The following is a 57,671-nucleotide window of genomic DNA, read 5'->3' as shown; positions in this document are numbered from 1 at the left end:
GAAAAGCGCTAGCAGGCCGCCAAACCAACAGGAGGGTTTCCGTCAAATGTTCAACCACCAAGGACAACTCTAAGACAAGACCCCAGCCGCTCCTTTAGCCGCAAGAAACAAAAGACAACAAAAGAACTTCTGAGCCCAAGCCCTCACCCACCCGGTACCCGTCCGCTTCTTTCGTCTCCTTTCGTTTTTTGCGGCTAATGCCGGAGTTCCTCCTAAGAGGGCCCCTGCGTATTGAGTAACAGATCTCACCGGACAACCACGGCTCTTGCGTGGGCGGTGTTTGCTGCTAGCGTCCTGCGACATGTCCAGCGAACTGGCGAATCAAGTCTTGGTGATCATCGGAGGAACGACCGGCCTGGGCCTTTCCGCCGCCCGAGCGTGCGTGGCCGCAGGCGCACGGATCGTGGTGGTCGGACGCACGAGCGATTCGGCCGACCTCGCCCTCGCCGAACTCGGCTCCCCCGCCCGGTCCCTGGTTGCTGATGCGACGCACCCCGATACCGCAGCCCAAGCCATCCGCCTCGCTCTGGACTCCTTCGGCGGCTTCCACGGGCTCTATCATGTCGCCGGTGGAAGCGGTCGAAAAATGGGCGATGGTCCGCTCCACGAAATCACGAATGCGGGATGGACTGGCACTCTCGATCTCAATCTCAATTCCTTGTTCTATTCGAATCGAGCTGCCATCCAGCAATTCCTCAAACAGGGCGGCGGCGGGACGATTCTCAACATGGGCTCCGTACTCGGCCAGTCCCCCTCTCCGCGCTACTTCTCCACGCATGGCTACGCAACCGCCAAAGCGGCGATTGTTGGATTGAGCCAGTCCGCCGCTGCCTACTATGCACCCCACAACATCCGCGTGAATGTTGTCGCCCCGGCCCTGGTCGCGACCCCGATGTCGCGTCGCGCGCAGGAGAATACCGAGATCCTCGACTTCATCCGGACCAAGCAGCCGCTCGAGGGCGGACGCATTGGCCGTCCGGAGGACCTGGATGCCGCGGCGATCTTTTTTCTATCCCCCGCCTCGCGCTTCGTGACCGGTCAGGTGTTGGCGGTCGATGGCGGATGGACGGTTTCCGAAGGACAATATGAGCCAGCCTAAGTCCCCCGCCTACTCCATAGGCATCGATCTGGGTGGATCGAGCGTCAAGTCCGTCGCGGCGACCCGCGATGGTACCATCCTGGTCCGCCGCCAGGTTGATTTCGATCCTTCCGCCAGCATGGACTGGGCGAAGCGAATAGGGGAAGTGGTTGCGGACATCGAACGACAACAGGGAACCCAGGCCCAAGCGGTGGGACTTGCTGCTCCAGGCCTGGCATCTCGGGCCGGTGACGCCATCGCGTTCATGCCGGGAAGGTTGTCGGGGCTCGAAGGCTTGAACTGGACCACTCGCCTGCAGCGCCAAAATCCGGTCCCGGTTCTCAACGATGCGCATGCCGCGCTGCTCGGCGAGGCCTGGGTGGGCGCGGCTCGCGGCCTGCGCAACGCCATCTTGTTGACGTTGGGAACGGGAGTCGGCGGAGCGGCGATGATTGAAGGAAAGTTACTGCTCGGCGAGATCGGGAGAGCTGGGCATTTCGGGCATGCCTCGCTCGACCCGTTCGGCAAGCCAGACATCTGCGGAGCTCCCGGCAGCCTCGAGTTGGCGATGGGCAATTGCACCATCGGCGAACGCTCGGAGGGGCGATTTGCCACTACCCACGATTTGGTGAAAGCATACCAGGCAGGGGACCCTGCCGCGGCCCAAATCTGGCTGGACTCCCTCCGCCGACTCGCCGCCGGCATCGCCTCCTTTATCAACATCCTGGATCCAGCGGCCGTGATCATCGGAGGTGGCATCGCCCGGTCCGGTGATGCGCTCTTCGTGCCTTTGCGAAAGCTGCTCGACGGCATGGAATGGCAGCCGGGCGGCTACTCTGTTCCTTTGCGACCGGCTCAACTCGGCGAGTTCGCGGGAGCCTTGGGTTCCGCCTACCGCGGCTGGCAGTCGACCTAGCAGGCCATCGGACTTAGAATGTCGTTCTGCGGGCTGCCCACCCGAGCTATCGCTTGGTGCCAGGGCTGTCTGGGCCTCGGCCTGCTAGAATTCACCCCGACTCCGAGTGGGGGTGAGGTAACTCCATCCACAGATCGACTCTTGTCCGCAGGAAAAATACCTAGGGCTAAACCGTCCGCAGCTCGGGAACCGGGATAAGAAATTTGCCCCCCGCGGACCGGTAAGCGGATTGCTGGGCAAGGATCTCATCAGCGAAGTTCCACGTGAGCAACAGAGTGTAGTCAGGCTTGCGCACGAGAAGCTGTTCGGTGGGGAGGATCGGAAGGTGTGTTCCGGGGGTTAGCCGACCCTGCTTGTAGGTGCTTCGATCCACCACGTAATCCAGCTCCTCGGCCCCAATTCCAAAATAGTTCAGCAAGGTGCTGCCCTTGGCCGATGCCCCATAAGCAGCCAGGCGCTTGCCTTCTCGCTTGAGACGGCGCAGCTCCGCCACCACCTCCTCCTTCAGCTCCTGAACGCGATGGGCGAACTGCTCGTAAGGCCGAGCTGATGCCAGGCCTCGCGAGGTCTCGTCCTGAAGCCGATCCGCGACGCTCGGCTTAACCGGACGGACGCCTCGGTGTCCCGCAAACAGACGGAGGGAGCCACCGTGAATCGGCAGACGTTCGACGTGGAAGATCTCCAACCCATGACGATCCAGCAGCGGCAGCAGCGGGATCAATGAAAAGTAAAACACATGTTCATGGTAGATCGTGTCGAATTCCCGATTCTCCAGGAAATCCAGAGCGTACGGAAATTCAAGAATGACCTGCCCATCCGGCTTGAGCAGCCGCTTTAAACCGGAGACGAAGTCGTTGATGAACGGGGCATGGGCGAAGACGTTGTTGCCCAGGATCAAATCCGCCGCCAACCCCTCCTCCACCAGTGTGGTGGCCGATTTTTCGCCAAAGAACTCCACGCGCGTCGGCACCCCCTGCGCCACGGCCGCCTGGGCGACATTCGCCGCGGGCTCAATGCCGAGGCAGGGAATGCCGGCTTGGACAAAGTTCCTGAGCAGATAACCATCATTGCTGGCGATCTCCACCACCCGGCTGTGCGCACCGAGACCCTGCTCCACCCGATAGCGCTCGCAGGCGATGCGCGCATGACGGAGCATGGCATCCGAAAAAGAACTGAAATAGAGATACTCGGAGAACAACTTAACAGGAGGCACCAGTTCCCCGATCTGAACCAACCAGCACCGGGGGCATACCAGGAGTCGGAGTGGGAATCGTGGCTCCGCTTGGCCGAGATGTTCCGGGAGCAGGAGGTTGTTGGCCAAGGGCTGCAAACCCAAATCCAACACGGGTTGCAGAGTCGCATGCCCGCAGGATCGGCAGGAAAGCGCTCCGGTCATCCGCCCCCCTTCCCTGCCCAGGTCGCACCGGAGGCCGCTGCCGCACGAGTGAAGCGCTCAATCTGATCGACCGAGAACCTCACCATCTCCTCCGCAGCATTCAGATGCCTCCGCTGATACCACGTCATGGTTTCCCGAACCGTGGTTTCAAAATCCCAAGTTGGTCGCCATCCCAGCACCCGAGCCGCCTTCTCGATGTTCAGGTTCAACTTGGACGCTTCGTGCGGCGCATTGGGCGGCGCCAGGCTTTTCCATGCCCCGGGCCAGACCTGAAGAATCCCTTCCACCAAATCCACCACTGGCCGGTTGGCGGTCGGATCCGGACCAAAATTAAAGGCGCTTGCCACCTTGGCGTTCTTTCCGTCCAAACCCAGCCGAGCACCCAACCAAAGATAGCCGCTCAGGCAATCGAGCACATGCTGCCACGGACGCGTCGAGTGGGGGTTTCGCACCGCGATCGTCTCTCCGGCGAGCAGCGCGCGCACACAGTCCGGAACGAGCCGATCCTCGGCGTAATCCCCACCTCCGATGACATTGCCCCCGCGGGCCGAAGCCACATTGCCGAGGGCGGGGTTGTCCTGAAAGAACGAGCGCCGCCACGCCTGCACCGCCAGCTCAGCCGCCGCCTTGCTCGCCGAATAAATGTCATGCCCGCCCAACGCGTCGCTCTCCTGATACCCCTCCGGCTTCCCGACGTTCTCATAGCATTTGTCAGTGGTGATCACCACCACGTGAGCTGGAACGCGCGCCACTCGCACGGCCTCCAAAACCTGGGCGGTGCCCAGCGCGTTGATGGTGAACGTCGGCAGCGGGTCAAGATAGGAACGCCGAACCAAAGGCTGCGCGGCGAGATGAAAGATCACATCGGGGCGAACGGTGCCAAACACCTCCTGCATGCGCACCCCGTCCCGCACGTCCCCGGGATACTCGTTCTCAATGGCATGCCCCTGAATCAGCTCGAATAAGCTGGGCGAGGTGGGAGCGCCATGACCGTAGCCAAAAACCCGCGCCCCCAGATGGTGGAGCCACAATGCCAGCCAGCTCCCCTTGAACCCGGTGTGCCCGGTGATCAGGACGGTTTTTGAAGCGTAAAAGCGTTGAAAGCAGGGAGTCACCAGATTTTCCATGGGGCTTGGCCGGATTGCCACATCTTGTTCAGCAGCTCGTGCTCGCGAAAGGTGTCCATGCACTGCCAAAAGCCGTGATGCCGATACGCGTGCAAGAGCCCCTGGCGGCTGAGTGTCTGCATGGGCGCTCGCTCGAAGATGCAGGCGTCGCCATCGAGATACTCCCCAATCCGTTGATCCAGGACAAAAAAACCGCCGCTGATGAACGCCGCCTCCCGCTCCGGCTTCTCATGAAAGGCGGTCACACGGTCGCCCTCCATCATCATCTCCCCAAAACGACCCGTGGCGTTTACCGCCGTCACGGTCGCAACCCCGCCGTGCTGACGATGAAACGCGATGGAGTCATTGATATTGCTGTCCGTCACTCCGTCGCCATAGGTCAGCAAAAAAGTCTGGTCTTGGACATGCTTCAAGGCACGCCGAAGCCGTCCGCCTGTCTGCGTCTCAGCACCCGTGTCGAGCAGCGTGACGGTCCAGTCCTCCTCGTCATGGGTGTTGTGATATGTAATCTGTGGCTTGGCCCCAAGCCGGAGCGTGACATCGCTCGTATTCCAATGATAGTTGCGGAAGTAATCCTTGATGATCTCGCCCTTGTAGCCCAGGCACAGCACGAAGTCCTTATGCCCAAAATGAGCATACGTCTTCATGATGTGCCAAAGGATAGGACGCCCACCGATGGGGACCATCGGCTTCGGACGAAATTCCGTCTCTTCCCGTAAACGGGTTCCGAGACCACCACAAAGGATCACAACCTGCATAGTCGGCTCATTTCTCGTGTTGAGGATAAGAAGGCTAGGAGACCCGGCCACTGTGTAACAATAGAATTCTTGATGCCAAAATCCGTAGAGAGAATCTCCATTCCACCCCCTTGCTTTAGTTCCATCTAGCTCTTAGTTTGACCTCGCTCAGGACACTTGGCTTACAGCCCTGCTTGGCTGCAAATTGCACGTAAGGTAGGGGCTCAATTGTTCCGAATGGTTCTTTGGAACGGTTAGCCGAGACCGAGGGTCGTTGGTTTGATTGCTCTGAAATTCATGAAGTTTGATTGTATCAAGGGAGAATGGGGATTTTGGCCCAAACCGACAGCGGCCTGGACATCCTCATCAAGACTTCGTCTCTGCCCTGCCTGGCTCCTGTCCGGATTGATCAGCCTAGTAATCACTGTAGGCTCTTATGCCGCAATACCTTCCAACGACAGCTTCCTAAACGGCAAGCTGATAACTGGCGGCGTGGGCACCCTCTCCGGCAGCAATGTGGATGCCTCCAAGGAAGAGGGCGAACCCGCCCACGCCGGCAACGCCGGAGGAAAGTCGGTCTGGTACCTCTGGCACTGCAGCTCCGGGGGCACGGTCGATTTCAGCGTCCAAGACGCCACGTTTGGCTTTGCCCTGGCGGTCTACGTCGAGAAAACGCTCGAAAGCCTTACCCCCATTGCCAGCGGACTCAACAGTTCGGTGAGCTTTCAACTCGCTCCCGGGCAGGTCTATCGAATCGCGGTGGATGGCATCGACGGTGCCAGCGGGGACTTCACGCTGCGTTGGTCGCAAACCCTCAAGCCCGGGGGAGGGCCGGATCTTCTGGTGCCCGAACGATTGGTGAACCTCAAGATCGTCGAGCAGATTTTCACGGAGGACGACCGCTCCGTCTGCGAGGTAGAAGAACGCTGCACCGTGCTAGGTCGACGACGCTTGCTGCGCTTCGACATGCACACCTTCAACCTGGGCACCGAGGATCTGGTCTATGGATCTCCAGCCGACAGTCCCCTCTTCCAATACGCCGCCTGTCACAACCACTACCATTTCGAAGCGCTGGCCACCTATCGCGTGTTGACCGTCAGCAACGACCTGATGCGCATCGGCAACAAATTCGGTTTCTGCCTGGAGGATGTGCAAAACGTCGCCGCCCCCTCCGGGGCCACCCGACAGTTCACCTGCGATCTCCAGGGAATCCAGGCCGGCTGGAGTGACATCTATGCGGCCGATCTCCCTTGCCAATACGTGGACATTACCGGCTTGCCTCCAGGAGATTACGTTTTGGAAATTGAGGTCGACCCCCTGCATCAGATCCCCGAGAGCAATGACGACAATAACCTCACCCGGGTGCCATTCACACTCACCGCTCCGTGCTCCAGCCGTCCCGCCAACGACGATTTCGTCAACGCCGAACAGCTCTCCGGCTCGGTGGTCACCGTTGTGAATGACAACACCTGCGCCACCCGCCAAACCGGGGAACCCAAGCACTTGGCCGACGCCGGAAGCGCAGCCTCAAAATCGATCTGGTATTATTGGGTCGCGCCTTACAGTGGCCCCGTGATCGTGAGCACTGAAGGCAGTGCGTTCGAGTCCGTCGTAGCCGTCTACACCGGGAACACCTTGGCCGAACTCAATGATAACCGAGTGGCGGAAGGCGGTGCCATCAGCGAGCTCAACAAGCAATCGCGGTTGAGCTTCGAGGCGGTCGCCCAAACAAAATACTATGTTGCCGTCGATGGCTTCAACCTCGGGTCGGGGTCCCCGGGTGGAGTTGTGGTGCTCAGCATCAATCCGGAATCACCTGATGAGTTCGCCAACTGTCTGCCACTGGCCGGCAGTGATGGGCGGGTCTCGGGCAATATCTTGAATGCCAGCATGGAGGACGAGGAACCAGCGCACGGACCTGCCAACGGAGGGAGCTCGCTTTGGTATTGCTGGACCGCACCCACCTCGGAGACTTTCGTTTGGGATACCGTAGGCAGCAGCTTCGATTCCTTCCTGTCCATTTACACGGGCGATAGTCTGGGAGGCCTGGTCCGGGTAAGCCAAGACGACGACTCAGGCGGGGCAGGAACCAGCCGGCTCAGCCTCCAGGCCATCGCGGGCACCACTTACCATGTCGCAGTCGATCGCCGCGATGGCACCAATGGATACCCCACCACGGGAGTGCTGGCGCTCAACTGGCACAGCTCCGCCTATCAGCAGGCTCCGGTGATCATCGAGCAGCCCCACAGCCTGGCCACATTCATGGGGACCAATGAAACCCTGAGCGTTTCAGTGGCAGGCACTCTTCCGCTGACTTACCAGTGGTACCGATCCGGGATCCCGATCCTGGATGACGACCATGTCTCCGGCGCCACCGCCGCTAGCCTCACGTTCACGGACATTCGCGAGAGTGATCGCGGAATGTACGAAGTCCGGATCCAAAACCAGCTAGGCTCGGTCACCAGCCAAATCATCAGTGTGGTCGTGGCCAGCCGCATCCGGGTGCTCTATGTCGAACCTCGAACCGGCACACCAGGATCCATCGTGCCCGTAACACTGTCGGTCGCGGCGAATGGCGGAGAACACTCGTTCCGCTTCTCACTCTCTTACGACCCGCTTAAACTCTCCAATCCCGTGGTGCTCCCCGGCCCCGATCTGCCTGCCGCTGCGGTGCTGGAATCGGACACAACCAAGAGCACGCTAGGCCAGATTGGCATTCGAGCCACCCTGCCTCCCGGCGCAGTTCTCAACTCCCGCGATGCCGCGCTCATTGTGGTCCAGTTCAAATTGGATGGTAGCATTCCTGCCGAGCAGCGAGTCACCCTCTGCCCCACAGACCAGCCCTGGGCTCGGGAGATCCTGGACGTGGACGGGCTGCCACTCCCGACCAAGTATGCCTGCGGTGTGATCGTCCCGGACTTCCAGGACATCTTAACCGGGGCCTTCCTACCCGACGGCAGCTTCCAGCTCCAACTCCAAGGCATGCCGGGAGTGACCTACGAGTTCCAGTCCTCGACCGATCTGAAGACCTGGGTGCCGCTGGCCACCGAACAGAACCAAAGCGGCCAGCTAATCGTGACCGATACCAGTCCTCAAGCCGGGGATCGAAGGTTCTATCGCACCCTACGCAAATAACTCTGGCTCAAGATTAAGCAAATCTAAGAACCTCCTTCAGAACCTAGTGTTGTCCGTCCGATATTATAGAGGTCGGTAGTATGGGAAGAGCTTAACTAGCAAACCCAGCCGACCGAATAGATACAACCTGGCATATGAGTGTGAATCCAAAGAAGACGACCCGATCGAACCCCATCGAGGAAGGTTTGACCTCAAATCCTCGATCTGGGGTGACGTCGTCCTCCCCGTTCACCCCGGCGCAGGTCGAATCTTCCCATCTGGATCAGGCCCGAATCGCCCGCGCCCGCCAATTGCTGGACCAAGATGGATACCCCTCCGAAAAGATCCTTAGGTCCATCGCCAAGCACCTCGCCCACAATTGGGCAGACTCCGGTACGGGACCGGTGATCCTCTCCCCACCCCGTTCCTAATCGGCTTCAGAATCTTCACTCAATTGTAGGTTGGCAACTTCAGGGAAACGTGATAGGCATTTGTTGCCCGGTTGTTTTGCGTCGGAGGAGGCAAGGGCCGATGCAGAGGGTTGTTGGGTGCGAACATCAAGTGAACTTTAATGTGGGCTTTCATCTGCATGAGAGGGTCACGGTTTCGAGCTCGACCCTTCTGAGGCAAAGTCTCCTCGGACGCGCAGCTCGATGAATGAACGCACGATAATCTTGATTGAAGACAATCCCGACGATCGGGAATTGACTCTGAGAGCCCTGAAGCGATGTCGCCCCAACCAGGCAGTAATCGCCATGGAGGATGGGGCTGAGGCTTTCGCCTTTCTCACCAGCACTAAGCGCGGTTCCTCAACCGACCAACGTACACGCCCAGCGTTAATCCTTTTGGATCTGAAGATGCCCAAGGTTGATGGTCTGGAATTATTGAAGCGGCTCCGATCGGAGTCCAGCACCCGGCTCCTGCCCATCGTCGTTCTTACCTCCTCCAATGAACGTCGGGACGTCCAAAGCGCCTATCAGTCCGGAGCCAATAGCTACCTGACCAAGCCGGTGGAGTTTGAACGGTTTGTGGAACTCGTAGACTGTCTGTGTCGCTATTGGCTCGATTGCAACGAGCCTCACTACTGATGCCCACCCCCCATCCGGCCATCCAAGCCTTCGTCTCGCAGATCGGCGAAGGACTCACCTTCGGCCAAGTCAGGGTGCAGCAGCGCGGGCGCGGCTACGAGCTGCGTCATCGTGACGACCATAGCAGAGCACCCGACGAATTGAGGCTCATCAGCGCCAGCGAAGCCCGGCAGATGAGCCAATCCACGTCGACAGGGGTGTTTCGTCCCCTGAAAGGTTCGCCTGATCTCCCGGCCGGCTGGAGACTCGAGGCCGGCGACCTGGCCGAACTCGATTTCGCGCTCGGGCAATTTTATCCTGGGTCGATCGCTGATTGGTTCACCGTCCAACAACGGTCCGATGCCGCGATCTCCTACCGCGACTACACCGAGCGGCAGACCGGAATGTATCGGCTGACGGCAATGGTGACGGATGCGCAGGCAAGGCATATTGCGCGGGCTTGCTGCGATGTCCGTTTCTGCCTCAAACGTCGGCTCTGGGCGGTCCCGGATCTCCCGGCGGACACGGTGGCGGAGAAGAGCATGGTCCCCTGTCTGGAGCCCTGCCCTGTATTGATGGAGTTTGCCCGCAAAGCAGCCAGGATCGAGCAGGAGGAACCAACCGGTTCAGCGCTTCATCCCGAGGAAGTGCGTTCCGTCCTCGCTTTGATTGAGCAAGCCGAGGCCGCCCCGTCCCAAGCGCGCCAGGCCGACTTCGCCGATCCGCTGAATCCTCGCCGGCTCCTATTGCTGCTTCACAAGCTTTCTGCCCCCTCTGCCGCCCCCGCCAAGGTGGGCGAATAAACCAGTCCTTCCATCATGAATTTTCTTAGCCTCAAGGACCCTGCAGTCCTTCCTCGAATCCAACTCCTCCACAGCTCGGCCTGCTTACTCATGCTGCTGCTTTGGGGTGCCGGATGCAAACCATCGGCCCCCTCAGCTGCGGAGCCTCAGGCACAGCCTTCCGCCCCTCCACCCCCCGCCGAGATGGTCACCATCGAGGGCTTGAACGTCGGCCAGATTTCCGAAGCGGATCAAGCATGGGAAGAATTGGTGAAGTCCTTGCAGGCTCCGCCCGCTCCCGCCGAATGGGAAACTCGAGAGCCCAGCCCTGAAGAGTTGGCGGCGTTCGAGCTCAAGCTCGGTGCCGCCGCCGCGGAGGGTGCGAAGCGCGCGCTCGTCTTTCATGAGAAGTTTCCCACTCACGACAAGGCCAGGGAAGCTCGCGAGCAGGAACTCGAATTGCTGAGCGTCGCCGCCGAACTCGGCCAGACGAATGTCCTCGAGCGGTTGTCACGCCTGGAAACGGCAAGGCTGAGCGACGCCAGCAGCACCACCGAAGATCGGCTCGCAATCCGCATCAAGCAACTACAGCGCCAGGTGAAGGCCAGTGACGACTCCGCCTCCAGCAACTCCGTAGCCGCCATGGAAATCGGCGTGCGATCCATTCAGAAGGACTTTCCCGAACGGGCCGAACCCCATGCTTTAATGCTCTCAGTGGCGGATGGCTGGATGACCGCCGGCGAGACTGGACGCGCCCAGCAACTCGCCACCGAACTGGCCGGCATCAGCCTGCCGGAGCAGCTTCAGGAAGGTGTCAAGCGACTCCAGGATCGATTGAACCGCCTCGGAAAACCGGTCACATTCAAAGCCCCGGGGCTGGATGGAAAATCACTCGACCTCGGCGTGCATCAAGGCAAAGTCGTTTTGCTTCATTTCTGGGCCAGCTGGAGCGCCAACTCGATCTCCGAGCTACCGAAGCTCCAAAAGGTCTTTAACGAGTTGCACCTTCGAGGCTTTGAGATGATCGGCATTTCCCTCGATCGGGAGCGACCCGAACTGGATCAGGCCCTGGCCGATCACAAGATCACTTGGCCACAGACCTTCGGGCCCGATTCCGAACGGCTGGCAGAGGAGTTCCAGATCCAGACCATCCCGTCACTCTGGTTGATCGACAAAAAGGGGAATCTTCGCGACGTGAATGCGCGAGGCAATCTGGCCGGTCGAGTTCTGCGTTTGCTCGACGAAAAATGACCGGGCGTATGAAGTCGGCACGCCGAAAGCCGCCGCTTCCTACGGCTTCACCATGAGAGCCGCCGGAGCCCTGGTATCCGGTCGGCTACCGCCAATTCACAACTCTTCAGGTCTCACCAATGCCGCTCCCCACCTTGGCCTCCGCACGACCAACTCGCTGAACGTACGTTCACGCGATTGGTCGTGGGTGTGCGGGTCCATCCATCAGCGTGGCGCCGACTCTCTCGACCCAAGATCCTCACAACTAACTGTTCCATAAAAACTTCCGTAGCGTAACGCAATCACGAAACCTCCCCAACACCGTGCTCCATACGACCACGTTGCTGAACGTACGTTCACGCGGTTGGTCGTGGGTCCCGGGCCGGGAACTGCTCAGGATTTGAAAGCTGACACAGAGAACAGGACCGTCGCCCTGCCTAGAACTGGACCCGGAATAGGGCGGCTTCGCGAAAGTGGCAGGTCCAGGATACTATGCGGAGTTGGGGTGGGCACCTGGAGAGGATCTAATCGGTGCATATCTGGCCTTGGACCCGGGTTTGCACCGCAGAGACGGGAAGAGCGCAGAGAAGACCGAACCCTACGTCAGAGGACCGGGGGGAATGCCGGTCGGTCGCACCCAGACGCAGGATCAGAGAGTTGTCTCCTCCCCGTCCTCTCTGCGCCGCTGCGTGTCTATGGCAGCGGCAGCACCCCAATAAAGCCGTATATGGGGCATGGACTCACGACGAGGCCAAGTGGGGAGTTCGTAGCTCCACCCGCTTCCTCTTGGGGATGAACGCGGCGCCGCGGAGACGTAAAGACGCGGGCCGATGGGAACCCCACTCAAGAGCTTCCGAGTATGGACTGCGGTGGCACGCCCTCATCGTCTCTGCGCTCATCCCGTCTCTGCGGTGCAAATCCGGCCGGGCCTCGTTTTAGCTCAGCTCACTTCTCAAACTCGAGCCAGCCAAAACGGTCAAAGGTGTGAAAGGATCCGTTCAAGGTGGGGTTGCTCGCCAGGAAGGCTTTGTGCGCTCGATCGATCCGATAGAGGTTCATGCGCCACTTCGTCCCCGGCTGAGGAGCGGTTTCCGAAAGTGCGCTCAAGGGGATGCGAACCGAGCACTTCCAAACCTTGCGCTCTTCATCCACCGTGACGACCGACTCCATCCCGCTGCTCCAGGCGAAGTCTGAGTGGGGCCGGCGAATCTTGAGATCCAGCGACTCTCCGTTCGGCGCCCATTCATACTCCGTGTAATGGTCAGGATGCGCCGGATCGGAACCGATGAACGCCTCCACTACATCCTTATCCCAAAGCGCCTGCCCATTCTTAATGCGCTCCTCCTTTTGAACAGTCGGATACACTGTCAGGGTCTTGAAGGGACAATCGTATTGTAGGTACAGGAAGCGATCCGACCACAGCACGCGGCAAGTGGTGCTCAGCTCGGGACGCGCCTTGCCGTCCTGCGTCTGCTGCTCTAGAGGAAAAGGGGTTGCCCGTGACCACGTCCCCGGGCGATCCCGGCCCTCGATGGGAAAGTCCTCGGCAATTCGCGCGGCGCGAATGCGGGTGAACGGCAAAGACCGCACCAGCAGCCGACGCGCATTGTCAAAATAGATCTTCCGCAACACCTCGGTTGGCAACCCAATGGAACTGATGTTCCAATCGCCCTGGATCGGAGTCATGTGCGGCCAATCCCGATCCTCGGTTTCCAACCATCGCCACTCTTTATGGAAGAACTGGGCGGCCTCGTCGTCGCTGGGACGCTCCGCGTCGCCAGCGCTCCCCAGGATCAAACGACTATACACCTGAAAATCGGTGGCAAAAAAGATCCGATCTTGATGCTTGATGAACAACCGGCGCACGCGCTCGGGATTGTGCCGCCCGATCTCCGGGATGCGCGCTGCCAGATCGGCATTCATGTTCGGACGGGTGTCCAACATCCGCTCAACCCAGTCCAGATCCTCTGAGTTGTTCGCAAAGTGCACGCAAACGAAAGTGGTGTTCGTATGGCGAACAATCACCCGATCCAACGCGGCGAGAAGCTGCTCTCGACTGGGAAATTGCTTAGGATCGCCGAACCACCACTTCGGATGATCCTTCAGCTCCTTCCAACGTTCGTTCTGCTGATTATACGGGAGCCAGAAGGCCTTCGGATCCGCGACGTGAATGCTGACCGGCAGCTTCAGCTCGCCGCAACGCTTCCAGACTGGATCCAGCCTGGGATCGTCGATCGGCAGGATCTCCCCAGCCTTATTGCGAATGGTAAGTCCCAGGCGCTTGTACTCCTTGAGCCCGGCTGCTCCCAGTCGGTGGGCTTCCTCCACTTGCTTGACGGCCCGTGCGGAGAAATCCGGATCATCCAGACCGGTGTAGTCCAGGTTGAAGTAACTCAGGAAGCGATCAGGGGCGACTTTCTGGGCCAACTCGGAAACCCGCTGGAACTCGGAGATCTCACCAGGCTTATGGGTCACCGTGCCACCACTGAGATTCACGGCAACGCCAACCCCCACGCGATCATTGATTCTAAGCGCCCGCTGAAACCGTTCCTCCAGACCTTCAATATGCTGGTGCAGGTCGATCACCCGATGATGCGCCCGCCAAACATCGCCTTTCCATGGACGAGGAGACTCCCCCGCAAGGCCCATTCCAGCGGACAGAGCGACCGACACTCCAAAATAAGCCAACCGTAACGCCGCGGGCCTCAGCGAAAGGGAATTCATGGCTACGAGCCTAGGCAGGCTGACGGATCCTTTCAACCAGGATTCCAGGGCGAGGCGCCCTCAGACCCATTGATAGTCACCGTGTCGCTCGACCTCCGTAGCGGAGGGCCCCCCTGCCACCAGCGGTTCGTCGGGGTTGCGAAAGTCGATCTTCGCCAACCCCAAATAGTGGCGGAAGACATCGGTGTTCTTAATGAAGCCGTGGAAGTGTTCCGCCCCCGGACCAACGGCCAGGACGGGAACATGGTCCGAGGTATGGCTGGTTCCGGTAAACCCAATGCCCAAATGATTGGACAACACATCGCCGAGAGCGCTGACATCCGATTTGCGTACATCGTAGAGAGCTTCCCCGGCGTTGGAAAGATGCAGACGCAACAGTTCAGCCTTGCGGTAGGGCATCTTATAGCCGGTGGCGGCTTGAACCAGCTCCACAATCTCCGTAGGTGTGGCCACGTTCTCCTCTTCCTTTTTCTTTCGGGTGGCCTCACGTTCTTTTTCAGTGGCGGATTTGGCAGCTTCCTTCTTCTTTTCAGCCTCCTCGTCCAATTCCTTCTCCGGCGGTTCTTCCGCTGTGCGGCGCTTGAGCGGCCGAAGCAAGGTTACAAAGGAGCTTTTCACCTCCTTGAGATTTTGAAACACCTTGCTGCTATCCGCGTACGAATCTCCAGTTCCGTTCAAACCCAGGTTGGCATTGCCGTGATCGGTCGTGAGCACCAGCAGGGTGTCAGGAACCCGTTTTTGGAACTCCACACACGCGTCAATCGCCTCGTCCAACGCAATCTGGTCGTGCAGTGCGGCGGCCGCGTCGTTGTTGTGGCAGGCATGATCGATGCGCGCGCCCTCGACCTGCAGGATAAAATGGTTCTCCTTCTCCAATCGACGCAAGGCGGCGGCAGTCATGGTGGCCAGGGTCGGGACATCCGCTCGCAGCTTCGCATCCGGGATGTGGTCCAAGGCGTAGGGAAGATGGGAGGCTGCGAAGGTTCCCAGCCAACGCGCATCGGTGGGGGCCACCGCCAGCTCCGCCGGAGTTCGCAAGATCCGGTAGCCCGCTTTCGCGAAGGCGCCAAACAGGTCCTTGCCGTCGAGCCGATAGCTCGCCTCGAAGAACTTGGCTCCCCCGCCGAGGAGCACGTCGATCTCCCGTTGGAGATACTGTGAAGCGATGGTGGTAGCCATTCCCCGCTTCTTGACGGAGGTGGCGAACCCAGCGGGAGTGGCATGAGTGATCTCGGCGGTCGTCACCAACCCTCGTTTCCAGCCCGCCTGGGCGAAAAGCTCGTAGAGGGTCTTCAGAGGCTTATCCTTAGAGGATTGGTTGACGGTCCCATTGTTCACCCGCACCCCACTCCCCCAGCTCGACGAGGCCGCGGCCGAGTCCGTGACGAGCGAGTTGAGGGATCGGGTCTCCATCAAGCCCAGATGAGACCCCGGCTGATTGCAGAGCTTCAACCAGGTCAGACCGCGGCCGCGAAGACGCAAGGACAGCTGGTCGGCGCAACTCAGCGTTCCAGCACTCATCCCGTCGCTCACGATGTGAATGATATGGCGAGGCCGTTGCCCGGGTCGGGCCGGCTCGGTCGCTGAACGCGCAATCCAGGGGGCTCCGACGGCCGAAGCCGCCAGCACGGATCCCCTGCCAAAAAAGTGACGTCGATTAAGCATAATAAATCCACCCCCCGGGTAAGAACGGGGAAGCGAGCCTTGATCAGACGATACACCGGACGGGAGATTCAAGGGAGATTCGGGCCTCGCCGTCGCCCCCCGGGCCGGGTGGTCAGGGGGCTGAGAAGGCGAACACTGTAGAACTGCGCAGCCGCTTGCCTGGTCGCAGGATGGTGCTGGGAAAGCCAGGTTGATTCACGGAATCTGCATAGTGCTGAGTTTCCAGACAAATTGCCCCATTCTGCAGGTGATTCCCGGTGTAGATCTGAAGACCGGGCTCGGTAGTCCGAACTTCCAGAACGCGTCCGCTGCTAGCCTCACGCACCCGCCCCGCCAGCCTTAGGGATCCCCGGGCTGGCTTAATGATGAAATTGTGATCGTAACCTTTGAGATGGGAAGGCAGCTCCCGGATTCGGGAACCAACCTTGGCAGGGGTGGTGAAATCCAAGGGGGTTCCGCGCACGGAGCGAATTTCGCCGGTGGGAATCAAGGCTTCATCCGTCACGGTATAGGTGTCGGCCGACAACCAAAGTTCATGGTCGAATACATCGCCCCTACCCGCCAAGTTGAAGTAAGCGTGATTGGTGAGGTTTACCGGGGTCGCCTTGTCCGTGGTAGCGCGATAATCGATTCGAAATTCATTGGCGTCAGTTAACGTATAAGTGACAAAGACCTGAAGATTGCCCGGATATCCCTCCTCCCCATCGCGACTCAAGTACCCGAATTCGACCGAAGCCTCATGCCGGCGCACCGGAAGAGCCTTACCCTTCCAAACCACACTGGCAAAGCCCCGGTTGCCACCATGGATGTGGTTTGGTCCGTTGTTCGCCGCCAGGCGATACTCCCTTCCATCGAGAGTGAAACGGGCTCCGCGGATCCGATTGGCCACCCGACCGATCACCGAGGCTGGCGCGTTGAATCCCTTTAGATACGACTCCAGAGAAGGCGCTCCGAGCACGATGTTTCCCATTCGCCCATGTCGATCGGGCACGCTCAACTCAACAATGGTCGCGCCATAGCCCATCACCCGCGCCACACATCCCTGACGGTTGCGCAGCGTAAACAAGTCGACGGCCGTTCCATCGGGAAGATGCCCAAAGATCGAACGCTCGAGACGTTGAACCGAACCTCGGTCAGCAGCAGAACCGAGGTTCAGCAACCCCAACAAACTCAAGAGCGCCAATCGTAAGGGGAAATTCATGGAGCAGATCCTGCGCAGTCATCCGACATTGGCAACTCGAAACCGCGAGCCGCTGTCCCGCATAACACCGCCGCGCTAAGGCCGAAGAGGAACGGTGCGCACGGGAAGGGGCACATTGCTGATGTCGATACGGCCCGCGGCATGCTGAAACCATTCCTCGCGGCGGTTTCGGCGGGACTCGATCAACGCCTGGAACAAGGGAGTATCACTGCGGAGAACCTCCAGAGCCGTTCGTTCGCCTAACGGCACATCGGCCGCCACTCGGATGGATCGTATCGGAACATGCTGTTCGACCTTCTCATAGAATCCCATTGCTCCCGTTCCGCGCGGCAGCGTTGTGAGCTTCTCCATGCCTTGGATCACACGTCCGAACAAAGTCACGTTGCGATCAAGCTGCCGTGGCGCTTGTCCGATCACCACATACAGCTCCGCCCCGCCGCCACTGTCGGGCCGAACATCCCGTCCTGCCCCCACCATGCCGTAGGTATGGATCAACCACATCTTCCCGTTTCGACGATCGCGTGCCACCGGAAACCCCGCCGTGAAACCCACCTCGGGAGCGTAGAGATCCCCATCGGGCAAACGAGTAAAGGGGACCCGGCGGTCGTAAGCTCGATCGAATTCGGGGGGTAGCGTCTTGGCCGCGCGACGGATCGGCCGTGCTGAGCCAGCCTTCTCAGCGTTGGGATCGCCCCACTGAACCACGTAGTTTTCCTGCGCTCGAATGATAGCCAATCCATCAAAGTAGCCTTCTCGGACGAGCGCCTTCACGTTGGCCACATGGCCCGTCGCGAACCAGGGGGTCAGCTCGATCACCACTCGTCCGGAGGGCAACTCGAGGTAGAGGGTGTGTTCCGGATCAAGCGGTCGCCAGTCACTCGGCTGAGAACTGGAAAGAAGCTCCGCCATGGAGGGATGAGATTTCTTTAGGGACGGAGGAACAGTCGCAGCGCAGACCGCAACCTCGATGTAAGAGCCCACCACCAGCAAGCAACAAAGCGATCGCCAAAGCATGCAAACCAGTGTGCCAGGACCTCAGCCCCGGTCCAGTCACAAGGCGGGGCTGAGGGAAGCGGAGCCGAATTGCACCACGGAGACGGGAAGGGCGCAGAGACGCGGGCGGAAGGGGACCGGACTGAGGAGCCTCTCTATATGGACCGCGGTGGCACGACCTAAGCATTACCCACAAGTTCAGAAGATCTTGGACCTCTATCCCAACGGGATAGCGCCCCAAAGCCCAAGGTTGCGAGGAACGAGCTACCCTGGGAAAACGCCATAGAATTCACAACCCCATCGTGGGTTGCGGATGTTTCGGGGGTGTTGGCGATCCAGGCGCACCCCACGATGGGGTTTTCCAGAAATCAACGACTCACCCAGGGTAGGCGCTCCTGCTTCGCGCCAACCCTGGGCTTTGAGGCGGAATCCCTTTGGGATTCTATGGTAGGAAAGCCTGGAGCTGTTATGGGCTCGAAAAGGTCTCTCCCTACCTTAATACGGGGCGGATGCTTCTCAGCTTACGGTAGGTATTGACGCGCCAGCGCACGAAAAGTTGCCACTTGATCCTGTTTCCACGCCTCGGTCTTCACCAGCCGGCTCCGAAGAATCTCCGCCACGGGTTCGGCCATCTCCAAACTGGCTCCAACATCCAAGAAAAGCGCGCGCGTGCGGCGGCTCAGCACATCCTCCAACGTACGGGCCATCTCAACCTCAATCGACCGCAGCACATCGAACACTCGATAGGGAAGACGCGGATGAAGCGGTCCGTCCAACGCAGACTCGGTCGGAATCCATTCCGCCGCGCGCAGCGGGAGGTCGCGAGTCCGGCACGAACGGGCCTCCAACGCGCCCTGACGAGCCGCACAGTCCACCGTCTCTTCGGCCATGAACCGATAGGACGTCCACTTGCCTCCGCTGATACTCACTAGCCCGGAGTCCGATACCGTCAATCCATGCTCCCGGGACAGTTTTGCGGTCGCCACGCCCGGAGCAGCCTTCAACAGAGGCCGCACGCCCGCAAAACAGCTACGTACGTCGGCAGTAACCGGCTTTCGCTGCAACAGCTCCCCGGCATGTTCCAGCAGGAAGCGAATCTCCTCCGCTAGCGGCCGCGGCTCCAGCAAAGCCTCATGGACGGGAGTATCCGTGGTTCCCACCAGAGTGTGCCCTTGCCAGGGAATCGCGAAGAGGACCCGACCATCCTTCGTCTTGGGGATCATCAACGCAGTCCCTCCCGGTAGAAAGGAACGATCCAGCACCACATGAGCGCCTTGACTGAAAGACAGCGACGCCGCCGCACCCGGTACATCCATCCGACGAATGGCATCGGAGAAAACCCCGGTCGCATTGATCACTGCCCGCGCTGATAACTCATAGCTCTGCCCCGTCTCCGCATCCTCGGCAATCACTCCGACTGTCCGTCCATTCTGCTTGAGCAGAGATCGGACGGGAAAATAGTTCAGAGCCACCCCAGAGTGCAGGAAGATCGCCCGAGCCAGCCGGATCGCAAGTCCGGCATCGTCGAACTGGCCGTCCACATAGCGGATCCCGCCCGCTAGACCGGTCGCATTGAGGTTCGGCACCTCGCGCAGTGTCTGCTCGCGATTCAACCAGCAGGTAGCTCCCAAGCTCAGCGAACCAGACAGGGCATCGTAACAAGTCAGCCCCACACCGTAGAAACACTTCTCGAACCAGGAAGACACGGGAATCACGAAGTTCAACGGGTGCACCAAATCCGGGGCGTTCCGCAGCAAGAGCCCGCGCTCGCGCAGCGCCTCCCTCACGAGCGATAGGTTGCCCTGCTTCAGGTAGCGCACCCCGCCGTGAATGAGCTTGGTGCTACGACTCGACGTGGCTTTGGCAAAGTCGTGTGCTTCGAGCAACAGCGTGCGATAACCTCGCGATGCGGCATCCAGAGCCACACCCAACCCCGTGGCCCCACCGCCGATCACGATAAGATCCCAGGGCGCACCGCGCGCGTCCAGCTGGGCGATCGCCCACTCACGATTCATGGGCTAGGAGGCCTCCGGAGTTTCCCATTCCTTCGCCCGCTGCAGCGCTTTATTCCACCCAGCCAGCCGACGCGATCGCTCGGCCGCCTTCATACCCGGAGTGAACCGCCGGTCCATCTGCCATTGCGCCGAGAGCTGTTCCCGACTCTTCCAGTATCCCACCGCCAATCCGGCCAGGTAGGCCGCGCCCAAAGCGGTCGTTTCCGCGACGCGAGGTCGAGCCACCGGGACATTCAAGAGATCTGATTGGAATTGCATCAGCAAGTTGTTGGCGCTCGCCCCTCCGTCCACTCGAAGTTCCTTCAGCCGAATGCCCGAGTCTGATTCCATTGCGTGCAAGATGTCTCGAACCTGAAAAGCGATGCCCTCGAGCGCCGCCCGGGCGATGTGCGCCGACTGGGTACCTCGGGTCAGTCCCACCAGCACGCCGCGCGCATACGGGTCCCAGTGCGGGGCTCCCAACCCAGCGAACGCGGGAACCAAATAGACACCATCGGTGTCCTTCACCCGCTTGGCCAACTCCTCAACCTCCTTCGAGGACCGGATGATCCCCAGCCCGTCCCGCAGCCATTGGACCACGGCACCAGCAATGAACACGCTTCCCTCGAGAGCATACTCCGTGTGGTTGCCAATCTTCCACGCGACGGTGGTCAGCAGATTGTTCTTCGAAGGAATGGGTTTGGCCCCGGTATGCATGAGCATAAAGCAGCCCGTGCCGTAGGTGTTCTTGATCATTCCCGGACGCGTGCACACCTGACCGAACAAAGCGGCCTGCTGATCTCCCGCAATGCCCGCGATGGGGACTGGAGTGGGGAAGATCTCCGCCTCTCCGTAGACCTCGCTTGAGCTGCACACCTCCGGCAGTACCGAGCGAGGAATCTCGAAAAGGTCCAGCAATTCGTCGTCCCATCGACCCGTCTTGATGTTGAACAGCATGGTGCGCGAGGCATTGCTGGGATCAGTGACATGCTGCTTGCCTCCGGTGAGCTTCCAGATCAGCCAAGAGTCGACGGTGCCAAAAGCTAAGGTACCCGCCTTGGCTCGGCGCTTGGCACCCGGCACGTTCTGCAGAATCCACTGCAGCTTCGTGGCGGAGAAATACGCATCGATAACCAGCCCGGTCTTTTTGCGAATGAGCGGGGCGAGTCCTCGCCGTTTGAGACGATCACACATTCCCGCCGTCCGGCGGTCTTGCCACACGATGGCGTGGCCTACCGGCTCCCCGGTCTCGCGATCCCACACCACGGTTGTCTCGCGCTGATTGGTGATTCCGATAGCCGCCACTCGGGAGGACTTGATGCGGGCCCGGGCGAGCACCTCGGCCGCCACGCCGGACTGGGTCGCCCAAATCTCGTTCGCGTCGTGTTCCACCCATCCTGGACGAGGATAGATCTGACGAAATTCCTTCTGAGCCATCGCCACCACCGAACCGCGATGATCAAACAAGATGGCTCGCGAGCTCGTCGTTCCCTGGTCGAGGGCAAGGATGTATTGTTTCATGGTTGGTTGATAATCAGGAGTTGATCAGTTGATAGCAGAAGGCTCCGGCCGTCCCACCCAAAATGGGTCCCAGCACCGGAATCCAGGCATAGCCCCAGTCGGAGCCTCCCTTCCCTGCGATCGGGAGGAGGGCGTGGGCCAGTCGGGGGCCGAAGTCGCGAACCGGATTGATCGCATATCCCGTGGGTCCGCCCAGGGAGACGCCGAGTGCCCAAACGAGAATACCCACCAAGCACGGGCCGAAGCCTTTGGCGAAGCCGGAGTCGGGAAGAAGATTCTGCGGCGAGGTCATGGACATCGCCCCCAGGACGAGCACGAAGGTGCCGATGAACTCGGTGACGAGATTCGACAGCGGATGGCGGATGGCCGGGGCGGTGCAGAAGATCGCGAGCTTGGCGCCGGCATCCGGGGTTTCTTTCCAATGGGGAAGGTAGGCGAGCCAGACAAGCAGCGAACCCAGCATGGCTCCCAGAAGCTGCGCCAGAAGATAGGAACCTACATTGGCCCAAGGAAACTTGCCAGTGATGGCCAGGGCCAGAGTAAAGGCAGGATTGAGATGACCACCACTCGCAGCGTTGGACACATAAACACCCACCGTCACCGCGAAGGCCCAACCCGCAGTGATCACGATCCACCCCGAGTTATAGCCTTTCGATTTGTTGAGCAGCACGTTCGCCACGACGCCATTGCCCAGCGTAATGAGCAGCATCGTTCCAATAAGTTCAGCCGTGAATGGAGACATGTGTCTGGATGTATTTTGGGGTCAGTGCGAAGACATTAAGAACAAAACTTCCCGTTGGGCAACCGCGAATCTGAGAGGGAAGAAGGAGGAAAGAGGAAAACGGACCTGATCTTTCCCCCTCAGACATCGCGTCCTTTGCGTCCATCGCGGTTCAACATCCCACCATCCGTCACACACACCTTTGAGATTGCCTGACGTGCGCTCGAGTCCTCAGACTCACGCCATGGGTCTCGACATCCATGCCCTTAAGCTCCTGCTCTCTGCCAAACGCCGCGGCGTGCGGTTCGATCGCGTCCTGACGTTTGGCCGCATCGAGCTGGCAGTCCTGCCAGCTCGAGCGGCGGAACTGCTGCACGCGGAAGGCCTGCCCGATGCCGAACTCCTGGCCCTCGGTCGCGAGCCCGCCCCTTGGTTCGCGGAACCCATCTTCCGAGCGCTCGGAGCCACCGAGATCGTGTCCCTCGATGCTTCGGCGTATCAGTCCGCCTCCATCGTTCACGACATGAACCAACCGATTGCCGAGCGGTATCGGGAACAGTTCGATGTGGTTTTTGACGGCGGTTCCATCGAGCATGTCTTTAACTTCCCGGTCGCGATCCGAAACTGCATGGAGATTATCCGCCAAGGCGGATCCCTTTTCATTCACACCGCAGCCAACAACTGCATGGGTCATGGGTTCTACCAATTCAGCCCAGAGCTTTTCTATCGCGTCTTCGCCCCTGTCAATGGATATCGTGTCGAACGCATGATCCTGCACGGGTCGGGGCCTTACGGCTCTTGGTATGAAGTCGCCGATCCCGCCGTGATTCATTCCCGGGTCGAGTTGATCAGCTTCATGCCGACGCAGATGCTGCTGCACGCGCGTCGGTCGGAGATCGTTCCCATCTTTGCCCAAGCTCCGCAGCAGAGCGACTACGTGGAAGAATGGAGCGGGACGGAGAATGGCGCACCTGCTCCGGCGGCCCCCACCTCTCCCAGCCGATTCAGCGGGCTGGTTCAAGAATTTCAGGAAAGTTTCCCGCGCGCCTTCGGTGCCCTGAAAGCCATTCGAACGGGCCTCCATTTTTACCGCACCCAGTCACTCTGGAACACCCGATTCTTCAAACGAACGCGAGACTAAAACTCGGGTCCGTGTGGTCCGTGTCCTCCGTGGGCAACAGCTACCCTCCCCATCCCCGCACGCAGTGCTATCTAGCAGCCCACACCCCGACTCCGAGTCGGGGTGTGGGCTGCTAGCGACCGAGCATCCGATCGATGCCCCGCCATTTCATGGGGTTGATGCTATGAGGCAGGAGCGGCCCGCCTTGCTCGAAATCATACTGCAATAAAAACCCCACGTTGTGAGCCCCCTTGTCGTCACCACGACGAGCTTCGATGCCATACCCGTAGCCAAGCATAATATGGAGCGCCTTGGATCCAGGGCGGAACACCAAGGCTCCGCCAACCCCGCTATGCCAATCGCCTGGCTGATCCAGGCCGCGGAGATGCCCCACCAACGCGGTCGCCGCATAGCCCATGATTTCCCAGTGTCCATCGGGATCCACCGGGATGGAATAGATCCCGCTGAACAGTGCAAAGCGTCGCGCTGTGAGTTCCTGAAAATAGTAACCGGGCAGGCTTAGGGGAAACTCGGCGATCAACGGCAGGCTGCCGCCGATCCGGTAGGCGCTCAGCCGATCAGCGTGCAAGCTGGTGCCGAGGGTCATGCTCACCGACAAGTAGTGATGCCACTCAGGAAACGTGTAGGCCAACAACCCGCGCGCCCAAGCGAGATGCGCGGTCGACTCCACGGCGCGATCCCCGTTGAACCCATATTCTCCGGGGCTGGTTCGAAACTGTCCCTCATACCAGGCCGACAGCTCCATCGCCATGGATGGCAGCATCAATGGCTCCCTTCCCCCCCAGCGAACTCCGGTGCGGATCAAGAAGGTGCCTCGATCCTCAGGCACTTCAAAGCTCGGCGAGGTATCACTATCTGCCTCATACGCCGAAAAGCGAATCGCCCCCCGCGCGATCAGACTGAGCGGGATCTGGTGATTCGGATTCAGACGGTGGTAAATCGCTCCGTTCACTTCTCCGCCATGCCCCACAAAGGACTCATCGCGTCGCAGCTGGCCCAGGCGAACCTCCGAGTAGCTGTCGGCAAATCCTCCCCCCGCGATGCCTAAGCCCACATCCGTGCCGGCGCCCAGGGCATCCACGAACCCGACTTGAGAATCCAGATACGTTGGGGCGACGGCCAATCGGAGGGTGGTGTTGGACTGATAGAAGTGGGGACGGTTGTAGTAATAGTAAGCATAGGCCGCCATGGGGCCCCGGCCCTCCAAAGGCTGGTTGTAGCCCATCTGGAGCAGGCGGCGATTCTCGGGATCAATCTGGGCTTGGACGGGAACCATGCTCCAGAGAAGCAAGCCTGCAACCCATCCGCCCATCGCCTTCGCGCCCAGTTGTCTCATACCCTTCCATGGATCGGCAATTTTCATTCGGACACAAGCTTCCTGCTTCCGACCGGTGGGTTAGGGATGGCCCTCACCTCTTCCAGAAGAAGCCAGAGCACCCTCGCCTAGCCTGAGGCGCTTCGGAAGCCAAATCTGGGCCGGATTAAAGCCGGATGAAGGTATTTCCGAACCAACGGAGATTCCCGATTCCATCGGGTGCCGAAAAGCGGTAGAGGTCTACCGCACTCCAAGACGCTTCGCGATGCACAGGGCGTATCTGGACTGCGGTAGACCTCTACCGCTTTTCGGCACCCCCGGAGGGGGATCCCGGCTATCCTCACGCAATTCTCGTCACACCCGCCAAATCTGCCCCCAAAAACCAGTACTTTCCTGTTGCAGCCCGATGCTTTACAAGAAAACCCATGAATGCACATTCCGGTGACTCTGCACCATGGACGCGACGCGACTTTCTCTCCGCTTCAGGCCTGGCGCTCGGCTCGGCGGGCCTACTGGCCGCCACGGGAGCGATCGCGGCCGAAAAGCCTGAAAAGCCACAATCCGCTAAACTTCGCATCTCCAAGCAGCATACCGTCTTGTTCCAAGGCGACTCCATTACGGACGCCGGACGCAGCCGTGAGAAAGCTGCCGTGGCCAATGACCAGGCAGGGCTGGGCAGTGGTTATGCTGGCATGGCGGCCGTCGGCCTGCTGCTCGACCATCCGGATTACAACCTGAAGGTCTACAACCGAGGTATCAGCGGAAACAAAGTATTCCAATTGGCCGACCGGTGGGCGGACGATTGCGTGAAACTCCAGCCCAACATCGTTAGCATTCTGATCGGCGTGAACGATTTTTGGCACACGCTCAATGGTGGATACAAAGGCACGATCGAGACCTATGAAAAGGATTATCGTGCCCTGATCGAGCGCACCTTGACCGAGCTTCCGGGGGTCAGCCTGGCCATTTGCGAGCCGTTCGTCCTCCGCTGCGGCGCGGTAAACGACCGTTGGTTCCCCGAGTTCGACAAATACCGCAAGGTCTCGCGGACCCTGGCCGAGGAGTATCGCGCCCGCTTTGTCGCCTTTCAGCTGATGTTCGATCGCGCCGTCAAGTATGCCCCCGCCGAATACTGGGCCAAGGATGGGGTTCACCCGACAGCCGCCGGCAGCGCACTCATGGCGCACACCTGGCTGAACGTGGTGTTGAGCAAGCGGGGCTAGGCCTCCGTCCGGGGCCATCTGATGAGTAATCTAGGCAACATCATCCGCTTCGGATGGCCCTATCTCCGTCGCTACTCCTCCCGGCTCATCGCCGGGATCTTGGTGGGCATTCTCTTTGGGATCAGCAATGCCGTCATCCTGGGATCCGCTGATTTCGTGATGCAGAGGCTGTCGGGACCCAAGGATAAAAACCCTTGGCAAACCTATACTCTCCCGGCACCGGACGGAGCCAACTCCACGCCTTCAACGGTTGTCAGCAACCTTGTCATCAGTTTGTCGGAGGTAGGAGAAATTTGGATCGACGACCTGCGATGGACAGACAGCGCCGCGAATCCTCCGGGGAACCCTCGAGCGATATCAGAGATCACCTTCAACGAAACCACGAATCTCACTCGAGCGACCGGCAGTCACCAAGCCAGCGTGATCGAGGATCCGGATCAACTGGGAAATAAGGTCCTCCGTATCCTATGCACCGGCTCCTCCAGCGCTCCGTCCAGTACTGTCGAGCTCGCTCTGCCCGCCGGCCACCTGTTGGCGGCCGGGCATCGCTACGACGTCTCGCTTCGGGCAAAGCCCGGACGCGGAGCCCCCAAGCTCATTCTCCGTTATCCGGGAAGCGGCGATGAACGTTCGATCACCTTGTCGACCAAGGAAAGCTCTCTACCGAAGCTCAAGTCTCTAAGCGAATGGACCGATCGGGCGAACCGGTGGCGAACTAAGGTGTATCTTGAGTTGGACCCCTGGATCCCCCTGAAGGGACGACCGATGGATGGCCACCAGATGCTCGGGGTCCTCCTGCTCTTCCCGGCCCTCATGGCATTGCGCGGCTATCTTGGGTTCCTCAGCAGCTACTGCCTCGGGTGGGTAAGCCAGCGCGTCGTAAACGACCTGCAAGTGGATGTCCTGGCGAAACTCCAGTCTCTCTCGGTGGATTTCTTCAACCGATCCAAGCTTGGCGACTTGACCATGCGGATTCATGTAGACACCGCCGCCTTGCAACGCAGCCTCGATGAGGGTCTCGGAGACATCATCAAGCAACCCGTGACCGTCGTGGCCATCTTTGGGTTTCTGCTCGTCAAGGACTGGGCTCTGACCCTGTTCCTGCTCGTGCTCCTCCCCTTCTGCCTGGCACCGGTGATCATCCTGGGTAAGAAGGCGCGCAAGGCCGCGACTAAGGGGGTGCAAACCAAAGTCTCTCAAGCAAACCTGCTCATCGAAGCCTTGGCGGGCATTCGAGTGGTGAAAGCGTTCAGCCTCGAGTCCCAGCAACTCGCCCGGTTCCGCAACTATGCCACCGAACTGGTGCGTCACGGCGTCAAGGGACTGCAAGCCAAGGAAATGATCAACCCGATCATTGAAACGGTTACCGCTCTGATTCTCGGTCTGCTGGTCGTGCTCCTGTTCAAGAGCGGACGCAATTGGGATGACATGATGCTGTTCATCCTGGGGTTGGTGTCGGTTTACACTCCGCTGAAAAGCCTGACTCGCGTGCACATGATCTTCCAGCAATCGCGCGTGGGCATTGAACGCATGGCGCAGATCCTGGATGAACAACCCACCGTCAGGGAGCCTGCCAACCCGCAGATCCTCCCGCCGTTCGAAAGGCAGATCCGCTTTGAAGCAGTCTCGTTCGCCTATAAGGACGCTACCGTGCTCCACGAGCTCAGCATCGAGATTCCCCGCGGTCAAAAACTCGGGCTGGCCGGAGAAAGCGGGTCGGGAAAGAGCACTCTGCTCAATTTGCTGTTCCGCTTCTACGATCCGACCGGCGGGCGCGTCACGATCGATGGAATCGATCTGCGCACCCTCCGGACCGCCAGCCTGCGGGACCAGATGGCCCTGGTGAGCCAAGAGATTGTCCTCTTCGACCAGACGGTCGCGGAGAATATCGCCTACGGCAAACAGGGGGCAACTCCGGACGAAATTGAAGCGGCCGCCAAAGCCGCCTTCGCCCATGAGTTCATTCTCCAGCTGCCCCATGGTTACGAGACTCAGGTGGGCGAACGCGGCGTTTCACTGTCGGGCGGCCAGCGCCAGCGACTCGCCATTGCCCGGGCGTTTGTACGCAACGCGCCCATCCTGGTTCTCGACGAGGCCACCGCCTCCTTGGACTCCCAGGCGGAATCCGAGGTCCAGCGCGCGATCGATGTTCTGGCTGAGCACCGAACGGTGATTTGTGTCGCCCACCGGCTCTCCACGCTGGCCAACCTGGATCGCATCATCGTCTTGGAGAAAGGACGCATTGTGCAGGATGGAACCTTCCAGGAGTTGATCCGGACGGAGGGTCCCTTCGCCTGGATGGCCCGCAAACAAGGGATGTCCGGGTTATAGATGGTGGATGGTGGCACAACGATACCGGTTTCCCGGTAACTCTCACCCTGGGTGCGTGGCAGCCGGAAAGACGGACCACTGACTCGCACCAAGTCTCACATAACTTATTATGCAAGCGATTCGAGTGCATCAATTCGGCGGACCGGAGGTGCTACGTTTGGAAGAGCAACCCCGACCCACTCCCGGCCCAGGCGAGGTCCTGGTGAAAATCAAAGCGATCGGGGTCAACCCGGTGGACACCTATTGGGTCGCGGGCGCGAACCCCGCGGTGTCCCTCCCGTTCACGCCCGGACTCGACGCGGCCGGAGTGGTCGAGGCGGCAGGCGAGGCGGCCGACGCCTGGCAGCCTGGAGCGCGAGTCATTGTCGCCGGCAGCCTCACCGGGACATATGCAGAGTGGACCGTTGCCAAAGCCTCCCGACTGCATCCGCTGCCGGATAAGACCTCGTTCGCCGAAGGGGCTTCCCTTCCCATTCCCTATGGCACCGCCCACCGCGCCCTTTTCCATCGGGCTCAGGCCAAAGCAGGCGAAACGGTTCTTATTCACGGGGCCAGCGGCGGTGTCGGACTGGCTGCCATCCAGTTCGCTAAAACAGCCGGCCTCACCATCATCGGCACCGCCGGCACAGCAGCCGGTCGCCAGCTCGTCCAGGACCAGGGCGCCCATCATGTGCTGGACCACACCGACCCCGACTACCTCCAGCAAATCCATTCTCTGACCCATGGCCGAGGAGTCGATCTCATCCTGGAAATGTTGGCGAACATCAACCTGGGCAAGGACCTGCCCCTGCTCGCGCGCGGGGGCCGCGTGATCGTGATTGGGAATCGCGGCCAGGTGGAGATCAACGCTCGCGATCTTATGATCCGTGAAGCCGATGTCCGGGGCATGCTGCTCTTTAATGTGCCGGACGATGAACTCCGAGCCGTCCATCGTGAGATCTTCTCGGGACTTGAAAAGGGCACGCTGCGGCCGATCATTGGAAAGGAACTGCCTCTGAGCGAGGCAGCCCTCGCGCAGAAGTCCGTGATGCAATCCGGAGCTCGCGGAAAGATCATCCTGGTTCCGTGAGCGCCATTTTTCACAGCCTTGGTCTGTCTTCCCGCTTGTAGAAGGCGGAAAGTGTGGCACAGTAGAAGTTTGCGGTCTCGAGTCCCGGGGACAGCCCGGGTTTGAAGCCTTGAGGGCAGGTGGTGACCGCGGTTCTAGTCGTTGTTGTGTTGTAATGATGTGGTTGTTCCAGTTGTTCCCGCGTCTCCTTTGGACGCGGCGGTTCGGAATGGTCGGGCTCGTTGGGCTCATGGCCCTGTCGGTCGATGCCCTGGAACGCCGGGCGAACACCTCCCTGACCTTGCCTCAACAGCCGCCTCGGCTGGGATACAAGTGGGTGGATACCTTCCCCGGCGTCACGTTCGCCAACCCCGTCACCATCGCTTCGCCTCCCGGTGAAACTAATCGACTCTTCATTGTCGAGAAAGGTGGACACATCGCCGTGGTCACGAACCTGGCGAACCCTCGACGCTCCGTGTTCCTGGATCTGACCCCTCGCGGTCTCATGACCGGCGGGGAGTCGGGCGTGCTGGGACTCGCTTTCCATCCCGGCTTCGCCACTAATGGGTTCTTCTTCGTCTTCTATTCGCTGTCCAACCATGTCAGCGATGATGGCCGGGGTCTGCACCAACGCCTCTCGCGCTTTCAGGCGATTCCACCCACGGCCAACCAGGCCGAACTTTCTACCGAACGACCACTCATCACGCAGTACGATCAAGCCGGCAATCACAATGGCGGAGATCTCCACTTTGGACCCGATGGCTACCTCTACGTAGCGGTGGGCGACGAAGGTGGAGGGAACGACACCTACAACAACGCCCAGCGACTTGATAAGGACTTCTTCGCGGGAATCCTGCGCATCGATGTCGATGCGCGACCCGAGAACTTGGAGCCGACGCCGCACGCAGCCCTGCGGGATGGAAACGCCTTGCCGTATAGGATTCCAGCGGACAATCCCTGGGTCTCAGCCACCGATTTAGGTGGAAAAGCCCTGGACCGGCAAAAACTCCGGGCCGAGTTCTATGCCATCGGATTACGCAATCCTTGGAAGTTCTCCTTCGATACCGAGTCGGGAATCCTCTTTTGCGGGGACGTGGGTCAAGAGGTCCGTGAAGAGATCAACATCATCGTCAAAGGTGGAAACTACGGCTGGCCCTATCAGGAAGGAACCCTCGCAGGACCCAAGGCAGGGTCCAAGCCAGCCCGCATTCCACTCCTCCCACCGCTCCACGAGTACCTGCATGGATCCACGGGAACGCTGACCGGCAACTCAGTGACGGGTGGGCGGGTCTATCGCGGTTCGCGGCTTCCCGAGTTGAAGGGCTCGTATCTGTTCGGCGACTACATTAGCGGCAATCTCTGGGGGATCCAGCCAGACGCCGGCTATTCCGGCGCGAAGACCAGGCTGACCAGTGAACGATTCAGTGCGGGATTCGGAGCGGACCCACGTAACCAGGACCTCCTTGTGGCTTCCTACGCCGAGAATAAAATCAAGCGGCTCGATTTCGATCCAGCCGTCGTGGGATCTCCCCTGCCCAGCCTGCTCTCAGGAACCGGCGCATTCTCCGATCTCGCCACCTTGGAGCCTCAGCCTGGCATTGAAGCCTACACCATTAATGCCCCGTTTTGGTCCGATGGCGCCGAGAAGCGGCGGTGGTTCTCGGTTCCCACGACCAATGCCTTCATCGGATTCAGTGTCACCAACCCGTGGACATTTCCGACGGGGACGGTCTGGATCAAACATTTCGATCTGACCACGAACGAGATTACCGGAGCCAAGCGCCGGATCGAAACCCGGTTCCTGGTGAAGAACGCATCGGGGGCTTACGGAATCACGTATCGATGGGCGCCGGGATCAAGCGATGCGACTCTCGTGTCGGATCAGGGATTGGAGGAGGCCATCGAGATTCTCACCGCTGACGGTTCGGTTCGAACTCAGCACTGGTCGTATCCAAGCCGGTCGAGCTGCCTTGCTTGCCACACTTCAGGAGCGGGAACGGCGCTCGGATTTTCGACCTGGCAGCTGAACCACGACGAGACGCAACCCGATTCCTCGTCCGTCAACCAGCTGCGCGTTCTGGCGAACGCTGGCTACTTCAACCGGCCGGTCCCCTCCACCGATACCCTGCCCCGACTGGTTGCCACCACCAACTCGGCCGCTAGTCTGGAGTATCGGGTTCGGTCCTACCTCGATGCCAATTGCTCGGCCTGCCATCACCCGGGAGGCACCGCCCCGAACACCTGGGATGCCCGATTCGGAACCCCGACGAGATTGACCCGGATTTTGGACGGCACGCTCAACGACCCTGGAAGCAGCTCATCCAATCGCATTGTCGTTCAAGGCGACCTCGACCACTCCATGCTGCTGTCGCGAATCAGCACTCGAGGCGCCAGGCAGATGCCGCCGCTGGGAAGCAACGAACTGGATCGCAAGTCCATCGAGCTGGTTCGGGACTGGATACTGAGCCAGGAATTGCTGTCCCGAGGGAGCTACGAAGCTTGGCGTTTCGGTTTCCTGGATGGGCTACCCCTGGCAGAAACCGAACCGTCCGCCGACGCGGATCGGGATGGTGCTACGAACGAGCAGGAGAAGCTCGCCGGCACCCACCCTCGAAATGCGGCCGACAAGCTGGCCGTGGAAATTCGGTCCCAAGCCGGATCTCTGGAGTTGGTAACCACTCAACCAGCCAATCGTCGGCTGAGAATCGAAGTGAAAAATTCAGCATGGATAGACGATCCCTGGACCGAGCTTCCCCTCAAGGCTGCAACCCCGCTCCACCCACGCGACCCCCTCCAAGTGGTCATCCCGCTGGGATCGAGTCCCGGTGAAGGCAGATATTACCGCGTGAGGGTTGACGGCTTGTAGGATGCCGCCCGCGAATGGGCTAAATACTGCGTAAGGCTTTTCCGTCTCGCGCCGATGCTTCCTTAGCGCTCGCGCGCATGATGAACGAAACGACTACGGAACAAGCCATCGTGGATCCCAAGACGCGCCGTACCATCGCGACCCTTCAGGACGCCATGGAATCGGGTAAATCCGCAGCCATCACGCAGGTGATTCAACTGATCCAGGAGATTACTGCGAAGGCAGATACCATCTCTGTCAGCCAGCTAGCGGACCTGGTCAGCCGCGACTTAGCCACCATGACCAAGGTGCTTGGGGTGGCGAACACGCTGGGCTATAATCCCGTCGGTGCCGAGATCACCACCGTTCACCAAGCCATTCAAACCGTTGGATTCGAAAAAATTCGAAACCTGGCCATGGCCCTGCTGCTCATGGAGAGCGCCGAGCGCGGAGAGGTGGGCAAGCAGAAGCAGGAGGTAGCCGCCTTGGCATTGGCGAGCGGCATCATGGCCCAGGCGGTGTCAGAACATTGCCCGAGTATTGAGCCTGAACAGGCCTTTGTCTGTGCGGCCTTACGTAGCTACGGGCAACTGCTCATCGTGAATTTTCTACCCGAAGCTTACGCCCAAGCCAAGGCCCTGACCGCCACCATGTCTTGGGATGCGGCCTGCCGCGAGGTGTTTGGGCTCACGACCCTCGAGCTGTCGTACGAACTCTTGTCTTCTGCCCAGTTGGCCAAGGGCATCCTGAGCACGATCCGCGCGGTCCCCAAGGAACTCACCGAGGCCAAGTTCCACTCGCCCTCGGAACTGCTATTGATCGCTTCGGACTTCTCTAACCGATTCTGCCAGCATGCGGCCGAGAAGGGGGTCGACGGGGAGCAATTGAAAGCCGAGGCCGCTCGCATGGCCAAGCAATACGGGGTCGCCTTGGCGCTGGATGATGAAGCACTGTCGTCCTTGTTCGAACGAACCGAAAAGCGTCTTCAGGGATTCGGACAAGCCCATGGGCTGAAGATGTTCAGCAATCCGCTCATGAAGCGACTGGCGAACATTTCCGCACCGAAATCAATCACCAAAGACAAGGAGGCAGGACTTCGGCCCTCGGTGGATACCAAGTCGCTCCGGAAGTCGGCCGATGGAGATCTCAAGTTCCAAGAGCTCATCTCTCAGTGGGGGACCAGCAGCGGGCGAGCCATTTCCTTGGAGGAGGCTTTGACGCAAGTCCTGCAACTGCTGCATGACGAACTCAAGCTAGCCCAGAGTGTCGTCTTCCTACGCGACGAGATACTGCCGACCTGGTCAGCCCGGCTGGGTCGCGGCAGTCTTTTCGAGAGCATCCGAGGGCAGTCACTGCTCTCTTTGGACAGTCGGAATGTGTTCACGATCTGCCTCAGTCGTGGAGAGGACGTGCTGGTTCAGAGCCCCAACGAGCCAAGCATTCGCAAGTATATACCGGATTGGTTGAAGACCAAGGTGGAGGGGAATCCCCTCTTGCTGCTTTCCCTGCGCAATGGACAGGAGACGTTTGGCGTGATCTGCGGCATCGGAAACCGTGAGCACTCCATCGGTCTGACCTCCCGCCTCGCCGAACCGCTCCGGGCGCTTCGAAAAGCCTTGGCAGGCATGAGCCGGACCGAGATTTCCCCTTAGGTCTTCACCCGATCGGACTCGTCCGCTCAGAGCGTCTCTCGCAAGTGGATGAGGGAATCCGTCCCCGCCCGGACGATTCCTCCCTATCCGGTATTGGCAAACCTCCCTTTCCAGCGTAAACCCTCTCCTCGAGCATGAACTTGCCCCAAGTAAAACTGAATCAGGGCATCCACGTGATGCATTTGTTCTATCGAATTAACCGCGTCGCCTGGGCCGCGCTGCCGGCTGACGCCTCGGTGGCCACCCGCCGTCGGCTCGAAGCTATTTGCGCAGCGAATGCCAATGCCTCCCATCCGCGCGTCTCCCTTTTCGCCAACATCAGCGGGAAGGCCGACATCGCCGTGATGATCTTGGCCAGCGAAATGGGGCAAGCTGCCCAGTTGCACCGCGATATCGAGTTCGCCTTCCCGCCCGGAGTCCTGGAGCCCATCTACCAATACTTCTCCGTCACTGAACTGAGCGAATACATGTCGTCCGAGGACGACCATCGCAAGCAGCTGATCGAGCGCGAAAAAGTGGCCGCGGACTCTGCGGAGTTCACTCAAAAGATGGAGGAGTTTCGTCAGCGGATGGCCGAATACACGCACTATCGGCTGTATCCCGAGCTGCCGGACTGGGAAGTCATGTGTTTCTATCCGATGAACAAACGCCGGCTCGGGGCCGACAATTGGTACTCGCTCGACTTTCCCACTCGCAAAACGCTCATGGGCGGACACGCGCGGGTCGGCAGAAAATACTCCGGCCGCGTGACGCAGCTGATCACCGGATCGGTGGGCCTAGACGATTGGGAATGGGGTGTAACGCTGGTGGCCAAGCAGGTGGATCCCATCAAGGAGATCGTTTATGAGATGCGATTCGACGAAGTCACCGCGCGTTTCGGGGAGTTCGGCTCCTTCTACATCAACCTGCGAGTCACACCCGAAGCGCTGTGGGCTCATCTCCACCTCTAGTTGAAAGAGACACCTGCTTTGTCGAATCCCTGGGAAGCCATTGATTGGGACTGCTTGGATCGCCTCCGGAAAGGGTTCCTGAACGCCGATGCCGGTCTGGATGACTACTGGCGTTCCGCCGCGGATCTGTATGCCTATGACCAGACCTTCGCTCAGCGCATTGGTTGGAAGTGGGACTATGTCTTAAACGAGCTCCAGATACGCGGCTGGAAACCTCCGGAAGCCGAGGTGTTCGACTGGGGCTGTGGCAGCGGAATCGCGCATCGCTGCGTTTTCCGTGCCTTCCCGCAAACCCTAGCTGGAGGATTGGCGCTATGGGACCGGTCCCATCTGGCGAGCAACTACGCGTCGCAGACCGCTCTAAAATTCTTTCCGGATCTGAAACAGCGGATCTCCCAGAATTCACCCGGAGGACTGCTCCTCCTGAGCCACGTGCTCACCGAGCTGACCGAGTCGGGCCTGGAGGAGCTGATTTCGATCGTCCGCGAAGCCTCGGCCGTTATCTGGGTAGAGCCCGGGACTTACGATGCGAGCCGCCGGCTGATCGCCGTGCGTGAACGGCTGCGGGCCGAGGCTGGGGTTCAAGTGATAGCACCCTGCGTCCACGCCTCGCGCTGCGGCCTGCTGGCCGAAGACAACACGTCGCATTGGTGCCACTTTTTCGCCGCTCCGCCCTCGGCGATCTTCACCGATCCCGACTGGATGCGATTCGGTCAAGCCGCGGGCATCGACCTTCGCAGCCTACCACTGAGCTATCTGGTTTTGGATCGTCGACCCGCGGCGCCATTGCCAGCGGGAGCGGTGCGCATTCTGGGAAGCCCCCGTGTCTACAAGGGCTACGCCTTGGCGACTGGGTGCACTGCCGAGGGAGTTGGTGAGAAGCGCATTTCGAAGCGATCGCTGCCTGAGGCCTACAAGGCCTGCAAGAAGGACACACTGGAAAGCCTAGAGGAGTGGGAGTGCACCGGCCATGAAGTGGTTCGCCTCAAGAAGTGGACCGCTCAACCCGGCGGCCAAGACAGCTGACGTCCACCCAACAGATGGCAATGCAGGTGCGGCACCGACTCGCCTCCGTGTGGGCCGTTGTTAATCACCAGCCGATATCCGGATTCCTGGATCCCCACCAGGGCCGCCACCTCGGCCGCCTTCAGCATGAGATGCCCCAGCAGCATTTGATCGACCGCCCCCGCAGCAGCCACTCGTGGCAAAGGCTTTTTGGGAATGATCAGAACATGGACCGGGGCCTGAGGGTTGACGTCATGGAACGCGAGCACCAGGTCATCTTCGTAGACGATGCGAGCGGGAATCTGACGGGCGATAATCTTCTCGAAGAGGGTCTGACTCATAGGAGGGAAACCAGGTCTGGGTTCAGCGAACGCACAACACCGGACGCCGTCCATCGGCGTAGTCTTTCAAGCAGGCTCGGAGGAAGCGCACGATATCGTCACTGAGCTCCTGACACCGATCCGACCAGCGCCGCGCCGCGCACAGGTTTTTCGAGCAGCTGCGGAGCCCGTGACACACGATAATCTGAGGATTGGACTGCAGTCGGTCCAGGAAGTCGGCCTTGAGGCTCTGGAAGAACTGAAGTTCACCGGCGCCACCACTTTGCTTCTCGAGAGATCCCAAGTCGATCTCCGTCGTTAGCCCGGAGGATACCGCAACCGAGTCCACCGCTGGAACCAGGCTGCCAGAGGCAGCGGAGCTTGAGCCAGATGGGATTGTGGGGGAAGTTACCTTCACCTCATATTCCTTGAGGTCGAAGCCCAAATCCTTGAGCACCCGCCGCAAGGCCGTCGCAAATTCCTTCAGCGAAACCTCCTGACGCTGCAGCTCATGGCGAAAATAGTGAAGGACTGCCGCAGCGGCATTTTTCAGAACCTCGGGATCGAAGGCCTGCCCGGGCTCCAGAGAAAGCTCAAGCGCAATCTCCTCGGCGGTGCAGGGAATCATTTCACCCGTGGGAAATTCAAAGACCAGGCAATCGTGCCGTAAGTGTATCATGTTTGGTCTCCAGCTTCTTGACCTCTTGAACAAAATCGGTGGCCTCCTCAAAACGACGGTAGACGCTTGCGTAACGAACGTAGGCAATCGGGTCCAACCCGCGCAGCTCATCCATCACCCGCGCGCCAATGTCCTTGCCCTGAACCTCTCCCTCATAGGCGTTCGAAAGATCCGTCATGATGGTTTCCACCACCGATACGATCGCCTCCTCGCTCACTGGCCGCTTCTGACAGGCTCGGCGAATCCCAGCCGCCAGCTTCTCGCGAGAGAATTCCTCTCGTCGCCCATCCCGCTTAACCACCATCAGGGTAGGAAGTTCCACATGCTCATAGGTGGTGAAACGAAAGTGGCATTCCAGGCACTCCCGGCGGCGACGAATCGTGGCACCCTCGCGCGAGGTGCGAGAGTCGATCACTTTGTCATCAACACAGCCACATTTCGGACACCGCATAATAAACAGGAACCCACAGCCTAATGTGGGTGAACTCACCCTAGGATACAATATCTTGGGCCGTCAAGCACGAGGGGCAAGGAATCCATGTCTATTAAGTCCGTCCTTTGACTTCGTCCGGCCGTCCACTATGCTCGCGCCGTTGCTATGCAAATCGAGAGCTTGAAGGTGTTTTGTGATCTGGCCGAAACCGAGAGTTTCACGCGGGCAGCCCAGATTAACGGGGTAACCCAGTCCGCTGTGAGCCAACAGATCAGCTCTTTGGAGCGCCAGTTCAAGTCTCTGCTGATTGAGAGGAGCAAAAAGAAGTTCAGGCTGACCCGTGAGGGTCAGGTGCTGTACGAGTATAGCAAACAGATCATCCAGACCTACGAGGGCCTCTTTAGCAAACTGCAGGAGATCAAGAATGTCATCTCCGGCGCGATACGCGTCGCCACCATTTACAGCATCGGACTCCATGACTTGCCGCCTTATCTCAAGAAGTTCCTGAAGAGCTATCCAACGGTCAATGTTCACGTGGAATACCGTCGGTCGAATCAGGTCTACGACGATGTTCTAAGCAATGTGGTTGACCTCGGGTTGGTGGCCTATCCCAACAAGGATCCCAAATTGGAGGTGGTGGCCCTGAGGAAAGATGTCATGGTGCTGATCTGCCATCCCGAACACCCCTTCGCCAAACGAAAGACCGTGAAGCTGGGCGAACTCAACGGAATGAAATTTATCGGATTTCAACCAGATATCCCCACGCGCCAGGCTATCGATCGGGTGCTGAAGGATCAGGAAGTGCAAGTCCAGCACGTCATGGAGTTCGATAATATTGAAACGGTGAAACGCGCGGTGGAAATCAACGCCGGGATCGCCATCGTGCCGCAAGGCACTGTGGAACAAGAGATCGCGAAGCTCACCCTAATCGAGGTCCGGCTCGAGGATGTTCAGTTCCATCGACCGCTGGCAGCTATCTACAAGAAGAATAAGGTGCTCTCGCCGGCTGTGAAACAGTTCCTGGCCATCCTCAAGGGCGAGAAAGCCCAGTTCATCTAGGCCACCTCAGAAGAGTCTGCGCTGCGGGAAGCTTGCCTCCACTCGCTCGGAGTGCGTTTCCACCGTCTCTTGAACGTCGCGTTAAACAGGCCGATGTGACGGTAACCGCATTCCGAGGCGATTTGGGCAATGCGTAAATCCGTCTCGCGAAGCATCTGAGCCGCCTTCTGCATTCTCAACTCGGTTTGGCGAGCGCTGAAGGACAGCGAAAAAGTGGTGCGAAACAATCGGCTGAGGTGTCGCGTGCTGCACCGGCATTGCAGAGCCAGACTCTCGACGCTGCAACGGATAAACTCCGCCTCAGTGATGCGGCCAAGCAGTGCTTGGAACCGCTCGGCAGCGCTGGACCGCCGTTCGCTGTCCGATGCCAAAACCCCCGGCCCAATCCCGACGGCCATAGCGATCAACCGAAGGACGCTCGAACGACTCGCCAAGGAAGCGTCCGGTGAAGAGCGCGCAGCCAAGGAAGCAAACTCCAAGGCCACCGGGTCGTTCGCTGGGAAATGCCTGAGCGCCAAACGTTCCAGGGTTTGCTTGGCTTCCAGGAAGTGACGCTCCACCGGCGTCAGCAAGTCCGTCAGCCGATCGGGATGAAATTGGAAGTAGACCCCCGAAAGCCCCGCCAACTGACTTGCCCGAAGGACGCCTTTTGTAATCGGCGAAATCATAAACGCTTCGCCGGTGTCTAAACTTCGAACCGGATCACTCAGCCAATATCCCTGCCCCGACACCACGCTAAAAAACCTCCACCCATCCACAGCAAACGCCCACTCCTGACCCGGGTTCAGGTGAATTTCATGCAAAACAAGATGGGGAGCTGACACCATTGAGAAGAACAGTGAGTGGCTAGCGTTACGTTGTGATGACGAATCGGCAACGACTTCGCAAAACCAGCCATCACCCCTTCAACTCGCCATTAACCCACCCGCTATCCTGTTGACCCGCAGGCACAGCACTTCCAGGTCCGACCCAGCAAAGTGTAAGAGAACCTTACGGTTTACGCCTTTCCAAAGACCAATAGCCTCACATAAAACCCGCATTTTTTCCCGATCCGGCTCCAATCAGGAACCTTACAGAGTTGTTAACTTTTTGGCACAAAAAGAGCTAAAGGAGGGAAGTCCTATGAAGTATACCAAATCATTAGTCTTGAGCACGGTGGCGATGCTGGCTTTTGCCGCTCCCTCCTTTGCAAAGAACATCACCATCAACGATACCCAAGGTCCTAACTCCGCAGGTTGGGGCGCGCCTGGCAAGAACCAGGGTGGCGAAGACCAGGAGACCGAACCGGGTACGATTGGCAACCAATCCTGGGATCTCGAGGCCTTCACTTTGAATGGCAGCAGTCTCAAGATTTATTCGGGATACGACTTGTTGAACGGCAACAATCCGTTCGGCTTGGGCGATATCTTTGTGGGTCGTGCGAACACGGCGAAGTGGAAGTCCACCGACTACACGGGGAGTGACGCCGCCATCAACGGTGTCAACAACAACAGCCAGTTTAAGTATGACTATGTCATCCATTTCAACAACCGCTCGGGATACTCGATCGGTGCTGGAACGTATGATGTCTATGCGCTGGCCGGCTTGACGACCGAGCTCCTCGACGAGAGCACGGTAAAGGGCCTGTCGAACCCCTATAAGCTGAATGACCGGTCGATCGAGGGCCTGACCAAAGTTGGCTCCGGTTCCTTGTCAGTCACCCTGGACCAGACCTCCACCATCACCTTGGAAGACGGCTCCCAAGTCACGGGCGGAGCTCACTTCATCGGTGAGATCAACCTCGCGACGACCGGGATCAAGCTGTCCCAAACGGACGACAATCTGTTCCACCTGACGATGGGTTGCGGCAACGACAATCTGATCGGCCGTGTGCCCGATGGCGGTGCCACCCTCGCGCTGCTCGGCTTCGCTGTTTCCGGTTTGTCCCTAGTCTCCCGACGCCTGGGCCGCAAGTAACCAACCCTTGCGAGCATCCGGTGCTACCCAACCCGCTGACCTCAGGTCAGCGGGTTTTTTTGTTCCGCTCATTCCATCCATCGTTGAGGTGAGTAATTTTCATTCACCGCTCGATTGACAATTTCGTGCCCGCCTCGTTCTCTAGGAGGTGGGGAGCCGCGAACCCAGGCTACCCCCGTTTCACCTAACCTTTCAGCTTAGGTTTGCCGATAACCCTAAGGGTATGGGGAACATCCTATCCATGAGCAATAGCGAGAGCATCGGGACACACCAAAAGGCCCTCAAGATCAACCTGGATCCGACGAAATACGGGACTTTCGCCGAGATAGGAGCCGGCCAGGAAGTCGCCCGTTGGTTTTTCCGAGTGGGAGGAGCAGCCGGAACGATCGCTAAGAGCATGTCTGCCTATGACATGACGATCAGTGACGCCATTTACGGTCGGTCGGATCGGTATGTGAGTCGTGAGCGGCTTGGCAAGATGCTCGAGCACGAGTTCAGCCTGATGTTGGAACGTCTGGATGCCAAACGCGGAGCCGATACCAAGTTCTTCGTGTTCGCCGACACGGTGGCCGCCAAGAGTTTCAAGGGCACCGGCGACTGTCATGGGTGGATGGGCATTCGCTTCCAACACGCACCCAAAGCGGCACCGTCTGACATCATTATCCATGTGCGCATGATGGACCGCGAGAACCTGCAACAGCAGGAAGCCCTCGGCATCATCGGGGTCAACCTGGTTCATGGCGCTCTCTACCACTTCGCAGATCCCAAAGCATTCATTTGCAGTCTCTTGGACGATCTGACGCGCGAGCGTGCGGAGGTCGACATGGTGAAATTTAGCGGGCCGGCCTTCGAGAAAATCGATAACCGCCTCATGGCACTCCAACTGGTGCAGCAGGGAGTGACCAGTGCGGCGATGTTCACTGCCGACGGCGAAGTCGTGCAACCCTCCGAGGCCCTTTACAAAAAGGCGATTTTGGTGGAGCGGGGCAGTTTTAGGCCCGCGACCCACGTCACCATCGACATGCTGGACTGCGCCCAAGCCCAGTTCGTGCAAGAGCCTGGGGTCCAAGGAGAAGACGTCGTCGTGCTGCTCGAGATGACGCTCAAGAATCTGCTGGACGGAGGGGAGATCAACCATCAGGACTTTCTCGACCGGGTCGACATCCTCGGCACACTGGGCAAAACGGTGATGATCTCCAACTATTTGGAGTTCTACAAGCTGGCTGCCTTCCTCCACCGTTGTACGAAGAAGATGGTTGGCCTCGCCATGGGTGTGCCAACGCTGCGGGAGATCTTCGACGAGAAGTACTACGCGGATTTGGAAGGCGGCATCCTCGAGTCCTTTGGAAGGCTCTTCAAAAACGACCTGAAGCTTTACGCCTACCCGCTCAGGGACCACGGAACCGGCTCGATCATCACTGCAGAGAACCTTCGGGTTGCCCCCCACCTGAGACACCTCTACGCCTACCTCATTGAGAATCACTATATTCAGGGCATGAGGGACGTCGAGGAGCAGTACCTGTCCATCTTCTCACGAACCGTGCTCAAACAACTCAAGGCGGGCGATCCCGCTTGGGAGGCGTCCGTGCCACCCCAAGTGGCCAAGATCATCAAAGAGCGACGCCTCCTGGGATATCCGGGCAATTCGTTGACTGGCAATTCTTCGGCTGCGATTATCGCGGCCTGATGACTGCCGCACGACGCTCTCCCAACGCCAAGTCCGGGTTCCCAACCGACTCCCTGGGTGCTTACCCGCCGCCGAGGCCAGCTCGGTGGCTGTTGCTGACCTGGGCAGTGGGTGCCCTGGTTCTCATCGGATGCAACAAGCCGTCCGACAACCCTCCTGCAGCCGCACCCGGCGCCCCAACGAACGCAGCTGCCAACGCCACCGATGACGGGTTCCTCAAGCTGTCCAACTCGGGTCGGAATTATTATGAGCGAGGCGAGGCGGAAAAAGCGGTCAAGGCCTTCCAGGAGGCGCTCCGCTTGCAGCCTTCCAATCTGGACGCAGTGCTCAACTACGCGAACGCGCTGCTGATCGCGAACCAAGCTGAGGCCGTCCTCCAACAAGCCGAGGCCGCCCTCGCCTTGGATCCCAATCAGCCCGCAGCCTACTACCTCATCGGCTGCGCCTCCTTGCGGCTGGGTCGCTTTGAACCAGCGGTCAAGGCACTGCAAAACGCTAAGAACATCGACCGCACCATCAATGAGGTCAGTTTTCAGCTCGGCCGCGCGCATCAGGGCATGAATCAGCATGAGGCCGCCGCCGCAGAGTTCGAGGAAGTGGTCCGCTTCGCCCCCCAACACCCCGCCGCACACTACGCTCTCAGCCAGTCACTGCTGCGCATAGGACGAGCCCCGGAGGCGCAGACCGCGCTGGCAGAACATCAAAAAGTGAATGCCGGCAAGCCGGCCCAGATCACCGATCCCGCGCTTTTCGAACGATGCAAATACACTCAGGCCCGGGTTCCCTTCCGTCAAAGCCCGCCGGCCCAAACCGGCATCGCCGTTCGATTCGCGGAGGCGTCCTCTTCGTTTTTCGGCCCAGCCGGCAGCCAATGGCGCGGCCCAGCCGCGGTCGTCGACTTTGGCGGCGCACGCAACAGCCTGCTCGTTCGCGAAAGCGAACAAGCCTTCCGCATCATGGCCAATTCCAATGGAACCTTCCATGCCGCCGGCGCTTCCATCCCGGCTAAGCCGGGTGTTCGCTACGCCCGCGCATTGGTGGGAGACCTCAACAATGACCGGGCCGATGATATTCTGCTGCTGGGCGAAGGCGGTTCTCACGCGCTCCGCATCACCACCAACGGAGTGATCAACGATGCCACCGGGTTTGCCAACCTCCGCTCGCTCTCAGCCACGAACGGAGTCCTGCTCGATCACCTCTTCACCGGCAACCTCGGGTTGGTCACCGTCGGCTATGGATCGGAAAACGTCCGGTTTCTAAGAAACCTGGGCAGCATGTACTTCAGCACGAATTCCACGAATATCGGCATTCCCGCAGGACTCAAAGCAACGCGTCAAGTCGTAGCCGATGACTGGAACGGGGACGACCTGCTGGACTTGTTATTGCAACGAGACGGCGAACCGCCCTTGCTGCTCCTGAAGCAAAGCGGCGGCCCGCTGATCTCAGACAAATCTCCCACTAACTGGCCGGTGGCCAAAACCTTCGTGACGGGCGACGTCGACAATGATTCACGAACCGACCTGGTCTGCGTCAACGACAACGGCATTGTCATCACGCCCGCCGGCCAAAGCCCGCCCAACACGCTCCCCACGGGTCCGGGAGAAATTACCGCCATCAGCCTCATTGACTACGATAACGACGGCTGGCTCGACATCGTGACGGTCGGCGATCGGGTTCGAGCCTGGCGCAATCGCTGGACGGCTGGGTTCGTGGAGACAACCACCGCCCTGGGCCTCGACCAGACGGGAGCGGCGGCCGCCGTTCGGGCGGTCGACTTCGACAACGATGGCGACCTGGATTTTCTTCTCACCCGAGCAGATCAAACCCTGTCACTCTGGCGCAACGATGGCGGCAACACCAATCAACTGCTCAAGGTCCGCCTGGTGGGCAACCGCTCCAACGCCAGCGGCATAGGGGTGAAAGTCGAGGTCGCCACTGCTGGTTTGCGGCTGGCGCGACGAGTCCTGGAATTGCCGGTGGAGATTGGCGTCGGCAGCTACACCCAGCTCGACTCACTCAACGCCCGCTGGTTCACGCTCAACCTCAATACCGTCGATGTGAAGGTCGATCCTAAACACCCTATCCGCCTCGATGAGCTGACGATCAGCGACACGTCCTGCCCCTATTTGTATGCCTGGGACGGAGAGAAGTTCCGATTCGTCACCGACATTCTCGGGGCTGCTCCCATCGGGTTGCCCATAGCCGCCGGCCGCTACATCGAAGCGGATGCCGACGAGTTCGTCTGGATCGGCGACGAACGCTCCTTCCGTCCGAAGGATGGCTCCTACCTGCTCAGCATCACCGAGGAACTCCGCGAGGTGCTCTACCTGGACGAAGCTCGCCTCGTCGTGGTCGACCACCCCGAAGGCACCGAGGTTCATCCGACCGACAAGCTCCTGCCGAGTTCCCCTTTTCCACCAAGCGAGTTGATCACCCTGGAGCGCAGAACTCCGCTGCTCAAAGCCACTCGATTGGATGGAGTTGACGTCACGCAAGAGCTGCAGGTGATCGACGGGCGCAAGGTCGCCCCGGTGCAGCTTCGGGAGCCGCAGCTGCGCGGGCTGGCCGAACCGCACGGCGTGGTGCTGGATTTCGGCCCGCTGGCCACCCACCGCCCGCTCGTGCTGGCCCTCACCGGTTGGCTGCGTTTCGGCGGCGGCATGGCTAACATGGCAGCCTCGTTGTATCCTGACCTGCCATTCCCTTTCCCCGTGCTGGAGGTGGAAACCGCCCGCGGGGAATGGCGAAAGGTCGATCTGCAACCGGGCGCGCCGATCGGAAAAACCAAAACCATTCTGGTGGATCTTTCAGGAAAGCTGCCCGAGGGGGCCCGCCGAATTCGACTCAGCAACGCCTTCGAGCTCTATTGGGATCGCATTGCACTCTTCGAACGACGCGCGGCCCCGGACACCCAGTTCCAGAATCTCTGGCCGTCCTCGACCGATCTTCGCTGGCGCGGCTTCGGTGACATCGCCGATCTGCCGGCACACGAACCCCAGACCCCGCTCTACGATCGGGTTCAGGCCAACCCTAGCTGGAGGGTCTCGCCGGGAGGTTGGGCCACTCGCTACGGAAGCGTCGATGACCTCGTGCATTCCCGGGACAATCGGCTGGTGCTGATCAATAGCGGTGACGAGCTGATGCTCAAATTCCCCGCCGCCTCGATCCCGCCTAAACCACCGGGTATGCAGCGTGACTTTTTTCTGTACTCCGTGGGCTGGGAAAAGGATGGCGACTTTCATGTCGCCAAACGGCTCTCCTTCGAGCCCCTGCCCTGGCATGGCATGAACGATCAGCTGCACGGCCTGGAGCCACGACCGGCGATGACCAACGATGCGTGGATCCAAAAGTACAACACCCGATGGTGCGCCCCAGAAGTGTTGACCCGACGCAACCCATAGTTGGCACGGCCGGTGAGCAACAACCGCCATGGCACGCGTTGTCCTAGAACGACTGAGCAAGGTCTTCCCGGCCCCTCGACCGGCAGGCGGCATTGCGGCCATTCAGGATGTCAGCCTGGAGGTAGAAAACGGCGAACTCCTGGTGTTGGTCGGCCCCTCTGGATGCGGAAAATCCACCACTCTGCGCCTGATCGCCGGACTCGAGGAGCCCACCAGTGGCGCGGTCCGCATCGACGATCAAGTGGTCAACTCCCTCGCGCCGCGTGATCGAAATGTAGCCATGGTGTTCCAGAGCCCCACGCTCTACCCGCATTTGAAGGTACAGGAAAACCTCTCCCTGGGACTGGAACTGCGAAATTTCTCCGCCGAGGAGATTCGCAACCGCCTGGCAGCAACAGCGGAGATGCTGGAAATCACCCAACTGTTGTCTCGCCTGCCGCACGAGCTTTCCGGAGGTCAACAACAGCGAGTCGCCATGGGCCGGGCCTTGATGCGTCAACCCCAGGTCCTCCTCTTGGACGAACCGCTCTCCAACCTGGATACGCCCACACGACACCAGCTCCGACTCGAGCTGGCTCGGTGGCACCGGCAACTCCGCACCACCATGATCTACGTCACCCACGACCAAGCGGAAGCGATGGCGCTGGGTAACCGCGTGGCCGTGATGAAGGAGGGATCACTTCAACAAGTCTCCGAGCCGATCGATCTGTACGAAAAGCCAGCGAACATGTTTGTGGCGGGCTTCATCGGCTCACCGTCGATGAATCTCTTTCCAGGTCGAGTGCAAACCGTGGCAGGATCGCGCCAGTTCACTTACCAGAACGAGGGGGCTGCCGACATCCGATTTGAGATTCCGGTAAATCAGCCCTTCAGTAACTCTCCGGCAGTGACGGCAGGAGTTCGTCCCGAAGCCATTTCTCCGCAGCCCGGACCGAATACGATCGAGCTGGAGGGGCGGGTTGACGGGGTCGAGCTGCACGGAGCAGACACTTTGTGGCACATCTCGCGCGGGACACATCGACTGGTTGCACGTCTACCGGGAACTCAACGCCATCTCCTGGGAACCACGATACAACTCCATGTCGACGTGAGCCGCTGCCACTACTTTGATTCCGTCACTGGAATTCGACTGCCCGATTCATCTCCGCAAGCGTCCTCTACTTCCCCTTTATGAAACCGCTCAGCCTTTCCGATTTCCATGTCCGTCACGGGGCCCAGTTTTTAGAAATCAACGGCGCTCAAGTGGTGGGCAGCTATGGTGTTTCGGACCAGGAATACAACGCGCTCAACCGAACCGCCGGACTGCTCGATCTCGGTTTTCGTAGTCGCCTCTGCCTGCTGGGCGCGGACCGCATCAAGTTCCTCCATGGCCAAGTCACCCAGGACATCAATGCCCTTCAAGTGGGACAGGGCGCTTACGCCGCCTTAATCACGGCCAAGGGCAAGATGCAAAGCGACCTGTTCATCCATCGTCTCACCGACGAGCTGTTGCTGGACTTCGAACCAGGTTTGGCCGAGGCGGTAAGCCAGCGTCTGGACAAATACGTCATTGCGGACGATGTGCAGATCGTCGATGTGGGAGAAGCCTATGGACATCTCTCGGTTCAAGGTCCACTGGCGGCTGAGATCATCGATCTCGCGCAGCTAGGCGCACCGACGCCGCGAGAGGTCGGGACTTTCATCCAAATCACTCATGCAGAGCTAGGCGACCTCTACGTCATGAACCGCCCAAGACTCGGCACCGCAGGGTTTGATTTGTTTGTGCCGGCCGCTGGCCTGCATCCAGCCGCGGAGAAACTAATGGCCGCGGGAAAGCCTAAGGGCCTGTGCCTGGCAGGTTGGGAGGCTGTTGAAATCGCCCGGATCGAGGGCTCCATCCCACGCTTCGGTCAGGACATGGACGAAACCAATCTCCCGCCCGAAGCCGGCCTGGACGGCATCGCGATCAGCTACGGCAAGGGGTGCTACATCGGTCAGGAAGTGATGGCGCGGCTGCGGACCTACGGGCAAGTGGCCAAGGCGCTTCGCGGAATCAAGTTTCACCCCGGGGCTCAAGTGCTACCCAAAAAGGGCGATAAGATATACTGGAGCGACAAAGAGATTGGCTATGTCACGAGCTCAACCGCATCACCGACATTAAAGTCCAACGTTGCTCTTGGTTATCTTCGACGGGAACGGAATCAGATCGGGAGTGAAGTCCTGGTCGATTGTCAGGGACAACGGCTCCCCGCCCTCATCGCGACACTTCCCTTCACACCCTTCGCCGAATAGGCGGACAGTAATAAGGCTTCGGACCACTGTCATGCGTCGACTGCGATGTCACCGGGTTAGGTAGGGCGAGACTCTGTTCGAGCCCACTCCTGCCCCAGGCTCAGGATAATAAAGGGAGCCACCCCGCGAGGGCCGGGAGGCGATCGTCAACACCTTGTCTCTCCCCGACGCAGCTCCTAACAGGTTCGATTACCTTGGGCCGATCAGGGCTCGAGCGGAAATCAGAACTATAAACCTCATCGGACCGCTTCGTGGTCAAGTCTCTCCCTACCCTATATCGTCTGATGTTAGACCCTGGTTTTTCGATTCAAGAACGGCCGCTAAGCCTCTTTTTCGAAGCACCAAAGAAACTTAACCTTTTCCCGGCAAACTCGTTGCTGTGGTCCGACCCCGAGGGCCACCCCACTGACTACCAATCGGTGCTTGTCCACCTGGCAGGAGGGGAATTGATGACCCAGCAGAATCGACCATGATGGGCGATGGCCCGAGGGCAGCGTGCGTTTCCTCCGCACTTTCCCTCTTCCCCACCCAATGGGCCGGGACGGCCCACGCTACAAAGAATCGGAAACTCCTGCCCGACGGTTTCCGACGCAGGAGGCTGGGCTCGCCCAAACGAGAACCTCCGTTTCGCCGCTTGACCGGGTCGCTTGATCTTGCCAGACATGTGGCATGTCCAAATCTGCCTTTTTGATCCTCCCCTTGGCGGTGTGGGCGGCGACGGCCGCTGACTCCGAGTCCACCCTGCGAACCTTTCGCAAGATCCAGCTGACGGATCAGTTCTGGGGGGAGGGGGCAAGCTACGGAGATTTCAACAAAGACGGGGTGATGGACGTGGTTTCGGGCCCCTATTGGTATGCCGGTCCAGACTTCAAGAAGCGCCAGGAATACTACCCTGCCACCCAGACGTTCAAACTCAAGGTGGGGCCCATGACGGAAGTGACGGTCCCCGGCTACGAGGGCGGCTTGGGCAAAAACAATGCCTACTCGGAAAACTTCATCGCCTATACCCACGACTTCAATGCCGATGGCTGGACGGATATCCTGATTCTAGGCTTCCCCGGCAAGGAGTCCTGGTGGTTCAAGAACCCTCAAGGTGCCGCTGGCCACTGGGAGCGCTACACGACCATTGATGTTACCGACAACGAGTCACCCACGTTCACCGACCTGACGGGAGATGGAAAACCTGAGCTGGTTTGCAACTCAGGCGGCTATTTCGGTTATGCCACTCCCGATCCGGCCAACCCGACTGCCAAATGGACGTTCCATCGCATCTCTCCTAAAGGACATTGGCAACGGTTCACCCACGGCCTGGGCATCGGTGACGTGAATGGCGACGGACGAAAAGACATCCTCGAAATGGACGGCTGGTGGGAACAGCCCGCCTCTCTGAGCGGGGATCCGGAATGGAAGCAGCACAAGGTGTCCTTCGCCCCCGGCGCAGGGAGCGCCCAAATGTATGCCTACGACGTGAACGGTGATGGACGCAGCGACGTCATCAGCTCCCTGGCGGCTCACGGTTTTGGACTGGCCTGGTATGAGCAGCTTTCGGAACGCGATGCCAACGGCTCTCCGCAGTTCAAGCAGCATGTCATCATGAACAAGGAGCCCAAGGAGAACAAATACGGCGTTCGCTTCTCCCAGCTCCATGCCATCGACCTCGCAGACATGGATGGCGATGGACTGAAGGACATCGTGACCGGCAAGCGATTCTGGGCTCACGGCCCGACCGGCGATGCCGAGCCCAATGCACCCGCGGTGCTGTATTGGTTCAAACTCACCCGAGGGGAGAATCACAGCGTGGATTTCATTCCGTATCGAATTGATGACAACTCAGGGGTAGGCACCCAAGTTCAAGCGGGCGACATCAATGGCGACGGTCTGCCCGATGTGGTGGTGGGAAACAAAAAGGGCACCTTCGTTCATTTGCAGGAAAAAAAGCAGGTCTCAACGGAGGAATGGCAAAAGGCGCAGCCAAAGCCGCTTCAATGAGAAGTCCTATCTACGCCCGACCAACCTGAATTCAAACTCGACACACTTGTGAATCTGAAAGCTCTCCTGGCGGCGGCTTTGGTCATTAGCCCCGCGATCACCCAAGCGGCAGCGACCGAGGAATTGAAGTCGGACGCGGTGAAGTTCGCCGGCCTTTCCCCGGAAGCGGCGGCCCGCGAAGCGTCCGCACCGCCCGGATTCAGCGTCAAGTTGTTCGCCGGCGAGCCTAACGTGGCTCAGCCGATTGCGTTCGCTTTGGATGACCGCGGGCGGATCTGGGTAGCCGAGGCTTACACCTACCCACGACGCGCCCCCGAAGGAAAAGGTAAGGACCGCATTCTCATTCTGGAAGACACCAACGGTGACCATCAATTTGATAAGCGAACGGTGTTTGCCGAAAATCTAAACCTGGTCAGCGGATTGGCCATCGGCTTCGGGGGCGTGTGGGTCGGTGCCGCACCGGAGTTTCTATTTATTCCCGATCGCAACCAAGACGACCGACCGGACGGGCCCGCGGAAGTGGTTTTGGACGGATGGGGCTACCAAGATACGCACGAGACCTTAAACACCTTCCTCTGGGGACCGGATGGCTGGCTCTATGGGTGCCACGGGGTGTTCACTCATTCCAACGTCGGCAAGCCTGGGGCACCCGACTCCGAACGAACGAAGCTCAACGCCGGGGTCTTCCGATATCACCCGACTCAGAAAAAATTCGAACTGTTCTCGGAAGGAACGAGCAATCCCTGGGGGGTCGACTTTGACGAGCGCGGCCAGTGCCATATCGAGGCCTGCGTCATCCCGCACTTCTTTCACATGATTCAGGGGGCCCGATATATCCGTCAGGGTGGACAGCACTTCAACCCGCACACGTACGGAGAGATTGACACCATCGCCGACCACTTCCATTACGCGGGCAACAAGGGTCCCCACGCGGCCAATGGCCGATCAGACTCCGCCGGTGGTGGTCACGCCCACGCCGGGCTCCTGGTCTACCAAGGCAACAGCTGGCCGGCGGAATACCAGGGGAAGGTGTTCATGAACAACATCCATGGACAACGGCTGAATATGGAACGCCTGGAGCGCTCAGGCTCGGGCTACATCGCTCGGCACGCCCCCGACTTCCTTTTCTTCAACGACACCTGGTCGCAAATCTTGAACCTGCTCAGCGACCAGGATGGTTCGGTCTATGCCATCGATTGGTATGACGCCAATCAGTGTCATCACGGCCGCGAAGAAGGGCATGACCGCTCCAACGGTCGCATCTTTAAAATTGTCTATGGCAATACACCGTCGTCCCGGGTTGATTTGCAAAAGAAGTCGGACGCCGAACTGGTGGATCTCCAACTACACCCCAACGAGTGGATGGTGCGTCATGCGCGCCGAATCCTCCAGGAACGCGGTCCAAACCCTCAGGTCTCCGCGCGTCTGATCCAGTGGCTAGGGTTCAACGGGGCCAAGGCTGGCAGTCCTGCGCCGACCCCGGGCTACTTGCCGGCGAGTGATGAGACGCGCCAGCTCCGTTTGCTCTGGACCCTGCACACCGTCGGAGGGCTGACGCCGGAGATCGGGATGCAGTGCCTGGATCATCCGCAAGAATATGTTCGCGCCTGGGCGGTGCAGCTGATGCTGGAGAACAAGCAGCCAACCGAAGCGTTGCTTCAGAAAATGGCGCTGCTGGCTCAAAAGGATACATCGCCCGTGGTCCGGCTCTATCTGGCGGCCGGGCTGCAACGCGTGCCGGTCGCTCAACGCGCGCCGATCTTGAGCGGTCTGCTCGCGAGGGCTGAAGATGCGAAGGATCACAACCTTCCCTTCATGTATTGGTACGCGGCCGAGCCCGTGGTGGGCTTGGGTGCTGATCAAGGCATTCGCATGCTCCAGGAAACCCGCATCCCGAAGGTGCGGGAATTCATCGCTCGCCGGATGGTAGCCAACACCAAGGGCGTTGCGGCGAGGTAGGCTGAGCCTTCGAGGGCGACGGCAAGAGCAGTAACGCATGGGTACCCAGTCCCCATCGCACCCCGTACGGAGTTCCGCCTTCAGGCGGTTCCCTGGAGTTTGTTGATTAGGCTTTGTCGAACCGCCCCGCAATCAACTCCGTACGGGGAGCAGGGCCTTGGGGTATGGAGTTCCTGCTTTAGCATGTCCCCACGCGCAATCTCACATCGGTGCCACCTCCGCCTGAAGGCGGAACTCCATACGCGGGGGATGGAGCCTTACCCGCACCTAGCCTAGATCCAGGACGAAACTAGCCACGGATTTATCGCGTTCTTAGTCGATCTCACGCATTCCCTGATCCCCCCTGATCGCGATCCAACGCCCTCAGCACCGCACAGAGCGCCTCCAGACGCGGCACAGGCACACCGGCAGCCCTAGCCCTGCGCAACGGCTCCAGAAAGAGCGCCGCGAGCTCGAGGGGCTGTCCACGCTCGAAGTCCACTAAAGTCGACGCCCGATACGGCCCCATCGAACGGGTGCTCGCCAGATGACGCTCTTCCAAGTCTAACGACACGCCCAAACCCAGTCCATTGGCCGCGGCAATGACCTCGCGCATCAAAGCCTGCACCCACTCGAGCCAATCAGGGTCAGCCAACAATTGATCGGTCGTCAGACATGGCTGCAGCGCACAGCCGGGCTGAATCTGCCCCGCCCGCAAGGCTTCCAAGCCCGCCGCGCTAGCCACGCCCAGACCATTGAACGGAATGTTCCACACCAATTTCTCCCAATGGGCTCGCTCCAGATTCTCACTCACCTCGCACGGCACCCCGGCCTGACGGAACGCAGCGGCGAATTCGTGAGTGCGCGGAAGCGGCGGACGCCGAAACTCCCCCAGCGAAATCCGTCCATGGGCCAGGTGATGCACCACGCCAGCCTCCAAACGGTTGAGGCAAACAAAACACAGTCCGCCGAGGATCTGTTCCGCAGGAAAAAGTCGCTCCAGCGCCTCCTCGTTTCCTAGCCCGTTCTGTAGAGTCAGAACGGCCGTCTGAGGTCCCACCAAGGCAGGCAGCAGTCGAGCGAAGGCCTCGTTGGCCGTCGTCTTCAGGCCGATCAGCACCCCATCGCACACGCCGATGTCCTCGGGCTGCTCGGCACATTCCGGATGAAAGCGAAAGTCGCCGGCCGGACTGAGAATGGACACCCCGCGTTCGCGTATCAGGGCCGCGTTCGATCGAAGCAGGAAGTGAACTTGATGCCCCGACCGTGAGAGCATACCACCGTAATAGCTTCCCAACGCACCGCAGCCCACAACCCCGATCTTCATAGCCTAGGGAGTAGGAGTTAGAAGTTCCAACTGACCTGCGCGAAGTCCGATGTGCAACGTGGCATGCCCCGTGGGACAACACGACTGGTCGGTCGGCAGGTACTCCTGAGCGTTCAATTCCATATTCCCCTGAACGACACGCACCCCCGAAATCGAGCGTCCCCCGCTCTTTCCCACCTGCAGCGACCGAATCCGTCGAGGGTTGCTAGAAAGGTGCACGGCCAGCGATTGCTCAAACGACTCCAGGCCGCCGCGGCCATCCAGACGATAGACCCACACCTGATCCGGTTGACCATCTCCATCCACATCACCCTGGGTCTGCAGACGGGTCACCGGAAATTCTCGAGCGCCCAAACGAGCCGCCTCACTGGCCACCCATTCCTCCAGACTGGCAGGCCCGGTGGCCAACGGGCCGACGGCCGCGCTGGGGGGACTCGAACAAGCCGTGAGCATCGCCACCGCCATCGCCATCGCCATCGCGCTCAGCAGCGATTGACCGCACCGCGACAGCGGTTGTTGGAATATTGGGCCAAGCACAGAAGTAAGGCTGCTCCACCTCCATCAAAAGCAAAAAGGGCACTCTGAGAAACTCAGAGTGCCCATCGACTCACGGCGAAATTACTTCTTGCCGAGGATCGAATCCTTCGCCGCCTTCGCGACGCGGAACTTCACGACCTTCTTGGCAGGAATCTGGATGACCGCGCCGGTGGCGGGATTGCGACCCTGACGAGCCTTGCGGTTCACCAACACGAGCTTGCCCAGGCCAGGCAAGGTGAAGCTGTTCTTGGCGTGCTTGTAAGCGAGCGCAGTGATGGACTCGAGGGTGGCAACCGCTTGCTTCTTGGTGATGCCGACCGATTCAGCGATCGAAGCAGCGATTTGAGACTTAGTAAGTGCTTTGGCCATAGTGTTTGTTCGTTGTTGTATATCCGTAAAGTCTTGCGACCTGCGCGTGTTTTACGCAGCGCAATCAATTCCGCGCAAGAGAAATCGTGCGAATTTCTTAGGAATTCAAGGTATTCCATCGGTTAATGATGTCAAAAACCCTGTTTTCACGCGGCAATTGCTGCCTTACCACCATTCCCGCTCGCGCTGGAGCCTCTCCAGCAGACGTGCATCCGCCGCCGGAAAAGCATACTGGGATAGCTCATCGGCCGTGACCCAGGCTAGCGCAGCACAGTCGAGGGGAGTGGCTTCATGTTGGCGCCATGAACACCGAAAGAATCGAAGCTGAACGGTCTTTTCCGGATACTCATGCACCAACTCCTCGATCAGGTCTCCCACCTCAACCTCGATCCCCAGCTCTTCGCGCAGCTCCCGCTCCAGGCAAGCTTCGTGGGTCTCGTCCGGCTCCCGTTTTCCACCGGGGAATTCCCAAAGCCCCCCCAAATGCGAGCCTGCATGTCGCTGGGTGATCAACAGTCGTCCCTCGCGAAACACCAGGCCGGCAGACACTTCGATGACCGCAGGAGGGAGAGGCACAAGAGGGTCAATCTCGGAAGTTGATGAATTGAAGATCCGCGGGAAACTCGTGTCCTCGCACTGCCGCGATGACCTCCTGCAGGTCGTCACGGTTCTTCCCAGAGACCCTCACTTCATCTCCCTGGATCTGGGTGGTCACCTTCAGTTTCGTATCCCGCACAAAAGAGGCCACCTGCTTGGCCACGCTCGACTCCAGGCCTTGCTTGATCTTGATGATCTGGCGGCCATGGCCCACCGAGGAAATCTCCGGCTCCTTCCGCTCGACGTTCTTCAGACTGATCTGACGCTTCGCCAGCTTGCCAATCACGATTTCCTCCAAGGCCTTTAGCTTGAAGGCATCCTGGGCAGTCAGGGTGATCTCGTCCTTCTCGAAGACGATCTCGGCCTTAACCCCCCGAAAGTCAAACCGACTCGCCAACTCCTTCTTGGCCTGGTTCAAGGCATTTTCCAGCTCCATGGAGCTCACTTGTGAAACAATGTCAAAGCTAGGCATGCCGAGGAGAATACGGCGCAAGACTCCAAAGGCAAGGAAGAGACTGTGGAGAGCGAAGCAAGGGGCCGTCCTCAAAAAAGTAGGGATAAATTCTGTTGAGACCACAGGAGCCCACTCAACCCTAAATTAACGATGGCAAATGCGTCGGACTGAGGCAGACTGGAACTAGCCCATCGATGAGACCTTCCAAGGTCCAGACCGTGCAACCGAAAGCAAGAGTCCCTATGAATGCTTCCAGCTCCATACTTTGTTGGCACCGGATCGGCAGCCCACTCGGCCCACTGCTGCTCACCGCGACCGAGCAGGGACTTAGCGGCCTGTTCATGGAGGGTCATTCTTCCTCATTCCGACCTCAACCGGACGGCAAACCCGATCCCGCTCCATTCCGCGAGGCCGCGGACCAGTTAGAAGCCTATTTTGCGGGAACTCGTCGCGTCTTCGATCTCGCGCTCGACCTCAAGGGAACTCCTTTTCAAAAGCAGGTTTGGCGAGAGCTGCAGGAAATTCCCTACGGAAAAACCATCAGTTATGGGGAGTTGGCCCGCCGTATCGGCAACCCGCAAGCAAGCCGAGCAGTAGGCCTAGCCAACGGACGCAACCCGATCTCCATCATCGTGCCCTGCCACCGAGTCATTGGAGCGGACGGAAGCCTAACCGGATATGGCGGCGGGCTTCACAATAAAAGAGCACTCCTGGAGTGGGAGGCTAGCGCCAGCGGTAATGACTATGCTCCGCCATTGCCGATCGCCTCGACCGGACATCCTTCCATGGCTTCTTTGCACTGATTCTCTTCTTCGGGAGTCTCCGGCTGCTTGTAAACGTAAGAGTATCCCCCGTCGTCGTTCCGGGTAAAGTTGCTGGGAGCCGTCTCGCGGCAGAGGTCGCAGTCAATGCATTGACTGTCCACAAAGAATTTACCTGCCACGTTCTCTTGATAGCGATTCGCGATGTCGGCCATATAGTTCAGTGTTATACGAAGCAATGGAAAATCTTGCCCGGGGCACCTGAAAGTCAAGTCCTAGTTTAAAACTCTAAACGATCTCTCGAATGGGTTCGCCTTGATCCAACAAGGGGACCGGGCGACCCGTGTGATCCAAGAAAGTCTGCCGAGGATCGATTCCCATCACGTGGTAAACCGTGGCGAGAATATCCGCCGGGGTCAAGGGCCGCTCCACCGGAAACTCTCCTTTGGAATTGGTAGAGCCAACAACCTGCCCTCCACGTAAACCGCCTCCCGCCATCATCACCGAGAACGCATCACCCCAATGGTCCCGCCCTGGAATGGTATTCCCCGGAAGCCCCTGGTTGATTTTCGGTGTGCGGCCGAACTCGCCCATCACCAGCACCAGAGTGTCTTGCAGCAACCCTCGGTCGGACAGATCGCTGATCAGCGCCGCGGCTGCCCGGTCCATCACCGGGACTTTCGCGCCATGTCCGTCCTTGATGTTCGCATGGTCATCCCAGTGGGGCATGTCCACCGTCACAAAGCTGACCCCCGCTTCCACCAGCCGGCGAGCCATCAACGCATAGTGCCCCCAGGGACCCCGGCCATATCGATCCTGAGTTTTCGCACTTTCCTTCTCCAGATCAAAGGCATCCCGCGCCCGCGTATTGAGCACAAAATCGACCGCCTGCTGTTGGTAGCGGTCCAAGGTCTCCATGGTCCGGCTGGCATCCACGTCCCGTCGAAGCTGGTCGAGATCGTGGAGCAGTTCGACCCGCGATTGCAGCCGCTGGGTATCGGCGCTCAGCTCCGCCAGCCAGCGCGGAGACTGGATCGCCGGCCCATGGCCAGCGCCGAGGTAACGCTGCTCGATATTGGCATCAAAGGGATTGTAGGCCGGCCCAAGGTAGGCCGCGCCCTGATAACCCGGAAATAAATACACGCTCTCCGCCGATGGTAATCCTACATAGGCCGGCATCCCGGCCGACTTGGGTCCCTGAATTCGGGACACGTAAGAACCCACGGAAGGGAACTTCTGAGGCTTGTCGGCATCGGTGGACCCGAACCGTCCGGTCAGCATCCAATGAGCGGCCGCGAAATGATCCCCGGTGTTGTGGTGGAGCGAGCGGACAAATACCAGTTTGTCGGCGAGTTTGGCCTGCTCAGGAACCATCTCGCTCAGTCGTATGCCCGGGACATTGGTCTCGATCGCCCCCCAAGGACCCCGGTAGTCCGAGGGAGCTTCGGGCTTGGGATCGTAGGTCTCAAGGTGGCTCGGCCCACCATCCAGCCAGAGCAGGATCACCGATTTGGAATTCCGCCGCGCGCCTCCCTCAGCTCGCAAGCGAAACAAGTCAGCCAAGGAGAGCCCCAAAACCCCCGAGAAGCCCGCCTTGATCGCAGAGCGACGCGATATGCCGCGGCAATTGGCGACCAGTGGCCCTCGCTGGAGTTGAATCATAGGTGACCAGAAAAGCATGCCCCAAAACAGCGCCTCCATCCAGCCAAAAGGTTGCCGAAGTGTTATCCATCGATACCGTAACCGAACCCGCGCACTGTCTCCTCCCGATGAATGCATCGTCCCGTCGCCCTCTCTGAACTGGCCCGCTGGGCCTGCTCCTCATCTCAACCGCCGTTTCCCGCGCCGACGACGACCGCCTAGAACCGATCGACAAAGCCCAGCGAATCTAGCGAGGAACGCAGTTTCCGTCCCTACTCAAGCTGCGCGGCATCGCCCCCCACCTACCCTAAGTCTTCAGCCGCTAGCGGCTGAGGACAGCCACCAGGTATCGGATCTCGTCCTCAACCTCCTGGGGCGTGGCAACGGTGTTGGAAATCTCGTCCTGCAGCAAATCGCGGTAGCGCTGACGGAGCCGGAAGATGCTCGATTTTAAAGCGGGCAGGGTCAGGTTGAGG

The 57,671-nt window shown here is 59.5% G+C and carries 48 protein-coding genes (2 of these 48 cut by a window edge); 25 read left to right on the top strand and 23 right to left on the bottom strand.

Annotation, left to right across the window (positions count from 1 at the left end):
* From JNN07_28590 to JNN07_28580, 3 genes are all read left to right on the top strand, one after another.
* Positions 1-12 carry part of the coding region annotated (locus JNN07_28590; protein MBL9171722.1) for a hypothetical protein on the top strand (this coding region is incomplete at its 5' end). Its footprint begins 253 nt before the window's first position, so 12 of the 265 annotated nt are shown.
* A gap of 289 nt (positions 13-301) precedes the next feature.
* The gene (locus tag JNN07_28585) at positions 302-1,099 is read left to right on the top strand and encodes an SDR family oxidoreductase (GenBank protein MBL9171721.1); all 798 of its coding nucleotides are present in this window, start codon (positions 302-304) and stop codon (positions 1,097-1,099) included.
* Positions 1,086-1,994 carry an ROK family protein gene (locus JNN07_28580; GenBank protein MBL9171720.1) on the top strand — a complete coding sequence of 303 codons (909 nt, stop codon included), beginning with the start codon at positions 1,086-1,088 and terminating at the stop codon, positions 1,992-1,994. The genes JNN07_28585 and JNN07_28580 overlap by 14 nt, the downstream gene beginning before the upstream one ends.
* A gap of 166 nt (positions 1,995-2,160) precedes the next feature.
* On the opposite strand, the gene JNN07_28575 is transcribed toward JNN07_28580, so the two are convergent.
* Genes JNN07_28575 through rfbF form a run of 3 tightly spaced genes read right to left on the bottom strand, consistent with a single transcriptional unit; the run spans position 2,161 to position 5,275 of the window.
* On the bottom strand, positions 2,161-3,390 hold the full coding sequence (locus tag JNN07_28575) for a methyltransferase domain-containing protein (protein ID MBL9171719.1): 1,230 nt from the start codon (positions 3,388-3,390) through the stop codon (positions 2,161-2,163).
* On the bottom strand, positions 3,387-4,517 hold the full coding sequence (rfbG, locus tag JNN07_28570) for a CDP-glucose 4,6-dehydratase (protein ID MBL9171718.1): 1,131 nt from the start codon (positions 4,515-4,517) through the stop codon (positions 3,387-3,389). Before rfbG ends, JNN07_28575 begins: the two co-directional genes overlap by 4 nt.
* On the bottom strand, positions 4,502-5,275 hold the full coding sequence (gene rfbF, locus JNN07_28565) for a glucose-1-phosphate cytidylyltransferase (protein MBL9171717.1): 774 nt from the start codon (positions 5,273-5,275) through the stop codon (positions 4,502-4,504). Before rfbF ends, rfbG begins: the two co-directional genes overlap by 16 nt.
* A gap of 276 nt (positions 5,276-5,551) precedes the next feature.
* Here rfbF and JNN07_28560 point away from each other — a divergent pair, with 276 nt between their 5' ends.
* The 5 genes from JNN07_28560 (at position 5,552) to JNN07_28540 (ending at position 11,468) form a co-directional block, all read left to right on the top strand.
* Positions 5,552-8,389 (top strand): immunoglobulin domain-containing protein, encoded by a 2,838-nt coding sequence (locus JNN07_28560; GenBank protein MBL9171716.1) that lies wholly within the window; start codon positions 5,552-5,554, stop codon positions 8,387-8,389.
* Positions 8,390-8,523: 134 nt separating this feature from the next.
* A complete protein-coding gene (locus JNN07_28555) occupies positions 8,524-8,799 on the top strand; it encodes a hypothetical protein (GenBank protein MBL9171715.1) in 276 nt (91 codons plus the stop codon).
* A 222-nt stretch (positions 8,800-9,021) separates the two neighbouring features.
* Positions 9,022-9,456 carry a response regulator gene (locus JNN07_28550; GenBank protein ID MBL9171714.1) on the top strand — a complete coding sequence of 145 codons (435 nt, stop codon included), beginning with the start codon at positions 9,022-9,024 and terminating at the stop codon, positions 9,454-9,456.
* The gene (locus JNN07_28545) at positions 9,456-10,238 is read left to right on the top strand and encodes a hypothetical protein (GenBank protein ID MBL9171713.1); all 783 of its coding nucleotides are present in this window, start codon (positions 9,456-9,458) and stop codon (positions 10,236-10,238) included. Before JNN07_28550 ends, JNN07_28545 begins: the two co-directional genes overlap by 1 nt.
* Positions 10,239-10,253: 15 nt before the next feature.
* Complete coding sequence (locus JNN07_28540; protein MBL9171712.1) at positions 10,254-11,468, top strand: TlpA family protein disulfide reductase; 1,215 nt, start codon at positions 10,254-10,256, stop codon at positions 11,466-11,468.
* A gap of 924 nt (positions 11,469-12,392) precedes the next feature.
* On the opposite strand, the gene JNN07_28535 is transcribed toward JNN07_28540, so the two are convergent.
* The 7 genes from JNN07_28535 to JNN07_28505 all read right to left on the bottom strand — a co-directional run bounded on the left by JNN07_28535 (position 12,393) and on the right by JNN07_28505 (position 22,287).
* On the bottom strand, positions 12,393-14,171 hold the full coding sequence (locus tag JNN07_28535; protein ID MBL9171711.1) for an amidohydrolase family protein: 1,779 nt from the start codon (positions 14,169-14,171) through the stop codon (positions 12,393-12,395).
* Positions 14,172-14,231: 60 nt separating this feature from the next.
* Positions 14,232-15,836, bottom strand: coding sequence for an alkaline phosphatase (locus JNN07_28530; GenBank protein MBL9171710.1), 1,605 nt, complete (start codon positions 15,834-15,836; stop codon positions 14,232-14,234).
* Between the two features lie 112 nt (positions 15,837-15,948).
* On the bottom strand, positions 15,949-17,037 hold the full coding sequence (locus tag JNN07_28525) for a galactose mutarotase (protein MBL9171709.1): 1,089 nt from the start codon (positions 17,035-17,037) through the stop codon (positions 15,949-15,951).
* Positions 17,038-17,112: 75 nt separating this feature from the next.
* Positions 17,113-18,051 (bottom strand): peptidylprolyl isomerase, encoded by a 939-nt coding sequence (locus JNN07_28520; protein MBL9171708.1) that lies wholly within the window; start codon positions 18,049-18,051, stop codon positions 17,113-17,115.
* A gap of 500 nt (positions 18,052-18,551) precedes the next feature.
* The gene (locus tag JNN07_28515) at positions 18,552-20,045 is read right to left on the bottom strand and encodes a glycerol-3-phosphate dehydrogenase/oxidase (protein MBL9171707.1); all 1,494 of its coding nucleotides are present in this window, start codon (positions 20,043-20,045) and stop codon (positions 18,552-18,554) included.
* A 3-nt stretch (positions 20,046-20,048) separates the two neighbouring features.
* The gene (gene glpK / locus JNN07_28510; protein MBL9171706.1) at positions 20,049-21,545 is read right to left on the bottom strand and encodes a glycerol kinase GlpK; all 1,497 of its coding nucleotides are present in this window, start codon (positions 21,543-21,545) and stop codon (positions 20,049-20,051) included.
* 13 nt (positions 21,546-21,558) lie between these two features.
* A complete protein-coding gene (locus JNN07_28505; protein ID MBL9171705.1) occupies positions 21,559-22,287 on the bottom strand; it encodes an aquaporin family protein in 729 nt (242 codons plus the stop codon).
* Between the two features lie 223 nt (positions 22,288-22,510).
* On the opposite strand from JNN07_28505, the gene JNN07_28500 reads away from it, so the two are divergent.
* Positions 22,511-23,407 (top strand): hypothetical protein, encoded by an 897-nt coding sequence (locus JNN07_28500; GenBank protein ID MBL9171704.1) that lies wholly within the window; start codon positions 22,511-22,513, stop codon positions 23,405-23,407.
* A gap of 112 nt (positions 23,408-23,519) precedes the next feature.
* Here the strand turns inward: JNN07_28500 and JNN07_28495 are convergent, their stop codons facing one another.
* Positions 23,520-24,770, bottom strand: coding sequence for a hypothetical protein (locus tag JNN07_28495; GenBank protein ID MBL9171703.1), 1,251 nt, complete (start codon positions 24,768-24,770; stop codon positions 23,520-23,522).
* A gap of 377 nt (positions 24,771-25,147) precedes the next feature.
* Here JNN07_28495 and JNN07_28490 point away from each other — a divergent pair, with 377 nt between their 5' ends.
* From JNN07_28490 to JNN07_28460, 7 genes are all read left to right on the top strand, one after another.
* Positions 25,148-25,945, top strand: coding sequence for an SGNH/GDSL hydrolase family protein (locus JNN07_28490; GenBank protein ID MBL9171702.1), 798 nt, complete (start codon positions 25,148-25,150; stop codon positions 25,943-25,945).
* A 21-nt stretch (positions 25,946-25,966) separates the two neighbouring features.
* The gene (locus tag JNN07_28485; GenBank protein ID MBL9171701.1) at positions 25,967-28,276 is read left to right on the top strand and encodes an ABC transporter ATP-binding protein; all 2,310 of its coding nucleotides are present in this window, start codon (positions 25,967-25,969) and stop codon (positions 28,274-28,276) included.
* A 109-nt stretch (positions 28,277-28,385) separates the two neighbouring features.
* Positions 28,386-29,345: an NADPH:quinone reductase gene (locus JNN07_28480; GenBank protein MBL9171700.1), complete on the top strand. Its 960-nt coding sequence runs from the start codon at positions 28,386-28,388 to the stop codon at positions 29,343-29,345.
* 154 nt (positions 29,346-29,499) lie between these two features.
* The gene (locus tag JNN07_28475; protein ID MBL9171699.1) at positions 29,500-32,190 is read left to right on the top strand and encodes a PQQ-dependent sugar dehydrogenase; all 2,691 of its coding nucleotides are present in this window, start codon (positions 29,500-29,502) and stop codon (positions 32,188-32,190) included.
* Positions 32,191-32,267: 77 nt separating this feature from the next.
* Entirely contained in the window at positions 32,268-33,821 is a 1,554-nt protein-coding gene (locus tag JNN07_28470; protein MBL9171698.1) for an HDOD domain-containing protein, read from the top strand.
* A gap of 134 nt (positions 33,822-33,955) precedes the next feature.
* Positions 33,956-34,771, top strand: coding sequence for a heme-dependent peroxidase (locus JNN07_28465; protein MBL9171697.1), 816 nt, complete (start codon positions 33,956-33,958; stop codon positions 34,769-34,771).
* A gap of 18 nt (positions 34,772-34,789) precedes the next feature.
* Positions 34,790-35,797, top strand: a complete 1,008-nt coding sequence (locus JNN07_28460; GenBank protein MBL9171696.1) for a hypothetical protein — start codon at positions 34,790-34,792, stop codon at positions 35,795-35,797.
* On the opposite strand, the gene JNN07_28455 is transcribed toward JNN07_28460, so the two are convergent.
* The 3 genes from JNN07_28455 to nrdR are packed head-to-tail and all read right to left on the bottom strand — an operon-like array spanning position 35,773 to position 37,226.
* Positions 35,773-36,117 (bottom strand): histidine triad nucleotide-binding protein, encoded by a 345-nt coding sequence (locus JNN07_28455; protein MBL9171695.1) that lies wholly within the window; start codon positions 36,115-36,117, stop codon positions 35,773-35,775. The genes JNN07_28460 and JNN07_28455 overlap by 25 nt on opposite strands.
* Before the next feature lie 22 nt (positions 36,118-36,139).
* The gene (locus tag JNN07_28450) at positions 36,140-36,775 is read right to left on the bottom strand and encodes a hypothetical protein (protein MBL9171694.1); all 636 of its coding nucleotides are present in this window, start codon (positions 36,773-36,775) and stop codon (positions 36,140-36,142) included.
* Entirely contained in the window at positions 36,741-37,226 is a 486-nt protein-coding gene (gene nrdR / locus JNN07_28445; GenBank protein ID MBL9171693.1) for a transcriptional repressor NrdR, read from the bottom strand. Before nrdR ends, JNN07_28450 begins: the two co-directional genes overlap by 35 nt.
* Positions 37,227-37,373: 147 nt before the next feature.
* Between nrdR and JNN07_28440 the strand changes: the two genes are divergently transcribed.
* Positions 37,374-38,267 (top strand): LysR family transcriptional regulator, encoded by an 894-nt coding sequence (locus JNN07_28440; protein MBL9171692.1) that lies wholly within the window; start codon positions 37,374-37,376, stop codon positions 38,265-38,267.
* Here JNN07_28440 and JNN07_28435 read toward each other — a convergent pair.
* Positions 38,264-39,070, bottom strand: coding sequence for a helix-turn-helix transcriptional regulator (locus tag JNN07_28435; GenBank protein MBL9171691.1), 807 nt, complete (start codon positions 39,068-39,070; stop codon positions 38,264-38,266). The two genes, JNN07_28440 and JNN07_28435, sit on opposite strands and share 4 nt — an antisense overlap.
* A 319-nt stretch (positions 39,071-39,389) precedes the next feature.
* Here JNN07_28435 and JNN07_28430 point away from each other — a divergent pair, with 319 nt between their 5' ends.
* From JNN07_28430 to JNN07_28400, 7 genes are all read left to right on the top strand, one after another.
* Complete coding sequence (locus JNN07_28430) at positions 39,390-40,223, top strand: VPDSG-CTERM sorting domain-containing protein (protein ID MBL9171690.1); 834 nt, start codon at positions 39,390-39,392, stop codon at positions 40,221-40,223.
* Between the two features lie 241 nt (positions 40,224-40,464).
* Positions 40,465-41,910, top strand: coding sequence for a TonB-dependent receptor (locus JNN07_28425; GenBank protein MBL9171689.1), 1,446 nt, complete (start codon positions 40,465-40,467; stop codon positions 41,908-41,910).
* Positions 41,910-45,311, top strand: coding sequence for a VCBS repeat-containing protein (locus JNN07_28420; GenBank protein MBL9171688.1), 3,402 nt, complete (start codon positions 41,910-41,912; stop codon positions 45,309-45,311). Before JNN07_28425 ends, JNN07_28420 begins: the two co-directional genes overlap by 1 nt.
* Before the next feature lie 28 nt (positions 45,312-45,339).
* Complete coding sequence (locus JNN07_28415; GenBank protein MBL9171687.1) at positions 45,340-46,485, top strand: ABC transporter ATP-binding protein; 1,146 nt, start codon at positions 45,340-45,342, stop codon at positions 46,483-46,485.
* Positions 46,482-47,582: an aminomethyltransferase family protein gene (locus JNN07_28410; protein MBL9171686.1), complete on the top strand. Its 1,101-nt coding sequence runs from the start codon at positions 46,482-46,484 to the stop codon at positions 47,580-47,582. The genes JNN07_28415 and JNN07_28410 overlap by 4 nt, the downstream gene beginning before the upstream one ends.
* A 669-nt stretch (positions 47,583-48,251) precedes the next feature.
* A complete protein-coding gene (locus tag JNN07_28405) occupies positions 48,252-49,571 on the top strand; it encodes a VCBS repeat-containing protein (protein ID MBL9171685.1) in 1,320 nt (439 codons plus the stop codon).
* A 48-nt stretch (positions 49,572-49,619) separates the two neighbouring features.
* Positions 49,620-51,530, top strand: a complete 1,911-nt coding sequence (locus JNN07_28400; protein ID MBL9171684.1) for a hypothetical protein — start codon at positions 49,620-49,622, stop codon at positions 51,528-51,530.
* A 322-nt stretch (positions 51,531-51,852) separates the two neighbouring features.
* Here the strand turns inward: JNN07_28400 and JNN07_28395 are convergent, their stop codons facing one another.
* The 5 genes from JNN07_28395 to JNN07_28375 form a co-directional block, all read right to left on the bottom strand.
* On the bottom strand, positions 51,853-52,836 hold the full coding sequence (locus JNN07_28395) for a 2-dehydropantoate 2-reductase (protein ID MBL9171683.1): 984 nt from the start codon (positions 52,834-52,836) through the stop codon (positions 51,853-51,855).
* Positions 52,837-52,839: 3 nt separating this feature from the next.
* Positions 52,840-53,373, bottom strand: a complete 534-nt coding sequence (locus tag JNN07_28390; GenBank protein ID MBL9171682.1) for a hypothetical protein — start codon at positions 53,371-53,373, stop codon at positions 52,840-52,842.
* Positions 53,374-53,454: 81 nt separating this feature from the next.
* A complete protein-coding gene (locus JNN07_28385; protein MBL9171681.1) occupies positions 53,455-53,742 on the bottom strand; it encodes an HU family DNA-binding protein in 288 nt (95 codons plus the stop codon).
* Between the two features lie 165 nt (positions 53,743-53,907).
* The gene (gene mutT / locus JNN07_28380; GenBank protein MBL9171680.1) at positions 53,908-54,318 is read right to left on the bottom strand and encodes an 8-oxo-dGTP diphosphatase MutT; all 411 of its coding nucleotides are present in this window, start codon (positions 54,316-54,318) and stop codon (positions 53,908-53,910) included.
* A 7-nt stretch (positions 54,319-54,325) separates the two neighbouring features.
* Entirely contained in the window at positions 54,326-54,811 is a 486-nt protein-coding gene (locus JNN07_28375) for a YajQ family cyclic di-GMP-binding protein (protein ID MBL9171679.1), read from the bottom strand.
* Between the two features lie 242 nt (positions 54,812-55,053).
* Between JNN07_28375 and JNN07_28370 the strand changes: the two genes are divergently transcribed.
* Entirely contained in the window at positions 55,054-55,596 is a 543-nt protein-coding gene (locus JNN07_28370; GenBank protein MBL9171678.1) for a methylated-DNA--[protein]-cysteine S-methyltransferase, read from the top strand.
* Here JNN07_28370 and JNN07_28365 read toward each other — a convergent pair.
* The 3 genes from JNN07_28365 to JNN07_28355 all read right to left on the bottom strand — a co-directional run.
* Entirely contained in the window at positions 55,536-55,769 is a 234-nt protein-coding gene (locus tag JNN07_28365; GenBank protein ID MBL9171677.1) for a ferredoxin, read from the bottom strand. The two genes, JNN07_28370 and JNN07_28365, sit on opposite strands and share 61 nt — an antisense overlap.
* 73 nt (positions 55,770-55,842) lie before the next feature.
* Positions 55,843-57,216, bottom strand: a complete 1,374-nt coding sequence (locus JNN07_28360) for a DUF1501 domain-containing protein (protein MBL9171676.1) — start codon at positions 57,214-57,216, stop codon at positions 55,843-55,845.
* A 301-nt stretch (positions 57,217-57,517) separates the two neighbouring features.
* Positions 57,518-57,671 carry the 3' end of a sigma-70 family RNA polymerase sigma factor gene (locus JNN07_28355; GenBank protein MBL9171675.1) on the bottom strand. Its footprint extends 596 nt past the window's final position, so the window shows 154 of its 750 coding nt (coding positions 597-750); the start codon falls outside the window, past its right edge — the gene reads right to left on this strand; the stop codon is at positions 57,518-57,520.

It is taken from the genome of Verrucomicrobiales bacterium (genome assembly GCA_016793885.1).
Lineage (GTDB): Bacteria > Verrucomicrobiota > Verrucomicrobiia > Limisphaerales > UBA11320 > UBA11320.
The sequence above is the reverse complement of the archived record's forward strand: the minus strand, read 5'-3'. Positions and strand labels throughout refer to the sequence as shown.

Bases quoted from the DNA above. Each gene is read 5' to 3' on its own strand.
- JNN07_28585 (MBL9171721.1), top strand. From the start codon at position 302: ATGTCCAGCGAACTGGCGAATCAAGTCTTGGTGATCATCGGAGGAACG.
- JNN07_28580 (MBL9171720.1), top strand. From the start codon at position 1,086: ATGAGCCAGCCTAAGTCCCCCGCCTACTCCATAGGCATCGATCTGGGT.
- JNN07_28575 (MBL9171719.1), bottom strand. From the start codon at position 3,390: ATGACCGGAGCGCTTTCCTGCCGATCCTGCGGGCATGCGACTCTGCAA.
- rfbG (MBL9171718.1), bottom strand. From the start codon at position 4,517: ATGGAAAATCTGGTGACTCCCTGCTTTCAACGCTTTTACGCTTCAAAA.
- rfbF (MBL9171717.1), bottom strand. From the start codon at position 5,275: ATGCAGGTTGTGATCCTTTGTGGTGGTCTCGGAACCCGTTTACGGGAA.
- JNN07_28560 (MBL9171716.1), top strand. From the start codon at position 5,552: ATGAAGTTTGATTGTATCAAGGGAGAATGGGGATTTTGGCCCAAACCG.
- JNN07_28555 (MBL9171715.1), top strand. From the start codon at position 8,524: ATGAGTGTGAATCCAAAGAAGACGACCCGATCGAACCCCATCGAGGAA.
- JNN07_28550 (MBL9171714.1), top strand. From the start codon at position 9,022: ATGAATGAACGCACGATAATCTTGATTGAAGACAATCCCGACGATCGG.
- JNN07_28545 (MBL9171713.1), top strand. From the start codon at position 9,456: ATGCCCACCCCCCATCCGGCCATCCAAGCCTTCGTCTCGCAGATCGGC.
- JNN07_28540 (MBL9171712.1), top strand. From the start codon at position 10,254: ATGAATTTTCTTAGCCTCAAGGACCCTGCAGTCCTTCCTCGAATCCAA.
- JNN07_28535 (MBL9171711.1), bottom strand. From the start codon at position 14,171: ATGAATTCCCTTTCGCTGAGGCCCGCGGCGTTACGGTTGGCTTATTTT.
- JNN07_28530 (MBL9171710.1), bottom strand. From the start codon at position 15,836: ATGCTTAATCGACGTCACTTTTTTGGCAGGGGATCCGTGCTGGCGGCT.
- JNN07_28525 (MBL9171709.1), bottom strand. From the start codon at position 17,037: ATGAATTTCCCCTTACGATTGGCGCTCTTGAGTTTGTTGGGGTTGCTG.
- JNN07_28520 (MBL9171708.1), bottom strand. From the start codon at position 18,051: ATGCTTTGGCGATCGCTTTGTTGCTTGCTGGTGGTGGGCTCTTACATC.
- JNN07_28515 (MBL9171707.1), bottom strand. From the start codon at position 20,045: ATGAATCGTGAGTGGGCGATCGCCCAGCTGGACGCGCGCGGTGCGCCC.
- glpK (MBL9171706.1), bottom strand. From the start codon at position 21,545: ATGAAACAATACATCCTTGCCCTCGACCAGGGAACGACGAGCTCGCGA.
- JNN07_28505 (MBL9171705.1), bottom strand. From the start codon at position 22,287: ATGTCTCCATTCACGGCTGAACTTATTGGAACGATGCTGCTCATTACG.
- JNN07_28500 (MBL9171704.1), top strand. From the start codon at position 22,511: ATGGGTCTCGACATCCATGCCCTTAAGCTCCTGCTCTCTGCCAAACGC.
- JNN07_28495 (MBL9171703.1), bottom strand. From the start codon at position 24,770: ATGAAAATTGCCGATCCATGGAAGGGTATGAGACAACTGGGCGCGAAG.
- JNN07_28490 (MBL9171702.1), top strand. From the start codon at position 25,148: ATGAATGCACATTCCGGTGACTCTGCACCATGGACGCGACGCGACTTT.
- JNN07_28485 (MBL9171701.1), top strand. From the start codon at position 25,967: ATGAGTAATCTAGGCAACATCATCCGCTTCGGATGGCCCTATCTCCGT.
- JNN07_28480 (MBL9171700.1), top strand. From the start codon at position 28,386: ATGCAAGCGATTCGAGTGCATCAATTCGGCGGACCGGAGGTGCTACGT.
- JNN07_28475 (MBL9171699.1), top strand. From the start codon at position 29,500: ATGATGTGGTTGTTCCAGTTGTTCCCGCGTCTCCTTTGGACGCGGCGG.
- JNN07_28470 (MBL9171698.1), top strand. From the start codon at position 32,268: ATGATGAACGAAACGACTACGGAACAAGCCATCGTGGATCCCAAGACG.
- JNN07_28465 (MBL9171697.1), top strand. From the start codon at position 33,956: ATGAACTTGCCCCAAGTAAAACTGAATCAGGGCATCCACGTGATGCAT.
- JNN07_28455 (MBL9171695.1), bottom strand. From the start codon at position 36,117: ATGAGTCAGACCCTCTTCGAGAAGATTATCGCCCGTCAGATTCCCGCT.
- JNN07_28450 (MBL9171694.1), bottom strand. From the start codon at position 36,775: ATGATACACTTACGGCACGATTGCCTGGTCTTTGAATTTCCCACGGGT.
- nrdR (MBL9171693.1), bottom strand. From the start codon at position 37,226: ATGCGGTGTCCGAAATGTGGCTGTGTTGATGACAAAGTGATCGACTCT.
- JNN07_28440 (MBL9171692.1), top strand. From the start codon at position 37,374: ATGCAAATCGAGAGCTTGAAGGTGTTTTGTGATCTGGCCGAAACCGAG.
- JNN07_28430 (MBL9171690.1), top strand. From the start codon at position 39,390: ATGAAGTATACCAAATCATTAGTCTTGAGCACGGTGGCGATGCTGGCT.
- JNN07_28425 (MBL9171689.1), top strand. From the start codon at position 40,465: ATGAGCAATAGCGAGAGCATCGGGACACACCAAAAGGCCCTCAAGATC.
- JNN07_28420 (MBL9171688.1), top strand. From the start codon at position 41,910: ATGACTGCCGCACGACGCTCTCCCAACGCCAAGTCCGGGTTCCCAACC.
- JNN07_28415 (MBL9171687.1), top strand. From the start codon at position 45,340: ATGGCACGCGTTGTCCTAGAACGACTGAGCAAGGTCTTCCCGGCCCCT.
- JNN07_28410 (MBL9171686.1), top strand. From the start codon at position 46,482: ATGAAACCGCTCAGCCTTTCCGATTTCCATGTCCGTCACGGGGCCCAG.
- JNN07_28405 (MBL9171685.1), top strand. From the start codon at position 48,252: ATGTCCAAATCTGCCTTTTTGATCCTCCCCTTGGCGGTGTGGGCGGCG.
- JNN07_28395 (MBL9171683.1), bottom strand. From the start codon at position 52,836: ATGAAGATCGGGGTTGTGGGCTGCGGTGCGTTGGGAAGCTATTACGGT.
- JNN07_28385 (MBL9171681.1), bottom strand. From the start codon at position 53,742: ATGGCCAAAGCACTTACTAAGTCTCAAATCGCTGCTTCGATCGCTGAA.
- JNN07_28375 (MBL9171679.1), bottom strand. From the start codon at position 54,811: ATGCCTAGCTTTGACATTGTTTCACAAGTGAGCTCCATGGAGCTGGAA.
- JNN07_28365 (MBL9171677.1), bottom strand. From the start codon at position 55,769: ATGGCCGACATCGCGAATCGCTATCAAGAGAACGTGGCAGGTAAATTC.
- JNN07_28360 (MBL9171676.1), bottom strand. From the start codon at position 57,216: ATGATTCAACTCCAGCGAGGGCCACTGGTCGCCAATTGCCGCGGCATA.